General features: G+C 38.8%; 40 protein-coding genes and 4 tRNA genes. 11 read left to right on the forward strand and 33 right to left on the reverse strand.

From position 1 onward, the window contains the following. Together ACX0HA_RS15710 and ACX0HA_RS15715 are read right to left on the reverse strand one after the other, a co-directional pair. On the reverse strand, nucleotides 1-3,044 hold a 3,044-nt coding region (locus ACX0HA_RS15710; RefSeq protein ID WP_458846256.1), incomplete at its 3' end, for a beta strand repeat-containing protein. A 157-nt stretch (nucleotides 3,045-3,201) separates the two neighbouring features. Beyond that, complete coding sequence (locus tag ACX0HA_RS15715; RefSeq protein ID WP_458846257.1) at nucleotides 3,202-3,444, reverse strand: hypothetical protein; 243 nt, start codon at nucleotides 3,442-3,444, stop codon at nucleotides 3,202-3,204. 388 nt (nucleotides 3,445-3,832) lie between these two features. On the opposite strand from ACX0HA_RS15715, the gene ACX0HA_RS15720 reads away from it, so the two are divergent. Beyond that, a complete protein-coding gene (locus ACX0HA_RS15720) occupies nucleotides 3,833-6,850 on the forward strand; it encodes a sensor histidine kinase (protein ID WP_458846258.1) in 3,018 nt (1,005 codons plus the stop codon). Here the strand turns inward: ACX0HA_RS15720 and ACX0HA_RS15725 are convergent. Next, nucleotides 6,847-7,452 (reverse strand): response regulator transcription factor, encoded by a 606-nt coding sequence (locus ACX0HA_RS15725; protein ID WP_458846259.1) that lies wholly within the window; start codon nucleotides 7,450-7,452, stop codon nucleotides 6,847-6,849. The two genes, ACX0HA_RS15720 and ACX0HA_RS15725, sit on opposite strands and share 4 nt — an antisense overlap. A gap of 193 nt (nucleotides 7,453-7,645) precedes the next feature. Between ACX0HA_RS15725 and ACX0HA_RS15730 the strand changes: the two genes are divergently transcribed. The 9 genes from ACX0HA_RS15730 to ACX0HA_RS15770 all read left to right on the forward strand — a co-directional run bounded on the left by ACX0HA_RS15730 (nucleotide 7,646) and on the right by ACX0HA_RS15770 (nucleotide 16,590). Next, nucleotides 7,646-8,233 (forward strand): hypothetical protein, encoded by a 588-nt coding sequence (locus tag ACX0HA_RS15730; protein WP_458846260.1) that lies wholly within the window; start codon nucleotides 7,646-7,648, stop codon nucleotides 8,231-8,233. Nucleotides 8,234-8,362: 129 nt separating this feature from the next. Further along, on the forward strand, nucleotides 8,363-9,244 hold the full coding sequence (locus tag ACX0HA_RS15735; protein ID WP_458846261.1) for an SDR family oxidoreductase: 882 nt from the start codon (nucleotides 8,363-8,365) through the stop codon (nucleotides 9,242-9,244). A 162-nt stretch (nucleotides 9,245-9,406) separates the two neighbouring features. Next, complete coding sequence (locus ACX0HA_RS15740; protein WP_458846262.1) at nucleotides 9,407-11,203, forward strand: T9SS type A sorting domain-containing protein; 1,797 nt, start codon at nucleotides 9,407-9,409, stop codon at nucleotides 11,201-11,203. A gap of 136 nt (nucleotides 11,204-11,339) precedes the next feature. After that, nucleotides 11,340-12,116, forward strand: coding sequence for a ParA family protein (locus tag ACX0HA_RS15745; protein ID WP_458846263.1), 777 nt, complete (start codon nucleotides 11,340-11,342; stop codon nucleotides 12,114-12,116). 4 nt (nucleotides 12,117-12,120) lie between these two features. Next, complete coding sequence (locus ACX0HA_RS15750) at nucleotides 12,121-13,020, forward strand: ParB/RepB/Spo0J family partition protein (protein ID WP_458846264.1); 900 nt, start codon at nucleotides 12,121-12,123, stop codon at nucleotides 13,018-13,020. Then, complete coding sequence (locus ACX0HA_RS15755; RefSeq protein ID WP_458846265.1) at nucleotides 13,020-13,595, forward strand: DUF5683 domain-containing protein; 576 nt, start codon at nucleotides 13,020-13,022, stop codon at nucleotides 13,593-13,595. The genes ACX0HA_RS15750 and ACX0HA_RS15755 overlap by 1 nt, the downstream gene beginning before the upstream one ends. A 3-nt stretch (nucleotides 13,596-13,598) precedes the next feature. Then, the gene (gene dapB / locus ACX0HA_RS15760; RefSeq protein WP_458846266.1) at nucleotides 13,599-14,297 is read left to right on the forward strand and encodes a 4-hydroxy-tetrahydrodipicolinate reductase; all 699 of its coding nucleotides are present in this window, start codon (nucleotides 13,599-13,601) and stop codon (nucleotides 14,295-14,297) included. A gap of 46 nt (nucleotides 14,298-14,343) precedes the next feature. Next, the gene (gene lepB, locus ACX0HA_RS15765; RefSeq protein ID WP_458846267.1) at nucleotides 14,344-15,870 is read left to right on the forward strand and encodes a signal peptidase I; all 1,527 of its coding nucleotides are present in this window, start codon (nucleotides 14,344-14,346) and stop codon (nucleotides 15,868-15,870) included. A 111-nt stretch (nucleotides 15,871-15,981) separates the two neighbouring features. Continuing rightward, nucleotides 15,982-16,590: a WbqC family protein gene (locus tag ACX0HA_RS15770; protein ID WP_458846268.1), complete on the forward strand. Its 609-nt coding sequence runs from the start codon at nucleotides 15,982-15,984 to the stop codon at nucleotides 16,588-16,590. Between the two features lie 3 nt (nucleotides 16,591-16,593). Here the strand turns inward: ACX0HA_RS15770 and ACX0HA_RS15775 are convergent, their stop codons facing one another. Genes ACX0HA_RS15775 through mutL form a run of 4 tightly spaced genes read right to left on the reverse strand, consistent with a single transcriptional unit; the run spans nucleotide 16,594 to nucleotide 21,265 of the window. Further along, nucleotides 16,594-17,628 carry an endonuclease/exonuclease/phosphatase family protein gene (locus tag ACX0HA_RS15775; protein WP_458846269.1) on the reverse strand — a complete coding sequence of 345 codons (1,035 nt, stop codon included), beginning with the start codon at nucleotides 17,626-17,628 and terminating at the stop codon, nucleotides 16,594-16,596. A gap of 29 nt (nucleotides 17,629-17,657) precedes the next feature. Next, a complete protein-coding gene (locus ACX0HA_RS15780; RefSeq protein WP_458846270.1) occupies nucleotides 17,658-18,557 on the reverse strand; it encodes a rhomboid family intramembrane serine protease in 900 nt (299 codons plus the stop codon). A 3-nt stretch (nucleotides 18,558-18,560) separates the two neighbouring features. After that, complete coding sequence (locus tag ACX0HA_RS15785; protein WP_458846271.1) at nucleotides 18,561-19,379, reverse strand: rhomboid family intramembrane serine protease; 819 nt, start codon at nucleotides 19,377-19,379, stop codon at nucleotides 18,561-18,563. Continuing rightward, nucleotides 19,376-21,265 carry a DNA mismatch repair endonuclease MutL gene (gene mutL / locus ACX0HA_RS15790; protein WP_458846272.1) on the reverse strand — a complete coding sequence of 630 codons (1,890 nt, stop codon included), beginning with the start codon at nucleotides 21,263-21,265 and terminating at the stop codon, nucleotides 19,376-19,378. Before mutL ends, ACX0HA_RS15785 begins: the two co-directional genes overlap by 4 nt. Nucleotides 21,266-21,414: 149 nt before the next feature. Between mutL and ACX0HA_RS15795 the strand changes: the two genes are divergently transcribed. Next, nucleotides 21,415-23,853: an RNA-binding domain-containing protein gene (locus tag ACX0HA_RS15795; RefSeq protein ID WP_458846273.1), complete on the forward strand. Its 2,439-nt coding sequence runs from the start codon at nucleotides 21,415-21,417 to the stop codon at nucleotides 23,851-23,853. 277 nt (nucleotides 23,854-24,130) lie between these two features. On the opposite strand, the gene ACX0HA_RS15800 is transcribed toward ACX0HA_RS15795, so the two are convergent. The 26 genes from ACX0HA_RS15800 to ACX0HA_RS15925 form a co-directional block, all read right to left on the reverse strand. Continuing rightward, nucleotides 24,131-24,439, reverse strand: a complete 309-nt coding sequence (locus tag ACX0HA_RS15800) for a DUF3467 domain-containing protein (protein ID WP_458846274.1) — start codon at nucleotides 24,437-24,439, stop codon at nucleotides 24,131-24,133. A 4-nt stretch (nucleotides 24,440-24,443) separates the two neighbouring features. Next, nucleotides 24,444-28,742 (reverse strand): DNA-directed RNA polymerase subunit beta', encoded by a 4,299-nt coding sequence (gene rpoC / locus ACX0HA_RS15805; RefSeq protein ID WP_458846275.1) that lies wholly within the window; start codon nucleotides 28,740-28,742, stop codon nucleotides 24,444-24,446. Nucleotides 28,743-28,812: 70 nt separating this feature from the next. Continuing rightward, nucleotides 28,813-32,625 (reverse strand): DNA-directed RNA polymerase subunit beta, encoded by a 3,813-nt coding sequence (rpoB, locus tag ACX0HA_RS15810; protein ID WP_458846276.1) that lies wholly within the window; start codon nucleotides 32,623-32,625, stop codon nucleotides 28,813-28,815. Nucleotides 32,626-32,753: 128 nt separating this feature from the next. Next, nucleotides 32,754-33,128, reverse strand: coding sequence for a 50S ribosomal protein L7/L12 (gene rplL / locus ACX0HA_RS15815; protein ID WP_458846277.1), 375 nt, complete (start codon nucleotides 33,126-33,128; stop codon nucleotides 32,754-32,756). Between the two features lie 62 nt (nucleotides 33,129-33,190). Beyond that, nucleotides 33,191-33,706, reverse strand: coding sequence for a 50S ribosomal protein L10 (gene rplJ, locus ACX0HA_RS15820; protein WP_458846278.1), 516 nt, complete (start codon nucleotides 33,704-33,706; stop codon nucleotides 33,191-33,193). A gap of 22 nt (nucleotides 33,707-33,728) precedes the next feature. Continuing rightward, entirely contained in the window at nucleotides 33,729-34,418 is a 690-nt protein-coding gene (gene rplA / locus ACX0HA_RS15825; protein WP_458846279.1) for a 50S ribosomal protein L1, read from the reverse strand. Nucleotides 34,419-34,439: 21 nt separating this feature from the next. Then, entirely contained in the window at nucleotides 34,440-34,877 is a 438-nt protein-coding gene (gene rplK, locus ACX0HA_RS15830; protein WP_458846280.1) for a 50S ribosomal protein L11, read from the reverse strand. A 69-nt stretch (nucleotides 34,878-34,946) separates the two neighbouring features. Then, the gene (gene nusG / locus ACX0HA_RS15835; RefSeq protein WP_458846281.1) at nucleotides 34,947-35,498 is read right to left on the reverse strand and encodes a transcription termination/antitermination protein NusG; all 552 of its coding nucleotides are present in this window, start codon (nucleotides 35,496-35,498) and stop codon (nucleotides 34,947-34,949) included. A 10-nt stretch (nucleotides 35,499-35,508) separates the two neighbouring features. Beyond that, complete coding sequence (gene secE / locus ACX0HA_RS15840; protein WP_458846282.1) at nucleotides 35,509-35,706, reverse strand: preprotein translocase subunit SecE; 198 nt, start codon at nucleotides 35,704-35,706, stop codon at nucleotides 35,509-35,511. 16 nt (nucleotides 35,707-35,722) lie between these two features. Continuing rightward, nucleotides 35,723-35,793: transfer RNA gene (locus tag ACX0HA_RS15845), tRNA-Trp, on the reverse strand. 59 nt (nucleotides 35,794-35,852) lie between these two features. Next, entirely contained in the window at nucleotides 35,853-37,040 is a 1,188-nt protein-coding gene (gene tuf / locus ACX0HA_RS15850; RefSeq protein ID WP_458846283.1) for an elongation factor Tu, read from the reverse strand. A gap of 55 nt (nucleotides 37,041-37,095) precedes the next feature. Further along, nucleotides 37,096-37,167, reverse strand: a tRNA-Thr gene (locus ACX0HA_RS15855). Nucleotides 37,168-37,243: 76 nt separating this feature from the next. After that, nucleotides 37,244-37,324 (reverse strand) — tRNA-Tyr (locus tag ACX0HA_RS15860). A gap of 127 nt (nucleotides 37,325-37,451) precedes the next feature. Beyond that, nucleotides 37,452-37,525: transfer RNA gene (locus ACX0HA_RS15865), tRNA-Thr, on the reverse strand. Between the two features lie 92 nt (nucleotides 37,526-37,617). Next, nucleotides 37,618-37,920 (reverse strand): ribosome hibernation-promoting factor, HPF/YfiA family, encoded by a 303-nt coding sequence (gene hpf, locus ACX0HA_RS15870; protein WP_458846284.1) that lies wholly within the window; start codon nucleotides 37,918-37,920, stop codon nucleotides 37,618-37,620. A gap of 26 nt (nucleotides 37,921-37,946) precedes the next feature. Next, nucleotides 37,947-38,849 carry a tyrosine-type recombinase/integrase gene (locus ACX0HA_RS15875; RefSeq protein WP_458846285.1) on the reverse strand — a complete coding sequence of 301 codons (903 nt, stop codon included), beginning with the start codon at nucleotides 38,847-38,849 and terminating at the stop codon, nucleotides 37,947-37,949. A gap of 68 nt (nucleotides 38,850-38,917) precedes the next feature. Continuing rightward, complete coding sequence (rpsU, locus tag ACX0HA_RS15880) at nucleotides 38,918-39,112, reverse strand: 30S ribosomal protein S21 (RefSeq protein ID WP_458846286.1); 195 nt, start codon at nucleotides 39,110-39,112, stop codon at nucleotides 38,918-38,920. A 170-nt stretch (nucleotides 39,113-39,282) separates the two neighbouring features. Next, entirely contained in the window at nucleotides 39,283-40,425 is a 1,143-nt protein-coding gene (locus tag ACX0HA_RS15885; RefSeq protein ID WP_458846287.1) for an acyl-CoA dehydrogenase family protein, read from the reverse strand. 15 nt (nucleotides 40,426-40,440) lie between these two features. Further along, nucleotides 40,441-41,337: a helix-hairpin-helix domain-containing protein gene (locus tag ACX0HA_RS15890; RefSeq protein WP_458846288.1), complete on the reverse strand. Its 897-nt coding sequence runs from the start codon at nucleotides 41,335-41,337 to the stop codon at nucleotides 40,441-40,443. A 9-nt stretch (nucleotides 41,338-41,346) separates the two neighbouring features. Continuing rightward, entirely contained in the window at nucleotides 41,347-41,574 is a 228-nt protein-coding gene (locus ACX0HA_RS15895) for a PspC domain-containing protein (RefSeq protein ID WP_458846289.1), read from the reverse strand. 64 nt (nucleotides 41,575-41,638) lie between these two features. Then, nucleotides 41,639-42,907: a DUF2851 family protein gene (locus ACX0HA_RS15900; protein WP_458846290.1), complete on the reverse strand. Its 1,269-nt coding sequence runs from the start codon at nucleotides 42,905-42,907 to the stop codon at nucleotides 41,639-41,641. Nucleotides 42,908-42,935: 28 nt separating this feature from the next. Beyond that, nucleotides 42,936-43,448, reverse strand: coding sequence for a 3'-5' exonuclease (locus ACX0HA_RS15905; RefSeq protein ID WP_458846291.1), 513 nt, complete (start codon nucleotides 43,446-43,448; stop codon nucleotides 42,936-42,938). Nucleotides 43,449-43,502: 54 nt separating this feature from the next. Beyond that, nucleotides 43,503-44,864 (reverse strand): pyridoxal-phosphate dependent enzyme, encoded by a 1,362-nt coding sequence (locus ACX0HA_RS15910; RefSeq protein ID WP_458846292.1) that lies wholly within the window; start codon nucleotides 44,862-44,864, stop codon nucleotides 43,503-43,505. Between the two features lie 65 nt (nucleotides 44,865-44,929). Further along, the gene (locus tag ACX0HA_RS15915; RefSeq protein WP_458846293.1) at nucleotides 44,930-46,867 is read right to left on the reverse strand and encodes a putative porin; all 1,938 of its coding nucleotides are present in this window, start codon (nucleotides 46,865-46,867) and stop codon (nucleotides 44,930-44,932) included. Nucleotides 46,868-47,017: 150 nt separating this feature from the next. Continuing rightward, on the reverse strand, nucleotides 47,018-47,887 hold the full coding sequence (locus ACX0HA_RS15920; RefSeq protein WP_458846294.1) for a hypothetical protein: 870 nt from the start codon (nucleotides 47,885-47,887) through the stop codon (nucleotides 47,018-47,020). Between the two features lie 19 nt (nucleotides 47,888-47,906). Beyond that, on the reverse strand, nucleotides 47,907-48,864 hold a 958-nt coding region (locus tag ACX0HA_RS15925; protein WP_458846295.1), incomplete at its 5' end, for a RagB/SusD family nutrient uptake outer membrane protein.

Below are 48,864 nucleotides of genomic sequence, written 5' to 3' on the forward strand. Positions count from 1 at the left end.
GCTCCGATAAGTGAGAAGCTGCCGTCGTTGTTCTCTGCAAGTTCAAAGTTACCCAACTGTGTGTTCGTGTTGGCTACAATCTCATCGATTGCTCCCTGAACGTCTGTTGCTGCAAGGCCTGATACGGTGTTGCTGAATGGTAGTGCGCTTGCATTTACATCGATAGTACCAAGGCTTACACCTGCATTATCAGTGAAAGTGTACACTCCGTTGCTTACGCTAAGGTTTACTTTCGATGGGTCAAAAGTTACAGGTGTACCGTTATTGTTGTCAAAAGTATAGGTGCCGTCCACATTAGCTGTAAGGCTGCCTTTCTGAATCGTTGACAATACTGTTGTACCGTCTGCTCCGATAAGTGAGAAGCTGCCGTCGTTGTTCTCTGCAAGTTCAAAGTTACCCAACTGTGTGTTCGTGTTGGCTACAATCTCATCGATTGCTCCCTGAACGTCTGTTGCTGCAAGGCCTGATACGGTGTTATCTATACTTACATTTTCAGCTTTTACTGTTTGGTAAGTTACAGTACCGTCAGCATTTACTGTAGCGACCTTGTTCACATCGGATGCATCTGCTCCTAATTTAACTGCCGTTACAGCACCATCCTGAAGTTTTGCCGTAGTAATTCCACTATCAGCAACTTTTATTCCGGCAGCGGCAAGTAAAGCAGCTACACCTCCTGTTACTTCAATAGAACCATCAGATGCGGCAAGGTTTTCCCCACCAAACTGCACATCTGCTCCGTTTCCATTAGTAAAGGTGTATTTACCGGTAGCAACATTATAAGAAAGATCAGCTTTATTAATAGTTCCTAAATCCGAACCATCAGGAGCCACAAGAGAAATTGTACCATTAAAGTTATCTTTTAACTCAAGGCTGTTTACCTGATTTGTTATTTTTGTATTCAGCTCATCAATACCTTCTTGCACAGTTGTCGCAGTAAGACCTGATGTTGTATTGTTATAAGGTAGAGCACTCGCATTTTTATCTATAACAGTAGTAACTCCAGCCTCATTTGTATAAGTATAAGTACCGTCGTTGTTATTTACAAGAGTAGTCACTATGTTAATTGCCGATAACGGAACTGAAACCTCAACTCCATTACTGTCTGTAAGCACTAATGAATCATCAAGGCTGTTGCCTGGTGTTGCATTGTTGTCTATTGTAAGTGTAGCATTGGTAGCGCCAAGTGCAGAAAGAGCAACAGATACTGTAGCACCTTCGCTATCGGTAAGGACAAGGTTTCCAGCAGCTACACTAAGGTCAGCATTCGTTGTGTTTGTAATCACCGTTGCAGTACCAGCCTCATTCGTGTAAGTATAAGTACCGTCGTTATTATTTATAAGGGTAGTTACAATATTAATTGCTGATAACGGAACTGAAACTTCAACTCCGTTACTGTCTGTAAGCACTAATGAATCATCAAGGCTATTGCCTGTTGTACCATTATTATTTATCGTAAGCGTTGCATTTGTAGCACCAAGTGCAGAAAGAGCAACAGATACTGTAGCACCTTCGCTATCGGTAAGGACAAGGTTTCCTGCAGCTACACTAAGGTTAGCATTCGTTGTGTTTGTGATTACGGTTGCAGTACCTGCCTCATTCGTATAAGTATAAGTACCGTCGTTGTTATTTATAAGAGTAGTTACGATATTGATTGCTGATAACGGAACTGAAACCTCAACTCCGTTACTGTCTGTAAGCACTAATGTGTCATCAAGGCTATTGCCTGTTGTACCATTATTATTTATCGTAAGCGTTGCATTAGTAGCACCAAGAGAAGAAAGAGCAACTGATACTGTAGCACCTTCGCTATCGGTAAGAACAAGATTTCCTGCAGCTACACTAAGGTCAGCATTGGTTGTATTTGTAATTATTGTTGCAGTACCAGCCTCATTTGTATATGTATAAGTACCGTCGTTGTTATTTATAAGAGTAGTTACAATATTAATCGCCGATAACGGAACTGACACCTCAACACCGTTACTGTCTGTAAGCACTAATGTATCATCAAGGCTATTACCCGGCGTTGCGTTGTTGTCTATTGTAAGTGTAGCATTGGTAGCTCCAAGTGCAGAAAGAGCAACAGATACTGTAGCACCTTCGCTATCGGTAAGAACAAGGTTTCCAGCAGCTACACTAAGATCAGCATTCGTTGTGTTTGTAATTACGGTTGCAGTACCTGCCTCATTTGTATATGTATAAGTACCGTCGTTATTATTTACAAGAGTAGTTACAATATTAATCGCCGATAACGGAACTGACACCTCAACTCCGTTATTATCAGTAAGCACTAATGTATCATCCTGATTATTAGTTGTTGTACCGTTATTATTTATTGTAAGTGTAGCATTAGTAGCTCCAAGAGTCGAAAGAGCAACAGATACTGTAGCACCTTCGCTATCGGTAAGAACAAGATGACCTGCTGCTATACTCAGGCTGGCATTAGTTGTATTTGTAATTACTGTTGCAGTACCAGCCTCGTTAGTATAGGTGTAAGTACCATTATTATTATTTACTAAAGTAGTTAGAGTTTCAGAAGCCTTAATTGCTGCATCAAGATCGATCACTGTATTTAACCCATTTTCGGCTGTATAGGTTAATGTTTTTGTAGCAGGATCATAAACCAGGTAAGTCAGAGTTTGACGACCCGGAATATCTATTGTAGTAACTGTTCCATCACTATTTACATAAGTATATGTACCATCCCCATTATCAACGATAATTGATTCAGCAGGCGGAGCCGGATCGTCCCTGTCTTCATCATTCAATAATCTGTACCATTTATTGACATTCCAATAGTAGTAGCCAGGTTTGATGTTAGCATTGGTAGTGATATTGTACACTAATAAACTCTGCACATTACCCGTAGTAATTGTAGTAGTATCAGTTGTACTGGTTAACTGAACCTGTGGTATTAAAACACCCTTATCTGCCGAAACTATCTGAAGCTGAGCAGAAGGATTAGGGTTATTAGTACCTATACCCACCTGAGCGCTTGCCGTATAGGCGCCCATAAGTGTTAACAATGCAGGTAATAGTTTTTTCATCGTCATTAAAATTTAATTATTATTGGGGGTATGCTAATTATTTTTCTTATTTCGTTAATGCCAAAGCACCAAAACTTCATATCGATGTGACAAGCACAACAACATAACTTAAAACCAAATAACAAAAACTGCCCTTGTGTAATTAAATCCCTTCGTATCAGATATAGCGAACTATATCAGCATACCATTGATAAGACTCTAAAGCCGATGAACCTGTTTTAAAACAGTTATCAGAAACAATTGTAGAATGAGGGGTAGAAATACAAAAAGCCTCACCCGCAGTTGCCGTTTGGGCAGGGTAAAGCTCTGCGCCCGTAAGCGCGGTTTCTCCTTTATTCGAGATTGAAATAAAGAGTAATAAAAATAGAATAGTATACTTTGGGGGCAGCTTACTGTTCATTTTAATTGTAAATTATTATGCAAAGATGCGACAAAATTCTTAATTAAACGTTAAATGCAACTAGAAAATGCTTCATCCTTAGAAAATTGGACATAGATAAACTATAGACAGACAACGTTATCGGTTACTAACATACACAGGTCAAATGTATGAGAACCAAGCTTTAAAATAAAAAAAAATCGGTTAACTTATCATTACTATCGGTAGACACACTATTAATTTAAAATTCTTAAGCAAACCCTTACAAACTCAAACATGAATATCAAATCTCACCTATACCCTATCACATATTATTCTTTGAGCATAAGAGTTTAATTTTTTTTCATCAATCCTGAATATATAAAAGAGTACTTTAGTATATTTGACCTACTATCCTCCTTAATCAACAATGATTTTTCTTAATAAACCATATCTGAGGCTTCTGATATTTTTAGTTATCAGCCATATTTCTTTTGGACAGGAAAACTATCATACAGAATGGTTTTCTGCTGACAGTAAGCATTTACCTCAAAACAGCGTAAAATCTATTACGCCTGATAAATATGGTTACATATGGCTATCTACCGAAAACGGAGTCGTTAGGTACGATGGACAAAACTTCAAGACATACAATTCTGAAAATATAAAAGGCCTTAGCTCAAACAGAATGCTGCTCTTTGCCGGCAGCATCAAAAAAGACAGTATCATCATATTAAATGAAAGATCGGAAATATTACTGATAAACAAGAGAACCGTAAAAAGCCTGGACACAGTAACTCATAAAAAATTCTTTGTAGTATTAAGTCAGGATGCCTACCTCATAAACAGAAACATTTCTTCAAGAAAAAGCAAAAAAATTGCTTTCTCTGTAAAGGATCAGACGTACACTTTCTCTATGGACAGCATGAGCCTGTATAATTCTAATTATAAACTATCGATACAAAAAAAATTTCCAAACAATGATTCTATTCAGTTTTTTGTAAGCTCAGGTAATCTGTATACATTAAATAAACGAAATGAATATTCTTTATTCTCAGAGATAAATCAGAGTTATAAAAAATTTGGAACCGGCTTTACCAAAAAGATTAAGCTATATTCAAATGATATTGCCCAACAAACATTTTTATATTCTGATGACAAACTGTTTTTCTTAAAAGAAGTAAACGGACAAATTAAAGCACAGCTTGTTTTCAGTAATTTTAATTTTCAGCATAACAATATAGTCTCTGCCTATTATGATGAGATAAACAACATACTATTTTTAGGAAGCACCAACAAAGGGCTTTTGGTTGTAAAACCCAACGACTTTAGCCATAACAGTACAATTCTGCATCACAGTACAGGCAGTGACGATGTATATTATGCCCTTACCAAATTTGATAACAGCAACGTTCTCGCTTCAACCGGAGAAATTTTCGGCACAGATGGAACCACTAAACTCATAGACATTGGCGGTTACACCGATAAATATGTCGTACTGCTTGATAAGAATGGTGATGTCTGGACTAAAAAAAATAATTTCCTGTACCGGTTCAGTAAGAAAAGTAACTTTAAAGAACATCAGCAATGGGAATTCGAAAATGTAATTAACCGGCTGACAAAAAGCAGCGATGGCAGTATTTACATAGGCATAGGCTTATATAATAAAGTACCAAACAAAGGGGTGCTCTACATTATAAACCCCAACGAACAAAGCCCATCACCAAAACTACTGTTAAACCTCGACTTCCCTCCATCAGACATCTTGGAGATCAACAAAAACAAACTTTGGTGCGGAACATGGGAAGGACTTTATGAGATTAATTTAACCACAAAAAAGACACAAAGAGTTAAAAGTGTTGGAAAATCGCAGGTGAGGAATTTCTATACTCCTAAAACCGGAGAAACATGGATATGCACGTACAACAATGGTTTTTACCTCTACAGGAATGGAAAGATAACCCACATGCCAAAAGACAGGAATGGATATCTGTTGACAGCCCATTGTATCCTGGAAGACAAGCAGGGTTTTATGTGGATAACCACCAACCAGGGGTTGTTTGTGGTTAAAAAACAAGACCTTTACAACTATGCCGACAATACATCTAAACAGGTGTATTACCATGCCTATAATAAGAGTTCCGGCTTTCTTAATAATGAGTTTAATGGCGGCTGTAGCCCTTGTGGAGTCAACTTAAATAATGAGACAATCTTTTTTCCATCAATGGATGGTGTAGTATATTTCAATCCTGAAAACGCCCAGAAGAGACAGCCTTCGGGCGACATTTTCTTAGATCACGCCGAAGCAGACTCTATAGTATACCACGATACGCAAAATTTAGCATTTAACCGAAACTTTGGAAAAATTAAGTTCTTCATTAGCAGCCCATTCTTTGGAAATCCTTACAACCAGAACATTGAATCGCGACTTGAAGGACCTGTAGGCCAGGACTGGACGCCTTTGACAGAAAACAATGTTTCCTTCTCTACCCTGCCTCCCGGAGAATACAAATTACAAATAAGAAAACTTTCGGGTTTTGGCTCCAAATACATTTATAAAGACTATTATTTTAGCGTAACTCCCGCTTTTTGGCAAACAGGATGGTTTACTGCATTACTTATAGCATTAGGTGTACTGGTTATCTATATATCTGTTAAACTAAGGATCCGCTACATTAAGCATAAGAATATTCAACTGGAAAAACAGGTAGTATTAAGAACTCAGCAGCTACAGTCTACAGTAGTTACCTTAAGAAAAACTAAAGAAGACCTGAGTGTGCAGGTAAAAAACCACAAGAACCTTATTAAGACCATAACACACGACATTAAAAGTCCGCTTAAGTTTATAGCCATAACAGGTAAATATTTATATAACAATCTTGAAAAATCAGGAGTTATAGAAAAAAACGATGTCAAAGCAATACATACTTCGTCATCGCAATTATATCACTTTGTAGACAATTTTCTTGAGTATGCGAAAGAAACCGACCTGAATAACAGCGAATCAGAACCCTATTCTCTACATACACTGGCACATGAAAAGATAGCCTTTTTTAAGAATATAGCTACCGCCGCAAAAACGACCCTTAAAAATGAAACAGATGCCCATTTATTCATAACCGTAAACAGGCACCTCTTATCTATAATACTGCATAATCTTCTTGATAACGCACTTAAAAACACTTTTGGCGGGACTATATCTATAAAGTCGATAAAGAACGACAACAGTATTTCAATAAGCGTTACCGATACCGGTAAAGGAATGAAACCCGAAATGGCAGATTACTACAGTGATCTTTTTAAAGGCAAACATGAGCCAAAAAAACAAAATGGCATGGGACTTCACATGATTGCAGAGCTTTCTGTTATTATTGCCGGTAAACTGACAATAACATCTATAGAAGATAAATCTACTACCATCACAATATCATTTACTCAAAACAATTAGCTCTTATAATGCCAGTATTTTTCGGCCATTGCCAGAACATTGTTAACACCCAGCTTTTCGAATATCCTGCTCTTATAAGTACTTACTGTAGACATACCTATTCCAAGTTTATTAGCTATTTCAAGATTACCTTCGCCTTTAACCAACATCCCTGCAATCTCCTGCTCCCTAGCTGATAGTGTATCTAAAGGATTAATATCTTTTGAAGCAACAACATCAATAGATTTTGAAAAGTAGACACCTCCATTTACAACCTCATTTACAGCTTCAATAATCTTATCTTCGGAACTCAGCTTATTTATATAGCCCTGTGCCCCCGCCTGAAGATAACGCAAAGCATATTGCTCTTCTTCATAGGCCGAGAACATAAGTATTTTAAGATCCTTTTGCAGCCCACGCACATCGGCTATCATGCTGACATTATCGCCTCCCGGCAAATTGATATCCAGCAACAAAAGGTCAAATTCAACATCTTTAACAAAGTTGAGAGTTTCATAAAAGCTATCCGCATGCTCAACTTCTACATGGTCAAAAGTATCTTTTAACATTAATGAAACACCTTGTCTCACCACGCTGTGGTCATCTGCTATTAAAATTTTCATGCTCGATCTATTTAGTAGTTTTGGAAGGTTGAAGATAAAACACTTATTTGAAAGGTAAAGAGTTAAAAAATGAATAATTTTAACATTAACATTAATCACCCCTCAACATATTAGTTATCAACACTTTCACAATTTACAAATTTTAGTTACATTTATATAGTTTTAGGCTAAAATTGCTTTTAACTTCATGATCATGAAATCTTTCTTCTATTTTATTTCAATCATTCAGGCTCTTTTAGCAACCAATATGGCAGCACAAAGCTTAATAAAATGCAGCGATAAAACATCATATTGGATAATTCCCGACAGTAAAAAAAACTATGCCATTAAGCTTACAGGCGACATAGACCTGAGCAGCCAGCATGATATACTTAATGTAAATGATATGGCTTTGCAGTATACACTTATAAGCAAACAGCAATACTCTGGCAAAGCAGATAACGACAAAACAATACTATTGTCATATATTGCAGGAGAAACAGATTATTTGCGCAGTAAATTTCGCCAGCATTCTTTTGATGTTTATCCCGAAGTACTACTTCTTAATTCAGACAAAACAGCTGTTTTTTGGTATTTTTATCTACCCGATGACAAAAATAAAGAAGTAAAAGCGCAACTATTTATTAATACAATTGAAGAAGAAACTATATTTGGCCTTGGAGCTCCCCTTTTTACAGAAAATGAGTTTGATAGTGTAAAGTCTTTTCTTATTGAAACCCTGTCTTCTTTAACTACCGTTAAAAATCCGGAATTATTATGCAACAATACCATCAAACAATAACTTTAGCAATCATTAAGCAAGACCTGATGTATGCACATATAACACATGGCAACGCTAATTTTTTAATGCCTTAAAATATACAATGCATGCATAATATTTAATACATTTACAAAACTTAAAAAAATCATCATGGCATATACTGATAAAATGTTAAGGGATAACGCCCTCCAGGATAAAGTGATAGTAGTTACAGGCGGAGGCAGTGGCCTTGGCAAATCGATGACAAAATATTTCATGGAACTTGGAGCCAGGGTAGCCATTACTTCACGTGATCTTGAAAAACTGCAAACAACAGCAAAAGAGCTTGAAGAAGAGACAGGAGGTAAATGCCTCCCTGTACAGTGCGATGTGCGCCATTATGAAGAAGTAGAAAATATGCTTCAGGTAGTCCTGGCAGCATATGGAAAAGTTGATGTGCTATTGAATAATGCAGCCGGAAACTTTATATCTCCAACAGAACGTTTATCTGCTAATGCCTTTGACACAGTAATTGACATTGTACTTAAAGGTTCTAAAAACTGTACACTGGCTTTTGGAAAACACTGGATTGACACCAAACAGGAAAAATCGACTATACTAAATATAGTAACGACCTATGCGTGGACAGGATCTGCCTATGTTGTCCCGAGCGCAACGGCTAAGGCCGGTGTACTCGCCATGACACGCAGCCTCGCTGTAGAATGGGCTAAATACGGAATACGCACTAATGCGATAGCACCGGGCCCCTTCCCAACTAAAGGCGCGTGGGACAGATTATTACCGGGCGACCTCAGGGAGAAATTCGACCTGGCAAAAAAAGTACCTTTAAAACGCGTGGGAGATCATCAGGAACTGGCCAATATTGCCGCTTACCTTGTTTCTGATTTCTCTGCTTATGTAAATGGCGAAGTAATTACCATAGACGGTGGCGAATGGCTAAAAGGTGCAGGGCAATTCAATCTTCTTGAAGCCATTCCTGAAGAAATGTGGGATATGCTCGAGGCTATGATTAAGGCAAAAAAGAATAAATAATTTTTCCCCATAATAAAACGCTGTAATACTTAATTGTGATTACAGCGTTTTATTATACCCGACATTTTCTTACATCTATTTTTTAATTTATTTATATTAAGTCTAAATAAATTAATATATTTGCCCTGAAATTTTATTCTTAATAAATCTAAATAAACACCCATGAAGAAAATTCTACTTTCAGCAGGATTACTTTGTTTCTCGCTGGCTGCTATGGCTCAGGACTGTAGCGTACCGGTAGGAACCCTTAACCAAAGCTTCTCTACGTTTGACCAACAATCTTTTCCACAGAAATGCTGGACAGCAAGCCACGTACATCCTAACATCTACGTAAACAATGCTGATGCAGGAACTCTTAGAAATGTATCATTCTATTCAGGTGACACACCAAACACACCTTTTTACCTTGTAACTCCGGAACTTAGCACAATCGATGGTATCCACGCATTATCATTTGACGCATTTGCACCTCCGGGAGCACCTGGAACTGTAACAATACAGGTAGGAACACTAACTGATGCTGCAGATTATACAACTTTTGCAAATGTTGGCGAAGTGATAACTCTTGGAGCAGCTTCTACACCTTATACTAATATTCTCATTCCTACATCTGAGACTGCAAAATTCATCGCTTTCAAAGTGATTGCAACAGGAGCTCATAATGTAGCTAAACTTGACAACGTTAAATGGAAAGGCGTACCTGCTACATGTACTGTACTTGAAACCCTTAACGAAAATTTCAGCAATTTTACAGATGATGATTTAACTCTTAACTGCTGGTCAAAAAATGCAGGTGTTCCAATGTTCTTTATCTCTCAGGAAGAAGACAATGACAACAAATATGCTAACTTCTACTCTTTCACAAGTCCAAATGTAGATGGCTACGTAGTTACACCTGAACTTTCAACTATAGATGGTAACCATCAGCTTACTTTCGATGCTGGTATGGATGCCGGAACAGCAGAGGGGTCATCAGCTACAATTCAGGTTGGTACACTTACAATCGCTAACGATTACTCTACATTCGTAGCAGTAGGTGATTTAATTACCCTTGGAGAAAACCAGTCTTACACAAGACAGATCGCAGCTTCGGAAACAGCTAAATATATTGCTTTCAGATTCAGTGGAACTCTTGAACACACTGCTGCAATGCTTGACAATGTAGTATGGGACGTAACTCCTACAGTTTGTGCTGCTCAGGAAACACTTAACGAAGACTTTACTGACTTCGTAATGACTACTACATCTGCAGATGCATTTCCACAAAACTGCTGGAATGCTTATGGAGCTGCACCTGCAGGACCATGGTTATATACTGCACAAACAACAGATGCAAGCAACCAGTATGCTGTTTACTACACACACATGGGAGGTGCAAATGTACCGGGTTACTTTGTTACACCTGAATTATCTACAATAGACGGAAACCACACACTTTCTTTCGATGCTTACAAACTTGGATTTAACGGCAGCGTTCCTCCTGGTAACGTAACAGTACAGGTAGGAACACTTACAGACCCTGCTGACCTTACAACTTTTGAAGCTGTAGGAACTGCAATAACTTTAACAGGAACAGTTGAAACACATGGCAATATCGCTATCCCTGCGTCAGCAACTCAAAAATATGTTGCATTCAAATTCCTATCAGATTCAGCTACAAGTGCAGCAGCTCTAGACAACGTAAAATGGTCTGAAACTGTTACAGGTATTGAAGACCTTAACAAAACGTCTTTCAGCATCTACCCTAACCCAACAGCTGACAGAAATGTAACTATCAGCCACAATCTTGAAGCAAACGGCACAGTAAACATATATACCCTTACAGGTGCTAAAGTATTCTCTGGTGAGCTAAACCAAGGTTCTCAAAACCTTAATCTTTCAGCTCTTTCAGCAGGTATGTACATCGTGAAAATTGAATCAGGAAACTATTCAGAATCTAAAAAACTGATTGTACAATAAGCTACAAACCAGTCAGCCATACTTTAAAAGCCCCACCCTTTGGCGTGGGGCTTTTTTATTTGTCTAATGTTAACAAATTCCATTTTCATAAACCATAAATAATTGTATTTTTACGGTTCAAAATTTACAAACATAAATGGGTAAGATTATTGCCATAGCCAACCAAAAAGGCGGCGTAGGAAAAACAACGACTTCTGTAAACCTTGCAGCAGCGCTTGGAGTACTGGAAAAAAAGGTATTATTGATAGATGCTGACCCTCAGGCAAATGCCAGCTCCGGCCTTGGCATTGATGTAGAAAGCATAGAGATAGGTACTTACCAGATACTGGAACACAGCAACACGCCAGAGGAGGCTACTATAGAATGTTCAGCACCCAATGTTTGGGTAATACCTGCACACATAGACCTGGTAGCTATCGAAATCGAGCTTGTAGATAAAGAAAACAGGGAATACATGCTTAAACAGGCGCTGGAAAGCGTGAAGGACAAGTATGATTATATCCTTATTGACTGTGCTCCTTCACTGGGACTACTAACCCTGAATGCCCTTACAGCGGCAGATTCGGTTGTTATTCCTATCCAATGCGAATATTTTGCCCTTGAAGGACTTGGAAAACTATTGAATACGATAAAAAGCGTACAAAAAATACACAATCCGCAGCTTGACATAGAAGGCCTGTTGCTTACCATGTATGACTCACGCCTACGCCTGTCTAACCAGGTAGTGGAAGAGGTTCAGAAACATTTCCACGACATGGTATTTGACACCGTTATACAACGTAACGTTAAGCTTAGCGAAGCGCCAAGTTTTGGCGAGAGCATCATCAATTATGACGCAACAAGCAAGGGAGCAGTAAATTACATCAACCTTGCAGAGGAGATCATTAAGAAAAACACAGTAGTACAAGAGTAGGTTTATGACAAAAGCAATTAAAAAACAAGCACTGGGCAGGGGTTTATCAGCATTACTAAAAGATCCTGAAAACGACATCAAGTCGGTTGAGGATAAAAATGCAGATAAAGTTGTTGGTAATATCATTGAGCTTGAACTTGATGCCATTGAAATAAACCCATTTCAGCCGAGAACCAACTTCAACGAAGACACGCTGCAGGAACTTAGCACATCAATCAAAGAGCTTGGTGTGATACAGCCTATCACCGTAAGAAAGCTGGACTACAACAAATACCAGCTGATTTCGGGTGAGCGACGTCTTCGCGCTTCTAAACTTGCAGGACTTACTACAGTACCTGCCTACATCCGTATAGCAAACGATAACGAGTCGCTTGTAATGGCGTTAGTTGAAAATATTCAGCGCCATGACCTGGACCCTATAGAGATAGCTCTTTCTTACCAAAGGCTTATTGACGAGATACAGCTTACACAAGAGCAAATGAGCGATCGTGTAGGTAAAAAACGTTCTACTATTGCCAACTACCTTCGCCTTCTTAAACTTGACCCGATAATCCAGACCGGCATCCGCGACGGGTTCATCAGTATGGGCCATGGCCGTGCTATCATCAATATTGAAGACCACGATGCGCAGGCAGATATTTACCAGCAGATCGTTAGCGGGAATCTTTCGGTTAGAGAAACTGAGGCATTGGTGAAAAATTATCACGAAAGCCTGTTGCCATCTGCGCCAAAAGCAGTTAAGAGCAGCTCATTTGCAGTTGAGGACGAGCAGAAAAAAGCATTTACAGGTTTCTTTGGAGCAAAAGTTGACGTAAAAGTTGATGGTAAAGGAAAAGGAAAGATCACCATCCCTTTTCACTCAGAAGAAGACTTCAACAGAATCATTAAACTTATAAACGGTTAGTGAAGAAGCTGTCATTTATATTCATATCTGTTTTCCTGCTTTTATCATTCAGTGCAAAAGCACAGGACGAACAAACGCTTGTTATAGAAAAAGATAGCACAAAGCTCCCTCAAAACTACCCTCCCCCTAATCCGCTTGCTCCGGCAAAAGCCGCATTTTACTCGGCCATCTTTCCCGGCGGAGGGCAGATATACAATAAAAAATACTGGAAAGCACCCATAGTATGGGGCGCGATGGGAACTACCATAGGTATCTATGCCTGGAATAATAAAAAATACCACCAATACAGGGATGCTTACAGAGACTTGCTGCAAGGTAAGACGCTTACAGGTGAACTAGCCGGCATTAATGATCCGGACAGGCTTATACGTGCCCAAAAAGGCCATCAAAAAAACCGTGATCTTTGTGCACTGCTTACAGCAGGGCTTTATATCCTGCAGATTGTGGAAGCAAATGTTAATGCCCACCTTATGCAGTTTAACGTTAACGAAAACCTGTCGCTTCGTCCGCAAATGATTCAGGGCGATACAGATTACAAGTATAATATGGGGTTAAACCTCAGTTACCAATTTTAAGACATGAAAATTGCATTATTAGGCTACGGAAGAATGGGCAAAGTGATTGAAAGAATCGCTCTGGAAAGAGGCCATGAAATAGTATTGAGAAAAAATGCCGATGATACATTTGACGGCCTTGAAAATGCCGATGTGGCCATAGATTTCAGTATTCCTGATGCTGCTGTAGGCAATATCTCCGCTTGCCTTAACGGAAATATCCCGGTAATATCGGGCACGACGGGATGGCTGGAACATTATCATGATATGGCTCAGCTATGCGAAGATAAAAAAGGGGCTTTTATTTATGGTTCAAATTTTAGCCTTGGCGTAAATATCTTCTTTGAACTGAATGACTACCTTGCTAAAATGATGTCAAACCTTAAGCAGTACAAAGTATCTATGGAAGAGATACACCACCTGCAAAAGCTTGATGCTCCCAGCGGAACTGCAATATCACTGGCGAAAGACATCATTACACATTCAGACTATTCTAGCTGGGCACTTGAAAATGCCAAAGCCGACGAAATACTAATCGATGCCAAACGCGAAGAAGGAGTTCCTGGTACACACAGTGTGTTCTATGATTCGGAAGTAGATTCTATCGAAATAAAACATACTGCCCATAGCCGTGAAGGTTTTGCATTTGGAGCAGTTGTGGCCGCAGAATGGATTTTTGGCAAAAAAGGTGTCTATACAATGAAAGATGTTTTAGGTTTATAGTAACATTTTTACAAGAAAGTATACATATATATAAAATTTACAGACGATGACACTATTACAATGGTTTATATTTTTCCTTGCTGTACAGGTAGTACACTTTTTAGGAACCTGGAAATTGTATGAAAAAGCAGGCAGGAAACCGTGGGAAGCCGCAGTACCTGTTTATAATGCAATGGTATTGATGCAAATCATTGGCAGGCCGCGCTGGTGGACCATCCTGCTATTTGTGCCCATCGTAAATCTTATCATGTTCCCTGTTGTATGGGTACTTACACTAAGCGTTTTCGGTAAAAAATCATCTACTGATAAAATTATTGGTATAGTTACGCTTGGATTATATATCTATGCACTAAACTACAGCGGAACTGCAAAATACAATCCCGAAGAAGAAACAAAAGACAGCACCCTAAGCTCGCTTTTGTTTGCAGTTGTGGTTGCTACAATTGTACATACATATATAATGCAGCCATTTACCATCCCTACTTCTTCATTGGAAAAAACTCTATTGGTAGGCGACTTCCTTTTCGTGAGTAAGTTCAACTATGGTGCGCGAACACCCATGACCACAATAGCTGCACCAATGGTACATGACAGTATACCGGTAATTCATAAAAAATCATACAGTAACTGGCCTCAGCTGCCTTACTTCAGGTTCCCCGGATTTGAAAAGGTGCAAAAAAATGATATCGTTGTGTTCAACTGGCCTATAGATACTGTTACCAACTGGAAAGACAACCATAGTGTTGGCATTAGAAAGCCTATTGATAAAAAATCAAACTATGTAAAACGTTGTGTGGCTACTCCTGGGGATGTTTTCTCGCTTAAAGACGGATTGGTTTACATAAATGGTAAGGAACTTATACTTTCTGACAGGGCTAAACCTCAGTACTCTTATTTTGCCATTGTTGAAAAAGGTACAGCGATCAATGAACAATATCTTCAGAAAGAACTGGATGTAACTGACGGCCACGGACCAATAAACGACAGTACGTATGTTTTCTATTCGCTGACAAAAGACAGTGCCAAAAGGCTAAGAAGCTATCCGGGCGTAAAATCGGTAACGAAGCGTCAGGTTAAAGCAGGCGATGAAGGAACCGCAATCTTCCCACACAGCAAGCCAGAATGGACAGTTGATGATATGGGGCCAATAACCATTCCTGAAAAAGGAAAAACAGTAGAGCTTAACAAAGAGACACTTCCTTTCTATAAAATGATCATTAAGGAATATGAAAGCAATGACCTTAAGGTTAATGGTGATGAGATTCGCATTAACGGACAGGTGACCACTTCATATACTTTCCAACAGAATTACTACTGGATGATGGGTGATAACCGCCACAATTCTCAGGATAGCCGCTACTGGGGCTTTGTCCCTGAAAACCATATTGTAGGCAAGCCGGTATTCATCTGGATGAGCCTGGACGGAAAGATGAAACCCCGTTGGGAGAGATTCTTTACTACAGTAGGAGGCGACGGTGCACCGGTATCTTATTTCAAATATTTCCTTGGTGCTCTTGCACTTTGGTTTGTAGGAAGTTATTTCTGGAAAAAGAAAAAGGCTAAAGAAGTATAGTTTAATTTAAAGATTATTCAATTTGAAGATTTGAAAATGATCACATAGGTCACTTTCAAATCTTCTTAGTTTTATCCAAATAAACAGATTCAACACATCACCAAATCAACAATGATATTAATACACCCTACATACTTCCCATCTATCAGTCATTTTGTGTCGATGGTTAAAGCTGATGCTATAACTTTTGAGGTGGAAGATAACTTCCAAAAGCAGACCAACCGTAACAGGATGTATATATACAGCCCTAACGGACAGCAGCTATTAAATATTCCGGTGAAGCATAGCAGCAAACCAAATCAAAAGTTCAAAGACACTAGACTTGAACATGCTTTTGACTGGCAGAAACAGCATTTTAAATCGCTTGAAGCCGCTTACAGGACTTCACCCTTCTTTGAGTACTTTGAAGATGACATAAGGCCTCTGTTCGAAAAAAAACATGAGTTTATGATGGATCTGAATTTTGAAGCTATGGAAATAGTAACATCATGCCTTGGAATGGATTTGTCTTATGCTAAAACAAGTGAATACTTTCATGAAGCGGAAGGTTTTCAGGATTACCGCCATTTGGCAAACGGCAAGAAAGACATTGCTCAATTTGAACCTTATACGCAGGTATTTGAAGAGAAACATGGCTTTATCAACAATCTTAGCATTCTTGACCTGCTATTCAATGAAGGCCGTTATGCAATGGAGTACCTGAAGAATCAGGAATTATAATTATTACTCTTCTTCTTTCTCGAATGCCAGGCGTGTCATTACCGGAAAATGGTCTGAATTGGCAAATGTGTCGAATGTAGTATACTGCTTAACGTCTAAGCTCTTATCCGTAAAGATATAATCTATCCTCGCCGGATAGTATTTATAATTATACGACTTCCCAAAGCCTTTACCAGCCTCTTCAAAAGCATCTTTCATCTTGCCTTTTACGCTTCGGTAAACATAAGAAAAAGCGCTATTGTTAAGATCTCCGCATATTATCATCGGATAATGGCATTCATTTTTATGTTTTTCAAACAATTCGGCCTGCAACTGCTGTTTCTTAAAAGCATCACTCAACCTGCCAAATATAATTTTAGACTTTTCTTCATCTAAGGTTTCGTGGATATCCGGACTAATTTTTACCGACTGCATGTGCATACTGTAAACCCTTAAAGTATCCTTCCCTTTTTTGATGTCTGCAAACACAACATTATTCCCTGATTTAGGGAATTCTATATAGCCACTGTCGATTATGGGATATTTAGATAGTACCGCCTGCCCTGTTAGTCCTGAGCGTCCAAAAATGAATTTATGCTTATAACCGGGAAATTTTACATTTCCACGTTTAGTATATTCCTGCAGGCATACGATATCAGCATCCTGTTCGGTCACAAAATCTTTTATCTTTTGGGGAATATTGCCATCAGGAAGCCACTCATAGAGATTGAACATCCTTACGTTATAGCTCATAAGTGTAAAATCAGCTTTATCTTCGGGCAGGTTTTTGGATGAGAACCTGTAGCACTTGCTTACAAAAGTTATCCCTAAAAGCAATACCAGTCCTGATAGCAGCATTTGTCGCTTAGTCTGTAAAAGCCAGTAAATGAAAAACAAAAAATTAAGGACAAGCATCAGCGGCATTACAAGTGTAAATACCGATAATATCGGGAAAAGCTTAGGCGCCAGAAACGGCAGTATATAGGCAATGAATGTCAATACAGTCAACACTATATTGAGCACAAACATCAACTTATTAAACCCTGACAGCTTTTTCATATTCTTTGCTTCAATCCAAAGCTAGTTAATTATTTTCCAACTTTAAATAAAAATTCCTTTTCTTCTTTGGTCAGGCTGTCATATCCTGATTTACTTATCTTGTCCAGTATATCATCAATCTGTTTTTGCGTAATATCCTTTTCGGGCTTAGCAGCCGCCCTTTGTAAAGGGGCAGTGTTTCTGTGTACTGCTTTAAATGGAGTCTTCTTGCCCGGCTTAAAAATAGTGGCAAAAAAATCAAGTGTAGCCGATACAGCTTTAGTAAGATCGGTCCCGCTTTGAAGCAGTTTAATGTATATAAATCCAAAAAAAGCACCCGCAATATGCGCCAGGTGTCCGCCTGGATTTTCGATGGAAATATTAATTAGGTCAATTACCAGTAAAACAAGTGCTATATGCCATAGCTTAACATTGCCTATAAGCAAAAGCCTCACCTCATAAAGCGGCGAATATGTAGTTACAGCAAACAGAATAGCCATAACAGCAGCAGAAGCACCTGTGAGCCCTGCAACATGACCCGTAAAAGCCGGTATAAAAGAATATCCTAAAATATAAATAATCCCCGAAAAAATAGCCGAAAGCAGATAAACTCCTAATAATTGTTTTTGCGTAAAGAAAGTTAAGAACAGTCTCCCTACAAAGAACAGCATCATCATATTGAACAGCAGATGGAAAAAACCTGAATGCAGGAACGAATATAGTACGATGGACCATGGTTTCCAGGCTAAATCGGCAATATTGCTTGAAAGGCTGAACCAGTCGCCTGAATAATAATTACCTGACCAGTCGAATGCAGAAACATCGACATGAAAAATTTTGCATATACTGAACAGTATTACAGGCAAAAATAATCCTATATTCCAGTAGATAAGCTTTTGCGTAATGCCGCCTATCCTGTATTCCATTTTTAAATCGTCAATAATACCCATGGGTTAATTCCAGCGATTTTGGTTAAAACTGTTCTTTTTCCAGTACCACATCATGATGAAGCCGATAAGTGCTCCTCCAAGGTGTGCAAAATGGGCAACGCCATCGCTTGCTCCTCCAAAAATAGACTGCCCGCGTAAACCCATGAATAGATCGAGCGCCAAAATTCCGGGAACAAAGTATTTGGCTTTAATTGGGATAGGCACGAACATCATCATAAGTTCGGCATTAGGGAACATAAACGCAAAAGCGACCAACAACCCATAAATTGCACCTGAAGCACCTACCATAGGAACCTGGTTTTGTTTTGCAGCGTCAAAAAGAGTATTAAAATGCTCCTGAGTAAACATACTGGCTTTACCGCTATTTTCAATTATGGGTTTTATCTCATTTAAGAACATATCAGGCCTGTAGTGCATCCCATCCTGTGTAGTTAGATTTAATATATCATGGATCTTATCCGATGGCAGATTTAAATCAGCTACACCTTGCAGTAATTGCTGTATTTCGATATAGTTAATACCCAAATGCAGCGCTGCTGCTCCTAATCCGCATGAGATATAGAAGAATATAAACTTCTTTGCTCCCCACATTTGTTCAAGTAGTCCCCCAAAAGAGAATAATGCAAACATATTGAAAAGGATATGCATTAAGCCACCATGCATAAACATGTGTGTGATCAGCTGCCAAATCTGAAACTTATCGCTTGTTGGCGCATGCAGTGCCAAATAATCGCTCGCGGGCTGACCAACAAGGTAGCTGCCAACAAAAAACAAAATATTGATAATGATTAACTGCTTAACAGTCTCCGTAATACGCATCATATAGCAAATCGTTTATCTAAATCTTCCACACTTACCGTGATGAAAGTTGGTTTATTAAAAGGTGATACTCCCGGCTCTTTGCAGGCAAAAAGCGAGTTGACCATATTTTCCTGTTCTTTTTCAGACATTACAATACCTGTTTTAATGGCCAGGCTTCGCGCCATCGACTTCGCAATGCTGTCAGTCTGACTGAAGCTGCTGTCAGGCACTTCCTGCTGCAGGTCGTTGATAAGTTCTTCCAAAAGGATAGAAACCTCACTCTCGGCCACATTTACAGGCAATCCGGACACCACAATATGGTCACTGTTGAACTCAGCAAAAACAAAGCCAGTATTTTCCAAAGCACCACGCATTTCTTCAACGAGATCCAGTTCTGTTTTATTGTAATAGAGCATTAACGGAAATAAAAGCTGTTGGCTGGCGGCATGGTGTACGGTTATACTGGTAAGGAACTGCTCATACAGTATGCGTTGGTGCGCCCTTTTCTGGTCGATGATCAACAGTCCCGACTTTATAGGGCTCACAATATATTTTTTATGAATCTGGTAGGTCTTCTGGACCGCCTGCTCCACTTCGTGGTCATTGAATAATGAACCGGTAACTTCTTCCGATTCGAAGCTCATCTCGCTAACCGGAGTTAATTCTTCAGCAGCTTCGGTCAGCCCTGTATAAAGGCTTTCCCATACAGGAGCTTTTTCTCTTTTGAATGACGGAGAAAAGCCTCCGCCAGATGAAAATGAGGATGATGAACCCGAGCTTGTCCTGACTTGTTTTTCGTCGGCAAAGGGGTTGTATGACCTGTCTACCTGAACTATGGGCATTACTGCCTCTTTACTTTCGTAAGTGTAAGGCGTGTCCAGATTGGCATCACGGTCAAAATCGAGTACCGGAGCCACATTAAATTGCCCAAGGCTGTGTTTTATCGCCGAACGAAGTATGGCATAGAGCGCATGCTCATCGTCAAACTTAATTTCTGTCTTGGTAGGGTGTATGTTGATATCAATGGTATTCGGCGGTACATCAAGGTATAAGAAATACCCCGGCTGCGAACCGTCTTTCAGCAGGCCTTCGTATGCAGCCATAACTGCATGGTGCAAATAACCACTCTTTATGAAACGGTCGTTCACAAAAAAGAACTGCTCTCCCCGGTTCTTCTTAGCGAATTCAGGTTTGCAGACAAATCCCTGTATGGTTACGATCTCGGTCGTCTCACTGACCGGAACGAGCTTTTCATTGGTACGTCCGCCAAAGACATTCACAATGCGCTGGCGCTGGTTAGAGCCAGGCAAATTAAACATCTCACTGCCGTTATGATACAACAGGAAACCGATATTGGCATGCGCCAAAGCAACGCGCTCAAACTCATCTACGATATGGCGGAACTCCACCGTATCACTTTTCAGGAAGTTACGTCGTGCGGGTATATTAAAAAACAGATTTTTTATGGAAAATGAGGTTCCTTTCGGGAGCACAGCAACATCCTGGGAAATGAATTTGCTACCCTCAATAATGAGGTGCGTACCCAGTTCGTCCTGCTCCTGTTTGGTTTTCAGCTCCACATGTGCAATAGCCGCGATGGATGCCAGTGCCTCCCCCCTAAAGCCTTTGGTATGCAGGGAGAACAAATCTTCCGCATGGCGGATTTTAGAGGTAGCGTGGCGTTCAAAACACAGTCGTGAATCGGTAACGCTCATGCCCTTTCCGTTGTCTATTACCTGAACCAGGGTCTTCCCGGCATCCTTCACAACGAGTTTAATCTCAGTAGCGCCGGCATCAACAGCATTTTCAAGCAATTCCTTAACAATGGAAGCCGGCCTTTGCACCACCTCTCCGGCAGCTATCTGGTTGGCAACGTGGTCAGGAAGTAATTGAATGATACTGGACATGGGAAAAGGGAGATGTATTATTGGTTAGCTTCAAAGTTAAGGAAATATTGTTGATGGGGAAATACCTTGAGAAAGTAAACAAGTAAAAATACCTATTAGCAATTTAACATAATTTTGTAAGTTTACTTCCCAACAGCCAATTTAAGATTATGATAGATAAACTAAACTTAGTGAGTAAGGAGAAGATTGAGGAAATTAAAAAATTAAATATTAAATCTGAAAAAACAGATTTGGACTTTAAAGAAATTTTTAAAATATCCGATAGTAAATCAAGAGCAGAATTTATAAAAGATGTAGCTGCTTTTGCAAATTCTAAAGGAGGATATATTATTTATGGCGTAAATAATAATTATGATTGGGTCGGTCTTGATGAAAAAAGTGATGAAAATATTGATGAGGCAAATATTTCAAATATAATTGACGAATTTATTGATGGTGAAATCGAAATCATAAGTAATATTATTGAAATCGAAGGTCTATATTTCTTTATTCTATATGTTGAGCCATCAAATGTAATATTGCCATTTAAAAAAGATGGACAATATCAAAAGAAATCTTGGGGCAAAACTACAAAACAAATTAATACTACAATTTTTAAAAATGGTGATGTATATTGTAGAAGAGGAAGTCGATCTATAAAAGCGGATAATTTATTTTATCGCAAAAAACAAAATCAATTTAAAATCATTGAAAATGTCTTAGAGCAAAACACTTTGTACAATGAATTTATTGGTAGAAAAGAACATATAAAAGAAATTTATACTAAGCTAAACAATGAAAACAACCGAATCATTCAAATAGATGGAATTGGAGGTATTGGAAAAACGAGCTTTGTACATTATTTTTGCAAACAACTAATTACAAACGAAGATTTTACAAACAATTTTGAATTTATAATTTGGACAAGTTCAAAGAGAAATAAATATACTCCGGATGGTATAAAATCATTGACTGAATATGTATCAAACTATTCAGATTTAATAGAGGATCTCTATAAATTTATAGAAGAAAATAGCTTAGGCAGTGAGAATGACACCTCTGATAATGAAAAAAATGTTATTGACTTCCTTAATAATAATACTGTCCTATTAATTGTTGATAATTTAGAGACATTAAATGATCCTGATCTAATTTCATTTCTAGAAAAATTTCCATCTAGTTCAAAAGCAATTTTAACAACTAGGGAAACACTCGGGGATTTTTTCATGGCTAGAATTAATTTAAATGGTTTTAAAGAAGAAAAAGAATTTCCAGATTTTTTAAATTCTCAATATAAAAACTTTACAGGAAAAGACACGTTATTTACTGATAGCTATAACGCTTATTTAGCTGAACTTTATAAATATACCAAAGGAATGCCGTTAGCTGGACAACTGATTACCCATCAACTTGCTATGTCGACTCCAATGGAATCAGTAATCCAAAATCTAAAAAGCGGTGAAGCTTATCACGATATATTGACGTTTTGTTTCCAAGGATCCATTGATAAATTGTCAGAAGCAGAAAAACAAGTACTTTATATACTGTCACTATCAGAAAAAGAAGAATTATTAACCGCAGATGACATTAGATATATTTCTGAAATGAACAGCGACGAAATTGGTTTTAAAGCCCTTCCCCAATTAGCTAAAATTTCATTATGTTATTCTCAAATGACAGATTCAGGAGAGGTCGGTTATACTGTGCCACATTTAGCAAAAATATACACGAAAAACTTTTTAAAATTAAATAACGAAAAAAATATTCTTGAAAAATATGAATTATTCACTCAAGAACGTAAGACTTTTTTAGACGGTGATCTTAATCATAAATTATTATTCAGATCAAATGCGAGTAATCACCAAGAAAAAGTTGCTGCAAATCAAGCTAGGCAAGCACTCTATATATCTAATTTAAATTACGATATAGCTAAAGAAACTATTGATGAATTGATTAAGCACAATAGTAAATTCCCTTTTTTATATTTAATTAAAGGAAAAATATTAGATAATAGTTTTTATTCAGACGCATACGAATTAGCAAAAAAAGAATTTCTCATTGCTATTGATTTAGATCATGAATTTTTGGAAGCATTTATTGAACTTGGATTTTTAGATTTAAAGAATAGAGTAGGTAAAAGTAGAACATCAAGAGAAATAATAAAGACTTCAATAGGGTACTTTGAAAAAGCTTTAAAAATAGACCATTTAAACCATAGAGCACATCATGGCCTAGCTCAAGCATTGTCAGCACAATCGAAAGATATCAACTATTTTCACAACAAAAATGAAAAACATATTAAAGCCAATTTGGCTAATGATCATTTTGAAAAAGCTTATCACAAGTCCGATTCACTAACACCAACTCAAAAACATTCAAATGCAATAAACGCATTTAATCATACCCTAAATTATTATACAAACTTGAGAGACTATAAAGAAGCATATCGAATTTGTAATTTTGGATTAACTTTCGAGCCTAATGACATGAAATTACGAAAACTTAAAGATGAGCTTGAATTCAAAGTAAATCCAAAGCAATATACACAAGATAAGCTTAAAGAAAAAGGTTGGATTAAATCTAAAACATCTAATAAAGTAACTGACTAGAAATGTTTTAAATTGAATAGTTTAACCGAACCCATAAAAAGCTTCGGAGAAGCGACATATTTATAGCTCAAATACAAGCAAAACACTTGAGCTCCGGAGGAGCGACATATTCTATGTCGCTCCTCCGGAGCTCTTTTTATATCTTTTCAGCATAACCCTATAAATATTCCGCCTCTCTGAGGCTGCTCATAAATCCGTGATAATATCATATGATACTATCGTCTCACAACAAATCATAAAAAAACCCTTTCATTACTGAAAGGGTTTTCTATTTTTATTAAGCTTGTCCTGCTGGACCAAAGGTCAAAGGAATAGCGGGTGTTTCCGTGTCGCTTATCTGCCCATGTGTGCTTTCAAAGCGGTGGATATTTTCACCCAGTGCCTTTAGCAGCCTTTTGGCATGCTGAGGCGTCAATACAATGCGGGATTTCACTTTTGCCTTAGGCGTACCCGGCATAATGCTTACGAAATCCACAACAAATTCAGAAGCTGAATGGTTGATGATAGCAAGGTTACTGTAAGTTCCCTCTGCTGTTTTCTCATCAAGTTCGATCTGAAGCTGTGCCTGATTATTTTGATCACTCATTGTATTAGTAGTTATATTCCTCCTTAGGAGTTAATAGCTCATTATATTCTTCTTTAGAACCTACGATAGTGTTATCATAATCCCTCATACCTGTACCAGCAGGTATTCTGTGACCAACGATTACATTCTCTTTAAGTCCTTCAAGTCCGTCAACTTTACCGGCTACCGCAGCCTCGTTCAGTACTTTTGTAGTTTCCTGGAACGATGCAGCAGAGATGAACGATTTAGTCTGAAGCGACGCTCTTGTGATACCCTGAAGTACCGGAGTAGCCGTTGCAGGAACTACATCTCTTGCTGATACTAAGTTCTGGTCATTACGTTTAAGTAATGAGTTCTCATCCCTTAGCTCACGCGGAGTGATGATCTGGCCCGGTTTAAGGTTCTCAGAGTCACCTGCGTCTTCAACAACTTTCATTCCGTATAGTTTGTCGTTCTCAACGATAAAGTCAGAAGTGTGGATCAGTTGATCTTCAAGGAATAAAGTATCTCCCGGATCTACCACTCTTACTTTACGCATCATCTGGCGGATAACCACTTCAAAGTGCTTATCGTTGATTTTTACACCCTGAAGACGGTAAACTTCCTGAATCTCGTTCACTAAGTACTGCTGTACTGCAGATGGACCTTGTATCCTAAGGATATCCTCAGGAGTAATAGCACCGTCTGAAAGTGGAAGACCTGCTTTAACGTAGTCATTCTCCTGAACAAGGATCTGGTTAGAAAGTTTCACAAGATACTTTTTAATCTCACCAAATTTAGATTCGATCACGATCTCGCGGTTACCCCTCTTGATCTTACCGAATGAAACAACACCGTCAATTTCAGAAACCACAGCAGGGTTAGAAGGGTTACGTGCTTCAAGAAGCTCAGTAATCCTAGGAAGACCTCCCGTGATATCGCCCGCTTTAGATGAACGTCTTGGTATCTTAACAAGGATCTTACCAGCTTTAATTTTCTCACCATTGTCTACCATAAGGTGGGCACCCACCGGTAAGTTGTATGAGCGGATAAGTTCTCCTTCTTTTCCGTAGATCAATAAGGTAGGGATCAATTTCTTGTTCCTTGCCTCAGAGATAACTTTCTCCTGGAATCCGGTCTGCTCATCGATCTCAACCATGAACGATTGTCCCTGTTCGATATCTTCATAAGCTACTTTACCGGTAAACTCAGAAATAATTACCCCATTATACGGGTCCCATTTACATATTACAGTTCCTTTTTCAACAACATCACCGTCATTAACGTAGATGCTTGAACCATAAGGAATATTGTGTGTATTTAATAGAATTCCGGTTTTATCGTCAACCAATTTCAATTCAGTAGAACGTGAAACAACGATATCTGTTGGATTACCGTCGATATCTTCACCTTTAACTGTCTTAAGGTCTTCGATCTCTAACCTACCTGCAAAACGAGTGATGATGCTTGATTCCTCAGATATACCACCCGCAACACCACCAACGTGGAATGTACGTAGTGTAAGCTGAGTACCCGGCTCACCAATAGACTGTGCAGCAATTACACCTACAGCTTCACCTCTTTGCGTCATCTTACCTGTAGCAAGGTTACGTCCGTAACATTTAGCACAGATACCTTTTGTAGCTTCACATGTCAATGGAGAACGTACTTCTACTCTCTCGATTGGTGCAGCGTTGATAGCCTTAACTTCAGCTTCAGTGATCTGAACACCTGCGTGTACAAGAACTTCGCTTGTAAGTGGGTTAACAACATCCTGTAGTGCCACACGGCCAAGGATTCTTTCACCAAGAGATTCAACGATTTCCTCGTTTTTCTTAAGTGCAGAAACCTCAATACCCCTAAGTGTACCACAGTCTACAGAATTAACGATAACATCCTGAGAAACGTCATGCAGCCTTCTTGTAAGGTAACCGGCATCCGCCGTTTTAAGAGCGGTATCCGCAAGACCTTTACGTGCACCGTGGGTAGAAATGAAGTACTCAAGAATCGAAAGACCTTCCTTAAAGTTAGAAAGAATCGGATTCTCGATAATCTCACCACCACCTGCGGTAGATTTTTTAGGCTTAGCCATCAAACCACGCATACCTGTAAGCTGACGGATCTGCTCCTTAGAACCCCTCGCCCCAGAGTCAAGCATCATGTACACCGAGTTGAATCCTTGCTGATCCTCTCTAATGTTTTTCATTGCAAGCTCCGTTAGCATAGCATTCGTAGAAGTCCACACGTCAATTACCTGATTGTAACGCTCATTGTTGGTAATAAGACCCATGTTATAGTTTGCAGAGATAGCATCTACCTGCTCATTAGCATCAGCGATAAGCTCTTGCTTTCTTGCAGGGATGATGATATCACCTAAACTGAACGACAGTCCGCCTCGGAAAGCGAATTTGTAGCCCATGTCTTTCATGTTGTCAAGGAAAGCAGCCGTTGTAGGTACATCGGTAACACTTAAAATAGCACCGATAATATCCCTTAGTGACTTCTTAGTAAGGATCTCATTGATGTATCCTGCCGCTTCCGGCACCACCTCGTTGAATAATACCCTACCTGCTGTAGTCTGGATGATCTTGTAAACAAGCTCTCCGCTTTCGTTGAAATCTTTAGCGCGTATTTTCACACGTGCATTTAGCTCAAGTCTTCCCTCATTTAGTGCGATGTGTACTTCTTCAGCTGAATAGAAAGTAAGGCCTTCACCTAATATTTTCTTTTCAGGAGTAGAAAGACGTTCTTTGGTCATGTAGTACAGACCAAGTACCATGTCCTGAGAAGGTACCGTGATAGGCGCACCGTTAGCAGGGTTAAGGATATTGTGAGAAGCAAGCATCAATAGTTGTGCCTCAAGAATAGCCTCTGGCCCTAACGGAAGGTGTACCGCCATCTGGTCACCATCAAAATCCGCATTAAATGCAGTACATACCAATGGGTGAAGCTGGATCGCTTTTCCTTCGATAAGTTTCGGCTGGAAAGCCTGGATACCTAGTCTGTGAAGAGTAGGGGCCCTGTTTAGTAGTACCGGGTGACCTTTGATTACGTTTTCAAGGATATCCCAAACTACAGGCTCTTTTTTGTCAATTATCTTTTTAGCAGACTTAACTGTTTTTACAATACCTCTTTCGATAAGCTTACGGATAACGAATGGTTTGTAAAGCTCAGCAGCCATATCTTTTGGAAGACCACACTCGAATAGTTTCATTTCAGGTCCAACAACAATTACCGAACGTGCAGAATAGTCAACACGTTTACCAAGTAGGTTTTGACGGAAACGTCCTTGTTTACCTTTTAATGAATCAGAAAGTGATTTAAGCGGTCTGTTCGATTCTGTTTTAACAGCAGATGCTTTCCTTGTGTTATCGAATAGTGAATCTACAGATTCCTGTAGCATACGCTTTTCGTTACGAAGGATAACCTCCGGAGCTTTAATCTCCATCAACCTTTTAAGACGGTTGTTACGGATGATTACCCTACGGTAAAGGTCATTTAAATCTGATGTTGCAAAACGTCCACCATCAAGCGGCACCAATGGGCGAAGCTCAGGTGGGATAACAGGTATAACTTTAAGGATCATCCACTCAGGGCGGTTTTCCCTATTGTTGTTAGACTCACGGAATGACTCTACAACCTGAAGCCTTTTAAGGGCCTCTGTTTTACGCTGTTTAGACGTTTCAGTATTAGCACTGTGGCGTAATTGGTAAGAAAGCTCGTTAAGATCAATCCTCGCAAGCAAATCCATAATACACTCAGCACCCATTTTAGCGATAAACTTGTTAGGGTCATTATCGTCTAAGTATTGATTTTCCTGTGGAAGTGTATCAAGAATATTAAGATACTCCTCTTCAGTTAAGAAATCTAATCGTTTAGCATTTTCGCCATCCGGTCCTTTAGCGATACCTGCCTGAATAACCACATATCTTTCATAGTATATGATCATGTCTAATTTCTTAGACGGAAGGCCCAGGATATAACCAATTTTGTTAGGAAGCGAGCGGAAATACCATATATGGGCAATAGGCACAACAAGATTGATGTGTCCTACCCTGTCACGACGTACTTTCTTCTCGGTAACTTCCACACCGCATCGGTCACAAACAATCCCTTTATAACGAATCCTTTTGTATTTACCACAAGCACATTCGAAATCCTTTACAGGACCAAATATACGCTCGCAGAAAAGGCCGTCTCTTTCCGGTTTATGAGTACGATAGTTAATGGTTTCCGGCTTAAGAACTTCACCTCTTGATTCAGCAAGGATAGATTCCGGCGAAGCAAGTCCGATAGAAATCTTGTTGAATCTTTTAATGGTATTTTTATCTTTTAATCTCGTCATGATATGTAATCTATCAATTTATTAAAAAAGTATAGAAGGGAATGGCACACTGTACCATTCCCGTGGAAATTTATTCTTCTAATCTGATGTCTAGTCCAAGACCTTTAAGTTCATGCATCAATACATTGAACGATTCAGGTAATCCCGGTTCCGGCATAGTCTCTCCCTTAACGATTGCTTCGTAAGTTTTAGCCCTACCGATAACGTCATCCGATTTAACAGTCAGTATCTCCCTTAAAGTACTTGACGCACCATAAGCCTCAAGAGCCCAAACCTCCATCTCTCCAAAACGCTGACCACCAAATTGCGCTTTACCTCCAAGAGGCTGCTGCGTGATAAGCGAGTATGGACCGATAGAACGTGCGTGCATCTTATCATCTACCATGTGTCCTAGTTTCAGCATGTAGATAACACCTACTGTAGCTGCCTGGTGGAAACGTTCTCCGGTTCCTCCATCGTACAGGTAAGTATGGCCAAATCTTGGTATGCCGGCCTCATCAGTCAATGCATTGATCTGGTCTAGAGAAGCACCGTCGAAAATAGGAGTAGCAAATTTCCTTCCTAAATCCATACCTGCCCATCCAAGAACCGTCTCATAAATCTGACCGATGTTCATACGTGAAGGTACACCAAGCGGGTTAAGCACGATGTCTACAGGAGTACCATCCTCAAGGAACGGCATGTCTTCCTGACGTACGATTTTAGCAACGATACCTTTGTTACCGTGGCGTCCTGCCATCTTATCACCCACTTTAAGCTTACGTTTCTTAGCAATGTAAACTTTAGCAAGTTTTAAGATACCTGACGGAAGTTCATCACCCACAGTAATGGTGAATTTTTCTCTTCTAAGAGCACCCTGAAGGTCGTTCAGCTTAATCTTATAGTTGTGGATAAGGTCGTTAACCATTGCATTGGTTTCGTCATCCGTTGTCCACTGACCTTTAGTTAAGTGAGCGAAATCTTCAACAGCATACAACATTTTCTGAGTGTATTTCTTACCTTTTGGTAGTACTTCCTCACCCAGGTCATTCATCACTCCCTGTGAAGTTTTTCCGTTAACGACATTAAATAGCTTGTCAATCAATCTGTCTTTAAGCTCGATGAACTTAACTTCGAAATCCATTTCAAGTTTTCCTAAATCGTCTTTATCTTTTGTACGTTTACGTTTGTCTTTAACGGCACGCGCAAACAGTTTTTTATCAAGTACAACACCATGTAATGATGGAGACGCTTTTAATGAAGCATCTTTAACATCACCTGCTTTGTCACCAAAGATGGCACGAAGAAGTTTCTCTTCCGGTGTTGGATCAGATTCTCCTTTTGGAGTAATCTTACCGATAAGGATATCGCCAGGCTTAACCTCGGCACCAATCCTGATCATACCATTTTCGTCAAGATCTTTAGTAGCTTCCTCACTTACGTTAGGGATGTCGTTAGTTAACTCTTCGTTACCTAATTTAGTGTCCCTTACCTCAAGAGAGTAATCATCTACGTGGATAGACGTAAAGATATCATCGCGAACCACTTTTTCAGAAATCACGATCGCATCCTCGAAGTTGTAACCTTTCCAAGGCATGAACGCCACTTTAAGGTTACGTCCAAGAGCTAGCTCACCGTTTTGTGTAGCATAACCTTCACAAAGAACCTGTCCAGGCTTAACTCTGTCACCTTTTCTTACGATAGGCTTAAGGTTGATGCTCGTACTCTGGTTCGTTTTCCTGAACTTGATAAGCTGGTATGTTTTCTCGTCCGGATCAAAGCTTACGCTTCTCTCACGATCCGTTCTGTCATATTTAATTGTAATCTCGTTAGCATCAACATACTCAACAGTACCATGCCCTTCAGCATTGATAAGTACCCTTGAGTCAGAAGCTACCTGACGCTCCAATCCTGTACCCACAATTGGGGCTTCCGGACGTAAAAGAGGAACCGCCTGGCGCATCATGTTCGATCCCATCAACGCACGGTTCGCATCATCGTGCTCAAGGAACGGAATAAGTGACGCAGAGATAGAAGCGATCTGGTTAGGAGCAACGTCAGTATAATGTACTGCAGCCGGGTCAACGACAGGGAAGTCACCTTCCTCACGTGCAATAACCTTATCAGCAGTAATCTGTCCATTGTTATCCATCTCAATGTTCGCCTGAGCGATCATCTTACCTTCTTCTTCTTCAGCACTTAGGTAAATTGGTGTAGACTCAAGATCTACTTTACCTTCAGTAACTTTACGGTATGGCGTTTCAATAAAGCCCATTCCGTTTACCTTAGCATAAACACCAAGAGATGAGATCAAACCAATGTTTGGTCCCTCCGGCGTTTCGATAGGACATAAACGGCCATAGTGCGTATAGTGAACATCTCGAACCTCGAAACCTGCTCTTTCCCTTGATAAACCACCTGGTCCAAGTGCCGATAACCTACGCTTGTGCGTAATCTCTGCAAGTGGATTCGTCTGGTCCATGAACTGAGAAAGCTGGTTCGTACCAAAGAAAGAGTTGATTACCGATGATAATGTTTTAGCATTGATCAAATCGATAGGTGTAAACACCTCGTTATCCCTAACGTTCATACGCTCTCTGATGGTTCTTGCCATACGGGCCAAACCTACACCAAACTGAGCTGAAAGCTGCTCACCTACCGTACGTACACGACGGTTTGATAAGTGGTCAATATCATCAATCTCCGCTTTAGAGTTGATAAGCTCAATAAGGTACTTAACAATAGTAATGATATCCTCTTTGGTAAGCACCTGCTTTTCCATTGGGATGTCAAGACCAAGTTTTTTGTTCATTCTATAACGACCTACTTCACCTAAGTTGTAACGTTGGTCAGAGAAGAACAATTTATCTATAATGCCTCGAGCTGTTTCCTCATCAGGTGGTTCTGCATTACGCAGCTGACGGTAAATGTGCTCTACAGCTTCTTTTTCTGAGTTAGTAGGGTCTTTCTGTAAAGTATTGTGGATAATAGCATAATCTGCCTGATTATTATCCTCTTTATGAAGCAGTATCGTTTTTACGTTAGAATCGATAATCTCCTCAACATTATCTTTGTCGATGATAGTATCCCTGTCTAATATAATTTCGTTACGCTCGATAGAAACTACCTCACCTGTATCCTCATCCACGAAATCTTCGTGCCAAGTGTTCAATACACGTGCAGCAAGTCTTCTGCCGATATACTTTTTAAGACCTGTTTTTGAAACCTTGATTTCTTCAGCAAGGTCAAATATTTCAAGGATGTCTTTATCCCTTTCAAAACCAATCGCCCTGAATAGAGTCGTAACAGGAAGTTTTTTCTTTCTGTCGATATAAGCATACATAACACTGTTGATGTCAGTTGCAAATTCTATCCAAGAACCTTTGAAAGGAATTACCCTTGCAGAGTATAATTTTGTTCCGTTTGCGTGGAATGACTGGCCAAAGAAAACTCCTGGAGACCTGTGAAGCTGAGATACAACCACACGCTCGGCACCATTGATAACAAAAGTACCGCTTGGCGTCATATAAGGGATAGTTCCCAAATATACATCCTGTACAATCGTTTCAAAATCTTCATGCTCTGGGTCTGTACAGTACAGTTTAAGCCTAGCTTTTAAAGGCACACTATATGTAAGCCCTCTGTCTATACATTCTTCAATTGTATAACGTGGCGGATCTACAAAGTAATCAAGGAACTCCAATACAAACTGATTTCTTGTATCAGTAATCGGAAAGTTTTCCATGAAGGTGTTATAAAGACCTTCGTTGCCTCTTTCATCTGATTTGGTTTCAAGCTGGAAAAAATCTTTAAAAGATTTTACCTGAATGTCAAGGAAGTCCGGGTAATCAGGAATGTTTTTTGTTGAGGCAAAATTTAATCTTTCAGTCTGATTTGTTATCATCAATGGACAAAATTTTGATTAAAATAATTTATTGAAAAAACGTATAAAATGTTATTATACGAAAAATGGTTTAGGCCTTTGAGAGTACTTCTCAAGGCCTAAACCTGGGTTTTGTAACCGATGTAAGCTTATTTAAGCTCTACAACAGCTCCAGCTTCTTCTAAAGATTTTTTAAGACCTTCAGCCTCTTCTTTAGAAACGCCTTCTTTAACGTTTGTTGGAGCAGCATCTACAAGATCTTTAGCTTCTTTAAGTCCTAAACCTGTAAGTTCTTTTACAGCTTTAACAACACCAAGTTTAGAAGCACCAGCATCTTTAAGAACTACAGTGAATTCAGTTTGCTCTTCAGCAACTGGAGCATCACCTCCACCAGCAGGACCAGCAACTACTGCAGCAGCAGCAGGCTCGATTCCATACTCATCTTTTAATATTGTAGCTAGTTCGTTAACTTCTTTAACAGTAAGGTTAACTAGTTGTTCTGCGAATTGTTTCAAATCTGCCATTTTTTCTATCGTTTTAAATAGTTTGTAATATATAATTTATAAAGTGCGTTCTCGCGGGGTTATTATCTTTCAGATAATGTTTTAACAAGTCCTGCAATTGTATTACCACCTGATTTAAGGGCAGAAACAACATTTTTAGCAGGAGATTGTAGAAGTCCGATGATTTCTCCGATAACTTCATCTTTAGATTTAAGTGCTACAAGGGCGTCAAGCTGGTTGTCGCCAATGAATACTGCTTCGAAGATGTAAGCGCCTTTTAATACAGGCTTATCAGATTTCTTACGGAATTCTTTGATGATCTTCGCAGGAGCGTTACCGTTCTCTGCAATCATGATAGAAGTACTTCCTTTAAGGATAGTAGGTAGGTCACCATAATTGTTATCAAGGCTTCCCATTGCTTTTTCAAGAAGGGTATTCTTAACAACTTCAAGTTTGATACCTGCTTTAAAACAAGCTCTTCTTAAGTTTGAAGTATTCTCTGCATTAAGTCCTGAAATATCCGTTACATAAACAACGTTTGTACCAGCCAACTGTGCAGTTAAATCTTCAATAACTCTTGATTTTTCTTCTTTGGTCATAATAAAACTTTTTAACTACCAATTATACTGCTTTAGGATCTAAAGCGATAGCAGGGCTCATAGTAGAAGAGATGTGGATACTCTTAATGTATGTACCTTTAGCTGCAGTTGGTTTCAATTTAATTAATGTTTGAATAATTTCGTGAGCGTTCTCAGTAATCTTGTCAGCATCAAAAGAGATTCTTCCAATTCCTGCGTGAACGATACCGGTTTTGTCAACTTTAAAGTCAATTTTACCAGCTTTAACTTCAGCAACAGCTTTACCTACTTCCATAGTAACCGTTCCTGTTTTAGGGTTTGGCATTAGACCACGAGGACCTAATATTCTACCTAAAGGACCCAGTTTACCCATAACTGCAGGCATAGTGATGATAACATCAACATCTGTCCATCCGTCTTTAATTTTTTGAAGGTAATCATCTAAACCTACATAGTCAGCACCAGCAGCTTTAGCTTCAGCTTCTTTATCAGGAGTTACAAGAGCAAGTACTCTTACATCTTTACCTGTACCATGAGGAAGTGTAACAACACCTCTTACCATTTGATTCGCTTTTCTTGGATCTACACCCAGACGTACTGCGATATCAACAGACTCATCAAATTTTGCAGTAGCAACTGTTTTGATCAACGCAGAAGCGTCTTTCAATGAATACAGCTTGTTCTTCTCAATTTTTGAAGCAGCCTCTTTCTGTTTTTTTGTCAATTTTGCCATTTCTTCTTTTTCTTTTTACAATTAAAAAGGAGCTGTTCCTGATACTGTTATACCCATAGACCTTGCTGTTCCGGCAATCATACTCATTGCTTTCTCGATTGTGAAAGCATTAAGGTCAGTCATTTTGTCTTCAGCAATAGTCCTGATCTGATCCCAAGTAACACTAGCTACTTTCTTACGGTTAGGCTCACCAGAACCTCCTTTAAGTTTAGCAGCGTCCAGTAGTTGGATAGCAGCCGGTGGCGTTTTTACAACAAACTCGAAAGATTTGTCTTTGTACACAGTAATTTGTACTGGTAGAACTTTACCGGGTTTATCCTGAGTCCTAGCATTAAATTGCTTACAGAACTCCATGATGTTAACCCCAGCAGCTCCCAATGCAGGTCCAACCGGTGGCGAAGGATTCGCGGCACCTCCCTTAACTTGTAGTTTAACTACTTTACTAATTTCTTTAGCCATTTCTTTAAAAAAATTTAGCACATCTTCATTTGGAAGCGAATGATGTGATTTATAATAAGTGTAACAAAATTATACTTTTTCAACTTGCATAAAGCTAAGTTCAAGTGGAGTCTTCCTACCGAAGATCTTCACCATTACTTCAAGCTTACGCTTTTCTTCATTAACTTTTTCAACGCTACCGTTGAAACCGTTAAAAGGCCCATCAATAACCTTAATAGTCTCTCCTACCGTAAATGGTATAGAAACATTATCAGTCTTAACAGACAATTCATCTACCTTACCAAGCATCCTGTTAACCTCCGAAAGACGCAAAGGAACAGCATCGCCGCCTTTAGTCTCACCAAGGAAACCGATAACTCCTGTAATAGACTTAATTATATGCGGTATTTCACCGGTTAAGTTAGCCTCAATCATTACATAACCCGGAAAGTAAACCCTGTCCTTGCTGATCTTTTTTCCGTCACGCACCTGAACCACTTTTTCAGTAGGAACAAGAACCTGCGAAATATAATCTGCCATTCCAAGCCTGTTAATTTCCGTTTCTATGTAGTTTTTAACTTTATTTTCCTGACCGCTTACAGCTCTAACCACATACCACTTTTTGACATTGTTATCAGTCATTACAATAAAATTAGTTTTTTAATAAAGCATACAACTTAGCCACAAGAACTTCAAAGCCCTTATCTATACCAAAAGTAACCAACGCAAATATCACTGAAAAAACAGCAACAATAATAGTCAAGCGCTGAACTTCAGCCCATTCCGGCCATGTTACATTTGTTTTTAACTCAGTAAATGCCTCTGATATGTAATTAGTAACGTTTGCCATTGTATTTCGTTTTTTGCACGGGCGGAGGGATTCGAACCCCCATCAACGGTTTTGGAGACCGCTATTCTACCCTTGAACTACGCCCGTTTATTTAAAAGCCAGCTGATGCCGGAGCACCAGGCTGGCTTTTTATATTTAACTATAAATTAGTCTAGTATTTCAGTAACCTGACCAGCACCTACAGTACGACCACCCTCACGGATAGCGAAACGTAGACCTACGCTTAGAGCGATTGGGCTAAGTAGAGTTACATCAATTGTAAGGTTATCACCTGGCATAACCATCTCAACACCTGCAGGAAGAGAAATAGTTCCTGTTACGTCAGTTGTACGAACGTAAAACTGAGGACGGTAGTTGTTATGGAATGGAGTGTGACGTCCACCTTCTTCTTTCTTAAGGATATAAACCTCTGCTTTGAAATGAGCGTGTGGCTTAACAGATCCTGGCTTAACGATAACCATACCTCTTTTGATATCAGCTTTATCGATACCACGTAGAAGTAAACCTACGTTATCTCCAGCTTCACCTCTATCAAGGATTTTACGGAACATCTCAACACCAGTGATTGTAGAAGTAAGCTTTTCAGCACCCATACCAATGATTTCAACTGCATCACCTGTATTAGCAATACCAGTTTCGATACGACCTGTAGCAACAGTTCCACGACCAGTAATTGTAAATACATCTTCAACAGGCATAAGGAATGGTTTCTCAACATCACGTACCGGCATTTCGATCCAGTTATCAACAGCCTCCATAAGAGCTAAAACTGTATCAACCCACTGAGGCTCACCATTAAGTGCACCAAGAGCAGAACCCTGAACAACAGGTCCGTTATCTCCATCATACTGATAGAAAGATAATAGATCTCTGATTTCCATTTCAACTAGCTCAAGAAGCTCAGCATCATCAACCATATCTACTTTGTTCATAAATACAACCATTCTTGGAACACCAACCTGGCGACCTAGAAGGATGTGCTCACGAGTTTGTGGCATTGGACCATCTGTAGCAGCAACTACAAGGATAGCACCGTCCATCTGAGCAGCACCAGTAACCATGTTCTTAACGTAATCCGCGTGACCTGGACAGTCAACGTGAGCGTAGTGACGGTTAGCTGTAGCATACTCTACGTGTGAAGTATTAATAGTAATACCTCTTTCTTTTTCTTCAGGAGCATTGTCAATTTGATCAAATGATTTTGCTTCAGAATAACCTGCATCAGATAACACTTTAGTGATAGCTGCAGTCAAAGTTGTTTTACCGTGGTCTACGTGTCCGATTGTACCTATGTTAAGGTGCGGCTTCGACCTATCAAAAGTTTCCTTTGCCATGATTTAATAATTTAATCTTAGTTATATAATTAGTGTTCAAATTCTTCTAAACTTGAGCCAATGACGGGAATTGAACCCGTGACCTCTTCCTTACCAAGGAAGCACTCTACCCCTGAGCTACACCGGCCTTTTTATTCCAGATCCCGAATTAAATTTTGAATCGTACGTATTCAACATTCAAATCATTTCTGAAACAAAGTTTGTGGGGAGAGCAGGATTCGAACCTGCGAAGGTTTCCCAACGGATTTACAGTCCGTCCTCGTTGGCCGCTTGAGTATCTCCCCTAACCTTTACTTTTCAGTTGCTTTTTCAAAAAACGTTAAGATAATATTGCTTCAATTTAAATCAACCATCTAAGTATCAAATACATAAGATTTTCAACCTCAATAAAACAACAAAACCCTTTATTTGAGCCGATAGAGGGACTCGAACCCACGACCTGCTGATTACAAATCAGCTGCTCTAGCCAGCTGAGCTACACCGGCAACTTACAATAAAAAAGTCCGCTATTTCTAACGGACTGCAAATGTATAGAATTTATTTTTTAATCAAAACATTTTTGAGGTTTTTTTTCTCTTTATGAGTATGTCCTCACTTTTTCTTTTCTTTTCATCAATAAACGCTCCATGGAATCTGCCGCGAGCTCAACCGCCTCTTCAAAAGACTTACACTGCTTTTTAACTATAAATTCATCACCAGGCACCGTTATCTTTATCTCCGCGATCTTATTTTGTTTTTCACTCGTATTATCCAGTTTAAAATACACATCAGAGTTCACTACCCTGTCATAATATTTTTCAAGCCTATTCAACCTGTCCTGAACATAGCCAATTAATTTCCTGTCAACATTAAAGTTGACTGCATGAACATTTACTTTCATAATCTAAACTTTTAATCGTTAAACTTTTAGGAATTCCCCTGGTTACGCGGATGCGCATCGCCATACACTTTCTTAAGCTCAGCAAGGCTGCTGTGGGTATATATTTGTGTGGAAGATAAGCTCGCATGTCCCAGTAACTCCTTTACTGAATTCAAATCGGCTCCGTTATTGAGAAGATGAGTCGCGAAAGTATGCCGAAGCACATGCGGACTTTTCTTAACCTTACCGGAGATAACACTAAAGTAACCATTTATTAATCTATAAACAAACGATTCACTCACTTTATTGCCCCGGCTATTCAAAATTAACACATCGGCATCCCCAATAACAGACAAGCCACGCCTCTCCGCCATATACCTGCTTAAAAGCTGAGCCGTACAGCCCAACACCGGAAGGATTCGCTCCTTATTACGCTTACCCAAAACCTTAAGGACAGAATTACCTGAATCATAACTACCCAGCTTTAAACCTATAAGCTCGGCACGCCTGATTCCCGTTGTATAAAAAAGTTCGATTATCAATCTGTTTCGAATTCCCTCAAAATCATCAGAATATTCAATATCCGTCATTACATCCTGAAGCTCTTTTTCAGAAAAAGGCACCTGTACCTTTTTCTCAGTCTTTAGCGACTTATGCTGCTGCAATGGATTTATAGTAATCTGCTTAGAACGCAGCAGGAATTTATAAAACGATTTAAGTGAAGAAATTTTACGGTTAACCGACTTGTTTGCAATATTATTTTCAACCAGATGAACCACCCAGCTCCTGACATGGCTGTAATTCACATCTTCCAGATCAGCTTCTTCATCACGTTCTTTAATAAACTTTTCAAACGCAACCACATCGTCAGTATATGCACGAAGTGTCAGAAGGGAATAATTCTTTTCCTTCAAGAGATAATCTGCGTATGCCTGTTTAGAATTAACCATAAAAAAACCGTTAACAGCAAAGTTAAAACTTTCCTGCTAACGGTTATTATTTTTAATCAGTAGATTAATTAATTCTCTAGAGAATCTCTTAGTCCCTGAACATAAGCTGCTTTTTGTACCTGAGCTCTTCTAACTACAGAAGGTTTGATGAAAGCCTGACGACTTCTTAGCTGACGTACTACACCAGTTTTGTCAAATTTCCTTTTGTAACGCTTAAGCGCTCTATCAATATTTTCTCCGTCTTTAATTGGTATAATCAACATAATATAACACCTCCTCTCGTTAAGGCTGCAAACTTATATCTTTTTTTTAAACCTGCCAAATTAAAACTACAATTATTTTCGCAACCAACTGAACAACACCACACCCTATTTTAAGCATAAAGGGTTGCCGTGTATTACAGCAACCCTTTATATATTTATTCAGTGTTTTATTAGTCTTTTAAAAGATTACGTGAGATAACAAGTTTTTGTATCTCAGTCGTACCTTCACCAATGGTACACAGCTTAGAATCCCTGTAGAATTTCTCTACCGGATAATCTTTTGTATAACCGTAACCTCCGTGTATCTGTACAGCCTCGTTAGAAACTTTCACACATATTTCAGAAGAATACATTTTACCCATTGCACCCGCAAGTGTCATTGGCTTATGATTATTTTTAAGGAAAGCTGCTTTATGAAGCAATAGTTCCGAAGCCTCGATCTCAGTTGCCATATCAGCAAGCTTGAACGCAATTCCCTGGAAGTTACTGATAGGCTGACCAAACTGGTAACGCTCTTTAGAATATTTAAGAGCAGCCTCGTAAGCACCTTTAGCAATACCCAATGACAATGCACCAATAGAGATACGTCCGCCATCAAGTACTTTCATTGCCTGTACAAAGCCCTGCCCTACTTCACCCAGTCTGTTGGCATCAGGAATACGGCAATTATCAAAAATAAGCTCTGCAGTTTCACTGGCACGCATACCAAGTTTATTCTCTTTCTTACCGCTTGTAAAGCCCGGCATTCCTTTTTCAAAAACAAAAGCCGTCATACCTTTAGAATCTCCTTTTTCTCCGGTACGAACAATTACTACCGCGATATCACCTGATTTGGCATGCGTAATAAAGTTCTTAGCTCCGTTAACAACCCAGTGGTCACCATCTTTAACAGCTGTAGTATTCATACCTCCTGCATCAGATCCGGTGTTGTGCTCAGTAAGTCCCCAGGCACCAATATGCTCAGCCGTAGCCAGCTTAGGAAGCCATTTCTTTTTTTGCTCTTCGTTACCGAAAGTAAGTATATGATTAGTACATAAAGAGTTGTGAGCCGCAACAGATAACCCTATCGAAGGATCAACTTTAGAGATTTCTTCAACTACTGTAATGTATTCGTGATAGCCAAGACCTGAACCTCCGTATTCTTCAGGAACCAGTACTCCCATATACCCCATCTCACCCAATTTCTTGAACAAGTCAACAGGAAAGTATTGGGTTTCATCCCATTCCATAATATTCGGACGTATGTGCTGCTCTGCAAAATCCCTGATTGATTGGGCGATCATGTTTTGCGTTTCGTTATATTCGAAGTTCATTTTTGTTTGATTTTTTTAGAATTCCAAATATAAGGCAATTATTTTTAGTTTATCTACAGGAAAATTCGGAATTTCTAACAAATCATCAATTTTTCTAATTTTACCATTCATACTACGTAACGTCAATATACTTCTGCCTAAATCTTTGTTGAAATAAGGAAAATGCGACAGCTGCGACAAAGAGGCCGTATTCACATTAATTTTCTCGATGTCAGGATTATTTATTACACCAAATTGTTTTTTGAGCCCTGCCTTGGCTTCAGCCGAAAATTCAGTAAAATCATTCATCTGATCCATGCTTACAAATCCACCTAATGCGCTTCTTCTTTTAAGGATAGCTTTAGCATAATAAGGACCTATACCATATACTTTAACCAAATCTTCCTCCAGTGCAGTATTGATATCAATAATTTTCACGGCAGATTCCTTTTTATCTTCCGAGAAAGTATGATTCTTAAATCCAAAAATTTCAGTTGACTTATCTGTATTAAACGTTTTTCCGAATTTAAAATATGGGGTTAACTTATCCAGCAAGGTATCCTGAATTCCGGTTACCCTTTTAAAATCGGAAGCAGAATTAATGTACTTACCCGAATCCCTGTAAGCGTGCAGAAGATCAATTTGTTTTGCTGAAAGACCAAGGATATAGCCTTTGTAGTCACTTATGTAATTCGGATTGAAAGGATAGATCGTGTCTTTACGAATGCCTTTCTTAGCTTTTAGTGCGGTTATTTCAGCCTGGTGGGCGAGCCACTCTTTCTCTTGTGCAGATTTTTCTTTTTGAGAAGTAAAATCATACGAGCATACAATGAAATATATAATTTGAGATATGACAATAAGAATAAACAAAGCCATTATGCCTTTCTGCTGATCTTTGGTAAACCTGAAAAAGAACCGGAATGGCTTATTCATTAGTTGCTTTTATAAATCAAACACAGAACTTCTTTTGGTATATATCATATCTTTTAGCCTTAACCAAAAAGCCAGCGTAAGGTATACTCCAAACCAAAGCCCTACTGTCACGAACGATATATAAATAAAAAACAACCTCACATTTGTAGCACGCATACCCAGTCTGTCAGCAAAGCGCTGCGACACCTCGAAGCCATGCTTCTCAAAAAAATGACGGATGTTAGTTATAAATGACATAGTTCAGTATTATGTATTCAGTTTTCAAATGTAGCAGTTTCATTGACAGATTGTATACCCTTTGCTATCTTTTTAGCAATTCAAGGCCTACAGCACATTGCAGGCAACGTTTATGAGTACAATATTCGTTTTTGAGCTGTAATAATGATTGGGTGTCATAAGCCGACTGCACTTCAACCTTAAATTGCCTGAATTTATCAATTACAGCATTTTTTTCTGGAGCGATACTTCCCAGCAATTCCAACAGGGCTTCCGGGTTTTCCTTCCCTATACTTCGATCATAAGCGAATCTAAAAGGAACGATTGTATTAATAATTACCAAATCAACAAAGGATGATGTAAGTGCTTTTCTTTTTTTGCCGCTCTCTTTATCAAATGTATAATGCGTTTGCCAATACGGCGACGCCTGAACATCAAAAATTTTATAAATCTCCGCAACAGAAGTTCCTTCTGTCAGCTTTGAAAAAAGATTTTGGTGCTTATGATACAGTTGTGCTAACTGCGACAAGCGTATGGTGGGGAAGTTGTCCGGCCTGTGCTTAAAAAACTGCAGCATATCTATATGTACTTTGTCAAGCCTGTATTTATGGCAGATATACTCATATCGCGATTTCAAATCTTTGAAATACACATCTTCATGTTCCGCATCAAGCAGTCCTGCCCTTCCAAAAAATAAAGCCTCCAGATTTTCAAACTCAAAACTTTCCCTTCGAACCACTGAAAAAAGCAGCGACTGGGCAATTTTATAGAAAGCCTCACCATTTGTATTGAGTCCAAAACTTTTCGCTAAAAATGAGAACAAGACAGCTTCCCAGTCATTACCGGTTGCTGCAGCCTGCTGAAGAATTGGCGAAGCCTTTCGTTCCAGGCGCTCAAAGAACAGACGTTCTTTCCAATTAGAAAATGTAAAAGAGTTTATATCCTCAAGTTCTTTCTCGCAGTATATCCAGGATTTGGCAGTAGCCAAAGCATTATAATTGTTCAGCACTTCAGATGAAACATAATGCTTAAGTTCCAAAACAGGTATTTCAGTATTATCCCGCCTGAATACTTCGGTGTCATGCTCCCAGACAACGTGCAATATCACATTATGATAAGCTGTATCTGTTTCGTGATTATGAATATACCAATCAGAAGACTTAAGATGTATCTCAACGTTTCCTGCCCATTTCTGATCGCTTATGATAAGTTGGGCATTAAAAAAATCCGGACCTGCCAGTTGCAGGTACTGCCCTGAATCAAGTATGGTTATGACCTCGCCCTGCACCGTCTTTGCTGCCAGCACATCAAACTTTTTAAACTGCCATACATAATGGAGGAAATCTTCTTTCATTAACACGAAAATACATAAAAATTTTAGCCTACATATTCAGTTTTACCTGACCGTCATGAAGCAGGTATAATTTGGCACATGCCCTCGCATCCGACAGTGCCTCATGATGGTTCAGCACTATTCCATTCCTATCACTGCAAGCCTTCAGGTTAGCAGGCTTATACCCCTTAGCTTTATAGATTTTGCATGTACATTCCCATCTGTCAGCCAGTTCGAGTTCATCATAGTACAAGCCATAATAACGCATTGTTTTCATAAGCACATTACGGTCAAACGATTCATTATGGGCTACAATTTTTTTCCCATGCAGCCTTACGCGTATTTCCGGAAACAAATCGTCGAATGTAGGCATATTCATCGTCTCAACGGGCTTTATACCGTGTACCATAATATTGCGATACCAGTATTCATTATCGGGAGGTTGTATCAGCGTATGATATTCTTCGGTAATAATACCATCCTTAACAGTAACAATGCCAATCGCACACGCACTATGCGGATGCCCGGTTGCAGTTTCAAAATCTATTGCGGTAAATGTCATTGGATAAAATAAGAAAGAGCCCTAAGGCTCTTTCAAATATATAAAATTTTATTTCTATTTAATCGAACTGATAATATCGTGTTTCGTAATAATATGGTGCTTACCGTTACCAAGATCTACCAATACAGCCTGATTGTCTTTATTGATGAGTTTAGAAATATCTTCAATTGAAGTATTTGCTTTTACGATCGGGTATGGCTTACCCATAACGGAACGAATAGGCTTTTCAGCAATATCCTTATCCTCAACATAGCTACGGAATAAATCCGTTTCGTCCACTGAACCTACAAAACCATTCGTATCGATAACCGGTATCTGTGATATCTTGTATTTACGAAGACGCTCAATTGCATGTGACACTAATTCCTCTGTACGAACTATAACCAAAGGTTTGTCTGCATGATCTTTAATAAGGTCTTCCGCTTTTGTGATTTCCTCGTCAAGGAAACCACGCTCACGCATCCAGTCATCATTAAACATCTTCCCTACATATCGGCTTCCGCTATCATGGAAAAGCACAACAACAACATCATCCGGTTTAAATTCATCTTTCAGCTGAAGAAGTCCTTTGATGGCTGCACCGGCAGAGTTCCCTACAAAGATTCCTTCTTCAAGAGCCAGTTTTCTTGTATATACGGCTGCGTCTTTATCAGTAACTTTTGTAAAGCCATTAATAAGTGAGAAGTCAACGTTTTTAGGAAGGATATCTTCACCAATACCTTCAGTTATATAAGAATATATCTCATTTTCATCAAAAATTCCGGTTTCATGGTATTTTTTAAATACCGACCCATAAGTATCGATACCCCATATTTTGACATTGGGGTTTTTCTCTTTCAGGTATTTTGCCACACCGGAAATTGTTCCACCAGTACCTACACCTACCACAAAGTGAGTGATCTTCCCTTCTGTCTGTTCCCATATCTCCGGTCCGGTCTGCTCATAGTGCGCAGCCGTATTAGACATATTGTCGTACTGGTTCACATACCACGAATTTGGTGTTTCCTCAGCCAAACGTTTTGAAACAGAATAATAAGAACGTGGGTCTGTTGGCTCAACATCGGTAGGACAAACTACTACCCTGGCACCTACAGCACGAAGGATATCCATTTTCTCTTTAGATTGCTTATCGGAGATAACACAAATAAGTTTGTAACCTTTTACGATAGCACCCAAAGCAAGTCCCATACCGGTATTCCCTGATGTCCCTTCAATGATAGTTCCGCCCGGTTTAAGCCTTCCATCAGCCTCAGCGTCTTCAATCATTTTTACGGCCATCCTGTCTTTTACAGAATTCCCGGGATTAAATGTTTCAACTTTAGCCAGGACAAGAGCGTCAATGCATTCAGTCAGCTTATTCAATTTAACCATTGGCGTATTACCTATGGTTTCCAGTATATTTTTAGCGTATTTCATTGTTGTTTATTTAGAAGCCCCGATAACGGCTCTTGGCTACAAAGATAAATAATGCGTTTATAAAATTATGAGAAGAAATCCCAAATTACACCAAATCGGATAGTAAAGTCTTTATAAGGATAGTTTGGCGCAGAAAAATAATTATATCCCGAAAAACCGGAGTTAAGATGCTCTGCTTTAAGAAAAATTCTGAACTCCTGTATTTTGGCGTTAATATAAAAATCAAATAGGGGGAAATTACCGGTTTTTAAAACATCCTGTGAATAAAATTCTCCAATCACAGGATTATAGCCGTTGGAATAATACTTTGTAAAGTACTGGAAGGTAACACCTGTCTGAAACAACAATGCTTTCTTAAATATCCTGTCCGTATAATATAGCGTATTCCTTGTCATGAATGATGGCACATTCAACACATCATCACCCTGCTGAACATTTTGAAAAAGAAGTGTATTATCCAGTGCAAATTTACCAAACCTGAATTCACGGCTCGCTTTAACCGAAAGATAATTGATTGTACCCCCATACTGCTGCGGTTTGACAAGAAGGACTTCAACTTCATCATCAGGCTGGGGAATTTCAGGATATACCCTGTTAAAGAAAAGGTGATCGTTCATTATTGTATATTGAACCGAAGCATTAAGCCACTTGGTTTTTGCCTCAAATTCAAAATTGTTTATTTTTTCGTTTTTAAAATTGGTTCTAAAATCTCCATAAGGCCAATTATAGTTCTTATAGGTACTCTGATAAAGGTCATAGTTGTTGTCCGGAAGTTTATTCATATTCTGATAGCGCCCCGATACCTGTATATCTTCGTTCAAAGTGTAGCGCACCGAACCGTCAATATTAGCCAGCGACTGATCAGTTATCGAATTAGAGAACAATATGCTTGCCTTCCATTTGTCTTTCTGATAAATATACCTCGCTCCATAGGTAATAATATTATCACTTAGAGAATTAGGAGTTGTAATTACACCATCTTCAATAATGACACTTTTGTAAAAATAATTGTAATTAAAATCTTCAAGATAAAACTCAACTGTACCAATAGCCTTATTAGAATATGCGGCACCCAGCATGTTATACATCCTGTTATAACGTGTCTTATTGTTTATGGAAGTCGCATAAGCATCCCCAAAGCGTTCACTCACACTGGCAGAGCTGTATTCAAAAAACTTATGCTCGTAATTAAACTGATGATGAAACACAAGGCTATTAGGATTTGTTTTATTAAGCCTGAAAGTATGATCGATGAAATAGCGATTTCCTTTCAGCAGTGATTTGGCATCTCTCATATAAACATCAAGTCGTTCTCTTTGCGTATAAGGATCTACACCACTTTCAAAAAGTTCAGGATCTGTTATACCTCCGTTTTCCTGATTGCTAAAATCCTGGCCAGTAAAATGTACCCGCAGTATATAACGCATATCAGTGGTGTTATAGCTGCTGCTTAACTTAAAAATACCGTTACTCGAAAGCTCATTTATATAACGCCCTAATGAACGCAAACCTTTATAACCGGCAGAAAAATTCAGATTTTTTGAAGTATTCAGTGTAATAAAAGCATCAAGGATCTGTCCCTGCTCTAATACAGAACGGTACATAAGATCCGTGTAAGGAGTTGGAACATTATAAGAATTAATATCTTCCACCTGGAGATAGGCAGAATGTTTCCCTTTAAAACCCATATCCGGAAAAGGATTAAATTTTGTAAGTCCAAAATCTAAAACATTGTATGGTCCACCATCATTAGATAATGACAGCAGTCCAAAATTATCTTTCCTCAAATAATTAACCTCATACTCTTTCTTTAGGGTCAATGCCGTATCTACGAAAGTTGTATCTCTTTCAAAAGAAATAATCTTATACATATCAACAGTAGTAACGCTATCAGCTACAGGTTTCCCTGTTTTTTCCTTATCGGGCGAAGGTTTCTGTTCGGATGTTTTTGGTTTGCCGCCAAATTTTCCTTTCTGCTGCGAAAAAGCAAATAGCGGAAACATACATATAAAAACGAAAAGGCACTTTTTTAACATGCAAAATTTGAGTTTGGGCAAAGGTACTTATTTTTATACATCACAAAAGGTAAAAATAAAGCAAAAAAAAGAGGCTTTCTTTCGAAAGCCTCTTATCTTTTTTTATTAACGAACTAATTAGTTACGTTTTAATACAACTGTTGATGTAGTACTCAAAGAACCACTAGCTGTTACCATAGCTCCTGTTAAAACAATCTGCTGATTAGTAGAGGTAGCATTGAAACTTCCACCAGGAGTGAAAAGCCAAGTTTCGTTGAAACCATTACTAGAGTTGTTATAACATTCAGTACAATAAAGTTGCTGAAAGCCTGTCACTGTACCTCTTGTTGCATCAGTACCAATAGGCTTAAGTGTAATCTCAATATAAGTATCAGTCTCATTTTGCAAAACATCTTCGATAACACCTTTGATCCTAAGAACATCACAATCACCACTATCATTGATATCCACTTCAGCTTTACCAATCACCTCATTATCACTGTTGTAAACATTGAAAGAACCTAGTAATTCAGTAAAACGTGTAGGACAATCCTCATTCAAAAGAACAAGTTTTTTGTAAGGAGAACCAATATCTGAAATACCAACAGCAACACTTTCATCGTTAGTGCTTTTGATAGTAATATCAATAGGTTTAGAGTCATTTTTAATGTCGTTATTGATAACTGAAACAATAAAATTAACCGATGTTTCGCCTGCAGGTATTGTAACCGTTCTTGAAGGAATAGTAAAATCAACACCTTCTTCAGCAGGGCTACCATCAGGAATAGTAACATCTACAGTAATAACAAGATCAGTAGATCTTGGAAAAGCAAGGTTAATAGGAGTAGCAAAATCTCCTTTATCTTCAATTGCAATAAGACGTGTAGAAGCAACCTTATCAAAAGTAACGAAGTTCTGGCCACCGTAAGTTACAGTATCTTCATCACAGCTAACCAGCGTGCTTAAGCTTAATGCCAAAAGGGCTATTTTAAAAATATACTTTTTCATAATTTCAAATTAGTTATAATTATTTACCTCCTGCTCCGTAACCAGGATTCTGCTGAATATTAGGATTTGCAGCCTGCTCAGGTCTAGGAATAGGCATAGTCCATCTAATATCATCTATAGGAATTGTAAACGCATTATTAAACTGATAATCGATCTCTTCTCTATCAACAGTAACACCAGCTTTTTTTCCTAGACGTCTAAGGTCAACATAACGGTGTCCTTCAAACGCAAGCTCAATTCTTCTTTCTTTTAAAACAGCAGCCCATGCATCCTGTTGTGAAGTTGGAGCAGCGATATTATTACTGGTATTATTGAAACGCGAACGTCTTACAAAGTTAATCTGTGTAGCAACGTTAGGAAAATCAGAAATACTAGCATAATACTCTGCTTTAAGCAATCTCATTTCTGAGTTTCTGAAAACCATGATATCACCTAAAAGCAACTGAGTTTCTGATTCAGAATATTTACCGATCGGTCTGATTGCAAATCCAACAGTAGAAGCAGTAGGATCTATTACAACCTCACGTCTAACATCACCAGCAACTAACTCATTAAACAGAGCTGTACTTACTTCAAGGAAAGGTGAACCTGTAATTGTACTGTTTACAGAAGACCAGTATTGAGAGAAGTTACCTGTAGCACGAGAAACAGTTCTTTCAAGTTTCCATATAACTTCAGTCAAATCAGTATTTTGCCTAAACATATTTCTATACTGAGCTTGATTCGCAAGAGTCAAACTTGTACTAATCTGATCAACAAATCCATTAGCAGCCTCATACTGTCCGCGGTAAGCAGCCATACGTGCTCTAAGAGCAAGAATACTTCTTTTAGAAGCCCCAGTTCTTGGACTTGCACTTACAAGACCTTCATTAATATTTGCAAAAGCAAAATCAAGATCTCCGTTAATAAGCGCATAAATTTCACCATTAGTACTCCTAGGCAATTTCATTTCTATAGTAGGAACAAAATCAACTAAA

This window comes from Flavobacterium hauense (genome assembly GCF_054457175.1).

Excerpts from the sequence above, each read along its gene's own strand:
- ACX0HA_RS15720 (WP_458846258.1), top strand. The coding sequence starts at position 3,833 with ATGATTTTTCTTAATAAACCATATCTGAGGCTTCTGATATTTTTAGTT.
- ACX0HA_RS15750 (WP_458846264.1), top strand. The coding sequence starts at position 12,121 with ATGACAAAAGCAATTAAAAAACAAGCACTGGGCAGGGGTTTATCAGCA.
- dapB (WP_458846266.1), top strand. The coding sequence starts at position 13,599 with ATGAAAATTGCATTATTAGGCTACGGAAGAATGGGCAAAGTGATTGAA.
- rpoB (WP_458846276.1), bottom strand. The coding sequence starts at position 32,625 with ATGATAACAAATCAGACTGAAAGATTAAATTTTGCCTCAACAAAAAAC.
- ACX0HA_RS15875 (WP_458846285.1), bottom strand. The coding sequence starts at position 38,849 with ATGGTTAATTCTAAACAGGCATACGCAGATTATCTCTTGAAGGAAAAG.
- ACX0HA_RS15730 (WP_458846260.1), top strand. The coding sequence starts at position 7,646 with ATGAAATCTTTCTTCTATTTTATTTCAATCATTCAGGCTCTTTTAGCA.
- rpoC (WP_458846275.1), bottom strand. The coding sequence starts at position 28,742 with ATGACGAGATTAAAAGATAAAAATACCATTAAAAGATTCAACAAGATT.
- ACX0HA_RS15795 (WP_458846273.1), top strand. The coding sequence starts at position 21,415 with ATGATAGATAAACTAAACTTAGTGAGTAAGGAGAAGATTGAGGAAATT.
- ACX0HA_RS15775 (WP_458846269.1), bottom strand. The coding sequence starts at position 17,628 with ATGAAAAAGCTGTCAGGGTTTAATAAGTTGATGTTTGTGCTCAATATA.
- rplL (WP_458846277.1), bottom strand. The coding sequence starts at position 33,128 with ATGGCAGATTTGAAACAATTCGCAGAACAACTAGTTAACCTTACTGTT.
- ACX0HA_RS15900 (WP_458846290.1), bottom strand. The coding sequence starts at position 42,907 with ATGAAAGAAGATTTCCTCCATTATGTATGGCAGTTTAAAAAGTTTGAT.
- ACX0HA_RS15780 (WP_458846270.1), bottom strand. The coding sequence starts at position 18,557 with ATGGGTATTATTGACGATTTAAAAATGGAATACAGGATAGGCGGCATT.
- nusG (WP_458846281.1), bottom strand. The coding sequence starts at position 35,498 with ATGACTGATAACAATGTCAAAAAGTGGTATGTGGTTAGAGCTGTAAGC.
- ACX0HA_RS15740 (WP_458846262.1), top strand. The coding sequence starts at position 9,407 with ATGAAGAAAATTCTACTTTCAGCAGGATTACTTTGTTTCTCGCTGGCT.
- ACX0HA_RS15905 (WP_458846291.1), bottom strand. The coding sequence starts at position 43,448 with ATGACATTTACCGCAATAGATTTTGAAACTGCAACCGGGCATCCGCAT.
- ACX0HA_RS15915 (WP_458846293.1), bottom strand. The coding sequence starts at position 46,867 with ATGTTTCCGCTATTTGCTTTTTCGCAGCAGAAAGGAAAATTTGGCGGC.
- tuf (WP_458846283.1), bottom strand. The coding sequence starts at position 37,040 with ATGGCAAAGGAAACTTTTGATAGGTCGAAGCCGCACCTTAACATAGGT.
- ACX0HA_RS15910 (WP_458846292.1), bottom strand. The coding sequence starts at position 44,864 with ATGAAATACGCTAAAAATATACTGGAAACCATAGGTAATACGCCAATG.
- rplA (WP_458846279.1), bottom strand. The coding sequence starts at position 34,418 with ATGGCAAAATTGACAAAAAAACAGAAAGAGGCTGCTTCAAAAATTGAG.
- secE (WP_458846282.1), bottom strand. The coding sequence starts at position 35,706 with ATGGCAAACGTTACTAATTACATATCAGAGGCATTTACTGAGTTAAAA.
- ACX0HA_RS15745 (WP_458846263.1), top strand. The coding sequence starts at position 11,340 with ATGGGTAAGATTATTGCCATAGCCAACCAAAAAGGCGGCGTAGGAAAA.
- ACX0HA_RS15890 (WP_458846288.1), bottom strand. The coding sequence starts at position 41,337 with ATGAATAAGCCATTCCGGTTCTTTTTCAGGTTTACCAAAGATCAGCAG.
- ACX0HA_RS15920 (WP_458846294.1), bottom strand. The coding sequence starts at position 47,887 with ATGAAAAAGTATATTTTTAAAATAGCCCTTTTGGCATTAAGCTTAAGC.
- ACX0HA_RS15895 (WP_458846289.1), bottom strand. The coding sequence starts at position 41,574 with ATGTCATTTATAACTAACATCCGTCATTTTTTTGAGAAGCATGGCTTC.
- ACX0HA_RS15725 (WP_458846259.1), bottom strand. The coding sequence starts at position 7,452 with ATGAAAATTTTAATAGCAGATGACCACAGCGTGGTGAGACAAGGTGTT.
- ACX0HA_RS15785 (WP_458846271.1), bottom strand. The coding sequence starts at position 19,379 with ATGATGCGTATTACGGAGACTGTTAAGCAGTTAATCATTATCAATATT.
- ACX0HA_RS15885 (WP_458846287.1), bottom strand. The coding sequence starts at position 40,425 with ATGAACTTCGAATATAACGAAACGCAAAACATGATCGCCCAATCAATC.
- ACX0HA_RS15800 (WP_458846274.1), bottom strand. The coding sequence starts at position 24,439 with ATGAGTGATCAAAATAATCAGGCACAGCTTCAGATCGAACTTGATGAG.
- hpf (WP_458846284.1), bottom strand. The coding sequence starts at position 37,920 with ATGAAAGTAAATGTTCATGCAGTCAACTTTAATGTTGACAGGAAATTA.
- mutL (WP_458846272.1), bottom strand. The coding sequence starts at position 21,265 with ATGTCCAGTATCATTCAATTACTTCCTGACCACGTTGCCAACCAGATA.
- rplK (WP_458846280.1), bottom strand. The coding sequence starts at position 34,877 with ATGGCTAAAGAAATTAGTAAAGTAGTTAAACTACAAGTTAAGGGAGGT.
- ACX0HA_RS15715 (WP_458846257.1), bottom strand. The coding sequence starts at position 3,444 with ATGAACAGTAAGCTGCCCCCAAAGTATACTATTCTATTTTTATTACTC.
- lepB (WP_458846267.1), top strand. The coding sequence starts at position 14,344 with ATGACACTATTACAATGGTTTATATTTTTCCTTGCTGTACAGGTAGTA.
- ACX0HA_RS15770 (WP_458846268.1), top strand. The coding sequence starts at position 15,982 with ATGATATTAATACACCCTACATACTTCCCATCTATCAGTCATTTTGTG.
- rpsU (WP_458846286.1), bottom strand. The coding sequence starts at position 39,112 with ATGTTGATTATACCAATTAAAGACGGAGAAAATATTGATAGAGCGCTT.
- ACX0HA_RS15735 (WP_458846261.1), top strand. The coding sequence starts at position 8,363 with ATGGCATATACTGATAAAATGTTAAGGGATAACGCCCTCCAGGATAAA.
- rplJ (WP_458846278.1), bottom strand. The coding sequence starts at position 33,706 with ATGACCAAAGAAGAAAAATCAAGAGTTATTGAAGATTTAACTGCACAG.